Source organism: Dictyobacter arantiisoli (assembly GCF_008326305.1).
Lineage (GTDB): Bacteria > Chloroflexota > Ktedonobacteria > Ktedonobacterales > Ktedonobacteraceae > Dictyobacter > Dictyobacter arantiisoli.
Genome location: NZ_BIXY01000064.1, coordinates 1 through 41,154, shown reverse-complemented (window position 1 = coordinate 41,154; position 41,154 = coordinate 1). Strand labels below are relative to the sequence as shown.

14 protein-coding genes and 1 pseudogene are annotated in these 41,154 nt (G+C 50.0%); 9 read left to right on the top strand and 6 right to left on the bottom strand.

Translation table 11 applies throughout. From position 1 onward, the window contains the following. The 4 genes from F1593_RS18950 to F1593_RS18935 form a co-directional block, all read right to left on the bottom strand. On the bottom strand, positions 1–2,180 hold a 2,180-nt coding region (locus F1593_RS18950; protein ID WP_149403133.1), incomplete at its 3' end, for a condensation domain-containing protein. A gap of 98 nt (positions 2,181–2,278) precedes the next feature. Continuing rightward, complete coding sequence (locus tag F1593_RS18945) at positions 2,279–13,219, bottom strand: non-ribosomal peptide synthetase (protein ID WP_149403132.1); 10,941 nt, start codon at positions 13,217–13,219, stop codon at positions 2,279–2,281. Then, positions 13,219–17,115, bottom strand: a complete 3,897-nt coding sequence (locus F1593_RS18940; protein ID WP_172632250.1) for a type I polyketide synthase — start codon at positions 17,113–17,115, stop codon at positions 13,219–13,221. Before F1593_RS18940 ends, F1593_RS18945 begins: the two co-directional genes overlap by 1 nt. A 14-nt stretch (positions 17,116–17,129) precedes the next feature. Further along, positions 17,130–22,382: a hybrid fatty acyl-AMP ligase/type I polyketide synthase gene (locus F1593_RS18935; RefSeq protein WP_268907072.1), complete on the bottom strand. Its 5,253-nt coding sequence runs from the start codon at positions 22,380–22,382 to the stop codon at positions 17,130–17,132. Between the two features lie 1,246 nt (positions 22,383–23,628). Here F1593_RS18935 and F1593_RS18930 point away from each other — a divergent pair. After that, a complete protein-coding gene (locus tag F1593_RS18930) occupies positions 23,629–25,128 on the top strand; it encodes a thaumatin family protein (protein ID WP_149403129.1) in 1,500 nt (499 codons plus the stop codon). On the opposite strand, the pseudogene F1593_RS30150 reads toward F1593_RS18930, so the two are convergent. After that, positions 25,086–25,423: pseudogene (locus F1593_RS30150) on the bottom strand (DDE-type integrase/transposase/recombinase); the annotation flags it as partial. The gene F1593_RS18930 and the pseudogene F1593_RS30150 overlap by 43 nt on opposite strands. Positions 25,424–25,524: 101 nt before the next feature. Between F1593_RS30150 and F1593_RS28465 the strand changes: the two are divergent. From F1593_RS28465 to F1593_RS29365, 8 genes are all read left to right on the top strand, one after another. After that, positions 25,525–25,734 (top strand): hypothetical protein, encoded by a 210-nt coding sequence (locus F1593_RS28465; protein WP_172632249.1) that lies wholly within the window; start codon positions 25,525–25,527, stop codon positions 25,732–25,734. After that, on the top strand, positions 25,731–25,823 hold the full coding sequence (locus tag F1593_RS29890) for a hypothetical protein (protein ID WP_371873880.1): 93 nt from the start codon (positions 25,731–25,733) through the stop codon (positions 25,821–25,823). Before F1593_RS28465 ends, F1593_RS29890 begins: the two co-directional genes overlap by 4 nt. 544 nt (positions 25,824–26,367) lie before the next feature. After that, positions 26,368–28,875 carry a cellulose-binding domain-containing protein gene (locus tag F1593_RS18920; RefSeq protein ID WP_235932629.1) on the top strand — a complete coding sequence of 836 codons (2,508 nt, stop codon included), beginning with the start codon at positions 26,368–26,370 and terminating at the stop codon, positions 28,873–28,875. 586 nt (positions 28,876–29,461) lie between these two features. Then, positions 29,462–30,919 carry an arabinofuranosidase catalytic domain-containing protein gene (locus tag F1593_RS29375; protein WP_149403127.1) on the top strand — a complete coding sequence of 486 codons (1,458 nt, stop codon included), beginning with the start codon at positions 29,462–29,464 and terminating at the stop codon, positions 30,917–30,919. A 123-nt stretch (positions 30,920–31,042) separates the two neighbouring features. Beyond that, positions 31,043–32,914 (top strand): cellulose binding domain-containing protein, encoded by a 1,872-nt coding sequence (locus tag F1593_RS29370; protein ID WP_235932628.1) that lies wholly within the window; start codon positions 31,043–31,045, stop codon positions 32,912–32,914. Between the two features lie 295 nt (positions 32,915–33,209). Next, the gene (locus F1593_RS29030; protein ID WP_235932627.1) at positions 33,210–36,125 is read left to right on the top strand and encodes a cellulose-binding domain-containing protein; all 2,916 of its coding nucleotides are present in this window, start codon (positions 33,210–33,212) and stop codon (positions 36,123–36,125) included. 157 nt (positions 36,126–36,282) lie between these two features. Next, positions 36,283–38,049, top strand: coding sequence for a cellulose binding domain-containing protein (locus F1593_RS18900; RefSeq protein WP_149403126.1), 1,767 nt, complete (start codon positions 36,283–36,285; stop codon positions 38,047–38,049). Between the two features lie 153 nt (positions 38,050–38,202). Further along, entirely contained in the window at positions 38,203–39,639 is a 1,437-nt protein-coding gene (locus tag F1593_RS29365; RefSeq protein ID WP_149403125.1) for a cellulose binding domain-containing protein, read from the top strand. 466 nt (positions 39,640–40,105) lie between these two features. On the opposite strand, the gene F1593_RS18890 is transcribed toward F1593_RS29365, so the two are convergent. Continuing rightward, entirely contained in the window at positions 40,106–41,020 is a 915-nt protein-coding gene (locus F1593_RS18890) for a CBS domain-containing protein (protein WP_149403124.1), read from the bottom strand. Positions 41,021–41,154 lie beyond the last annotated feature (134 nt).

Sequence of the window (41,154 nt, the reverse complement as noted above, 5' to 3'; positions counted from 1 at the left end):
GCGTCAATGCCGGGAGCCTCTGGGAGCAGGCGTACCTTTCCCCCGGTCACCAGCGGCACAAACAGGCTGGTCACCGTGAGATCAAAGCCCACCGAGGTATGCACAACGGAGTCGATCGCCTGCTGCTGTGCATAATGCTGCCGACTCCAGGCCACATAGTGGCTCAATCCCCGATGAGAGATCATCACCCCTTTGGGTTGCCCGGTCGAGCCAGAGGTATACATGATGTAGGCCAGCTGGTCCAGAGGGATGGCCGTGGTCAGATTGTCGTCAGCTTCCTGACGCCAGCGTGCTGCGGCGCGATCCAGCAAGAGCAGACGGCTCGTCGCTGCGGGAAGGCGATCCTGCAGCGAGGCATGAGAGAGCACGAGCGAGAGAGCAGCATCGTGGATGAGATACTGCAGGCGTTGCACGGGATAGGCCGGGTCCATGGGGAGATAGGTTCCCCCCGTTTTGAGAATGGCTAGCAGGGCGATGACCATGTCGGGACAGCGCTCCAGACAGACGCTGACGACCGCCTCTGGACCGATCCCTTGTTGCTGGAGGTGGTGCGCGAGCTGATTGGCCCGTCGATTGAGTTCTGCATAGGTGAGCAATTGCTCCTCGAAAACGAGGGCAATGGCGTCGGGAGTCTGTTGCACCTGTTGTTCAATGCGCTGATGGAGACACAGAGGTTGCGGATCAGCATGTTGGGTCGCATTCCACTGGTTCAGCATGAGCGCATATTCATTGGTTGTCAGCAGTGGCAACGCGCAAATGGGGGTCTGGGGATGCTGCAGCACCGCCTCCAATACGGTCTTCCAGTGACCAAGCAGCCGGTGGATTGTCTCGGCCTCAAAGAGCTCGGTACTATATTCCAGCGTGCCAGCCAAACCCTGCTCGGTCTCCGCAACGGTGAGAGTCAGATCAAACTTGCTGACAGCGCTCTCTATTTTCAGTGGCTGTATCTGTACGTCTGTCAGGTCTACCGTGATTGGATGCGTACTTTGTAAGACAAACATGACCTGGAAGAGGGGCGAGCGACTGAGATCGCGTACCGTTTCGAGTGCCTCCACCACGCGCTCAAAGGGCAGATCCTGATGAGAGTAAGCCTCCAGGCAGACCTTGCGTACATGCTGGAGAAACTGCACAAACGTAGGATTATCAGAAAGATCCGCACGCATAACCAGCGTGTTGACAAAGAATCCCATCACTCCTTCGATCTCGGCATGCTGGCGATTAGCGATAGGTGTTCCGACACTGATATCATCCTGCCCACTGTAACGCATCAGTAACACCTGAAAGGTAGCCAGGAGCAACATAAATAGCGTGACATTCTGCTGCCGGCTGAGTGTCTGCAAGCCTTTTGATACCTCGGGAGACAACTGCAATGTCTGGCTTGCCCCGCGATAAGTTCTCATGGCAGGGCGCGGATGATCGGTGGAGAGTTCAAGTGGTGACGATGCCGCTAACTGGTTACGCCAGTATGCTAGCTGAGTTTCCATTACCTCCCCTTGCAGCCACTGCCTCTGCCAGATCGCGTAGTCAGCATACTGAAGCGGTAATGGCGCGAGCGTAGAGGGTCGCCCGGTGATAGATGCCCGATAGAGTGTGGTCAGTTCATTGATCATTATCTCATTGGACCAGCCATCAGTGATAATATGATGCATCGTAAAAAGCAGTATATGTTCATATCTGGTTAAGCGTAGCACATGAGCTTGCCAGAGTGGGCCAGTCTCAAGATAAAAAGGATGTTGGAGTTCTTGTTGAACAAGGGCTCTGCTCAGAGATTCCTGCCTGAAATGTTCATAGTATTGCAAATCTATCAAGGATATGTGGACAGGTTGCGGCTCGGCAACAATTTGTACTGGAGTATGCTGCTGTTGCGTGAAGGATGTCCTGAGTGTCTCATGCCGTTGAACCAATGTGCTTAAACTGTCCTCAAGTGCCATCAGCGAAAACTGTCCTGTAAGGCGTAGCGCAGACACGATATTGTAGGCAGTATTCTGCGGTTCTAATTGATCCAAAAACCAGAGCCGCTCCTGAGCAAAGGAGAGGGGAAATGTATTTCCCTCTTGTTGACGCGGCAGAATGGTCTGTTTCGTACTAGTATCATCGACTTGATTCTGTTGTAACCGACGTAGGAGGGCATTCCGCTTCTCAGGTGACAGTGCTGCAAGACGTTTCGCGAGATCACTCATTGGTATTATTTTCCTTGAGAAATGCTATATTATCTATTAAGTGTAGATAATATAAAAAAGACAGTAAAATGTTTCAGGACTTCTTCTTACTGTAATTGCTATTCTTCACTATCTTCTAGTAATAGCTGTAGATCATCATCCGACTCACCATCCAGGGCCGCAAGTATTTGCATGAGTTTGTCATCATCCGCCTGCATAATGAGCTCATTTTGGATCTGTTCGATGCATGACGCCATCTTTGCGAGCGTTGGCGCTTCAAAGAGATCGCGTAAAGGTACCTTGACTTCGAAGGTGCTCCGAATGCGTGTAGCGAGTTTCGTTATCAGTAATGAATGGCCTCCGAGTTCGAAAAAGTCATCGTGTAGCGAGATCTGTGGGAGCTGTAAAAGCTGAGACCAGATCTCTGCAAGTTGTTGTTGCATCAGTGTTTGTGGTGGAACAAAGGTTGCCTTCGTCGCTTGTTGATAGCGATCGGGATGTGGCAATGCTCCGCGATCAATTTTTCCATGACCGGTCAATGGAAAGGCTGCTAACGTCATGATAGTGCTGGGTAGCATATAATCGGGTAAGAAATGGCGTAGATAAGCACGTAGTTGTTCTGTCGAGGCTGTCAGCGTTGTGTGTGGCACAACATAGGCTATCAGTGCAGGTCCCACCACATCCTCATAGAGGAGCACCAGAGCGTCTTTGATCTCTGTATGTTCACGTAACTGCGCTTCGATTTCGCCCAACTCGATACGAAAGCCTCGTAACTTGATCTGGTGGTCCAGACGCCCTAGATAATCAATCGCACCATCTCCGTGCTGGCGAGCCAGATCCCCGGTACGATAGAGGCGTGTGCCAGGTTCGTTACTAAAAGGGTTGGGTAAAAATTTTTCGGCGGTCAGCTCGGAACGTTGGAAGTAGCCGCGAGCGAGATTCGTACCGCCAATGTAGATCTCACCGGTCACGCCGATGGGGACAGGATGGAGATCTGGATCAAGCAGGTAGATCTGTGTGTTGGCAATTGGATGACCAATCGGTACACTTGTTGCGGTTGATTGACAGGTCCAATGAGTCACATCAATAGCAGCTTCAGTGGGACCATAGAGATTGTAAAGCTGGACCTGGGTCTGGGCCTGGGCCGAGAAAATAGTAAAGAAATGAGCCTGGAGATCAGGTAGTAACGCTTCACCACTACAGATGATCCGGCGCAAACTAGTACATGCTGTAAGCTCTGGTTCCTGCAGGAATGCCTGGAGCATGGGTGGGACGAAGTGTAACGTACTGATATCCTGTTCGAGAATAAGGCTTTTCAGATACGTAGGATCTTGATGCCCACCGGGACGAGCAACTACGAGACTTGCTCCGGCAAGTAGTGGCCAGAAAAATTCCCAGACGGATACATCAAAGCTAAATGGAGTCTTTTGTAGAACTCGATCCTGTGCGGTAAGTTGGTAAGCCTCTTGCATCCAGAAGAGACGATTACAGAGTCCCCGATGACTATTCATAACTCCTTTGGGTTTGCCTGTTGAACCAGAAGTATAGATCATATAGGCCAGATTGTCGGGACTGATGTGTACATGTGGCGGATGCGCTGATGTTGTGAATGCGCTGGCTTTGAAATCGATGATTTCAGGTGTTGTTACTGCTGTTTGCAGACGGGTATGGAATTGTTCTTGCGTAATAACGAGGCTGACCTGTGCATCTATGAGCATATAGTTCAGACGCTCTTGTGGATAAGTGGGATCAAGCGGAACATAGGCCCCACCGGTTTTGAGTATAGCCAGTAATGCAATGACCAGATCAAGTGAGCGTTCCATGCAGACACCCACGAGGGTGTCCGGGCCAATCTTGTGCTGTTGCAGGCGTGCGGCCAGATGATTGGCTTGTGCATCCAACTCCTGATAGCTGATCTGACTTTCTTCGAAGCGTACGGCGATACTGTCGGGCTGTCGTCTCATTTGTTGTTCGATATGTTGGTGGAGGCAGATATTCGTTGCGAATGTGCGATCCGTATCGTTCCAGGCGTAGAGCTGTTGCCTTCGTTCTTCTGCCGTAAGTAAGGAGATCTGTGTGAGTGGCAGTTCGGGCGTATGCACGAATTGCTCAATGATTCCTATCAAATGATCCATCAAACGCTGCATAGCATCGGTCGCAAAGCGTTGATGATCATAGGTGATCTGGAGCGTAAGTTCGCTTGTGCCAGTGACCATAAGTGCTAATGGATAGTTTGTCTGTTCTGCTAGCGAGACCTCTGTGATGGTGAGCTCACTTTGTTGACCGAGACTTGTCACATCGAGCGGATAGTTTTCAAATGCCAGCAAGCTTTCAAAGAAGGGACGATTACGAGGTATTTCACTCCATCCTTGAATTTCTATCAGTGAGCTTACTTCGTATTGATGTTGTTCGGCTTGTTGAGCCTGTACCTGATGGAGCCAGTCTATTGCATTGAGCTGATCTGGTATTTGAATCCGCACAGGTACCGTATTGATGAACAAGCCAACCATTTGTTCTACGCCAGCTAGCGTTGGCGGACGACCAGAGACAACATTTCCAAACAGGACATCGCGTTGGTGACTATAGCGTGCCAGAAGGATACTCCATGCACCCTGGAAGAGTGTATTGAGGGTCAATTGCTGGCGACGAGTTTGCTGTCGCCAGAGGGCTGTTTGTGCGCGTGAAAGATGGCGTTGGATATGCTGATAGGATTGTTTGCTTAGCGGCTCTGATGAGCTGATTTGAGTGGAAACTGCTGGCGCGATCTCCAATAGCGTTGCCGCCTCAAAGCCAGCGAGTTGCTGCCGCCAGTAAGCCTCAGCCGTTTTGCCATCTTGCTGACGCAGCCAGGCGATATAGTCGCGATATGGGCGACGTGATACATCGTGTGGCGTTTTTGTCTGACGCAGAGAGATATATTGATCGAAAACCCCCTGGAGGATGAGTGGTAGACTCCAACCATCTAAGAGAAGATGGTGATATGTCCAGATCATCCGCGTTGTCTCACCGTCCAGACGAAGCAACGTCAGACGCATAAGAGGAGCCTGTTGTAGATCAAAGTTGCGCGCGCGATCATCAGATAGAAATGTTTCTAGCAGGTTCTGTTGTTGCTGTGGAGTATAGTGTTGCCAATCATGCGACTCAATGGGTAATGAGATCTGTGACCAGACAATCTGGTATGGTTCATCTACATCCTCCCAGCGAAAGGTGGTGCGTAGCGCAGCATGTTGCATCGCTATGTGCTGCCAGGCCTGGGCAAAGAGCTCCTGTTCTAGCTGACCAGTAATCAGGCAGGAGAATTGTTCAATATAAACGCCTGCAGTCTGCGCATAGAGACTATGGAAGAGCATGCCTTCCTGGACTGCTGAGAGTGGATACATGTCACTGAGTTGTCCTGGTTCGATCGCCAATTGATCGATGGTCTCTTGTGTCAGTTGTGCCAGAGGAAAATCCGAGAGCGCAATTTCTGCAGTGATTTCAGCTTGTTGATAGGCAAGTTCAGGCAAGTTATTTGTCTGGATTGCAAGTATGGTCGCCAGTTGTTCAATCGTCTGATACTGAAAGAGCTGTCTGGGTGTCAGGTGTAGTCCCGCTTCTCTGGCCCGAGCCACCACCTGGATACTGAGGATGGAGTCGCCTCCTAGCGCAAAGAAATTGTCGCGCACCCCAACGCGTTCTATCCGCAACAGGTGTGACCAGATCCTTGCCAGAGTAGTTTCTATCTCGTTGCCAGGTGCCACAAATGTTTCCGCCAGCTCAGGTCGTAGATGCTCTGGAGCAGGAAGCGCTCGCCGGTCCACTTTGCCATTGGGGGTCAATGGTATTGTGTCCAGAAAGACAAACGCTGCGGGGAGCATATATCCGGGCAAGCGTTCTTGCAGTGACGTGCGCAGGTCGTTGATAGTGAGCGCTTCTCCCGGTTGCGCTATAACATAGGCCACCAGACGTTTGTCGCCGGGCACATCTTCGCGTGCCAATACCACACATTCCTGAACAGCTGGATGCGCTCCCAGAGCGGCTTCAATCTCTCCCAATTCAATGCGATATCCACGGACCTTGACCTGCTGATCGATTCGACCTAGATACTCCAGGCTGCCATCAGGCAGGTAGCGGGCTAGATCGCCTGTCCGATAGAGACGAGCTCCAGGATTGTTACTCCATGGATGGGGGACATAGCGTTCGGCGGTTAGATCTCCCCGGTGGAGATATCCACGTCCCAGACCTACTCCACCCATATAGAGTTCACCTGCCACACCGATGGGCACAGGATTCTGGCTTGCATCCAGGATAAACGTTTGCATTCCCCCAATGGGGTGACCAATGCTGATCGTCGTCTCAGTCCTCACATCCTTGATCCGATGAACGGTAGACCAGACTGTTGTCTCGGTTGGTCCATACACGTTCCACATTGACGCGCTGCGCGTCTCTAATTGCTGCGCCAGGCGTTGAGTAAAGGCTTCTCCTCCACATAATATCTTTAACTGTGGTGATCCTTGCCAGCCCGTCATTAGCAACAGATGCCAGGTCGCAGGGGTTGCTTGCATAATCGTGATCGCCTGTTCTGCCAGCAATTGCGCCAGGAGGTGGGCATCCCGGCTCACCTCCTGGGCACTCACGATGACTGTAGCTCCCACCCAGAGTGGTAAGAACAAGTCCATCCCGGCAATATCAAAGGCAATCGTTGCCACCGCCAGGAGTCGATCCCGCGCAGTCATCCCTGGTTGCGTGCTCATCGCTTGTAAGAAGTTATCGATCCCGCGCCGTGAAATGGTTACCCCCTTGGGTCTGCCTGTAGAACCAGAGGTATAGATCACATAGGCCAGATGTTCCGGCAAGCTAATGTTATTCAGTTGCTCGGAGCTTTCCAGTGTCCAATGAAGGTATTCGTTATCCAGACAGATAACTTCACAGGAACAGCGTATATTGCGCTGAGCAAGGCGTGTCTGGGTGAGTAGCAGAGTAAGCTCAGCCTGTTGCACAATCCAGTTAATGCGTTCCTCTGGATACTCTGGATCAAGGGGAACATAGGCACCTCCTGCTTTCACAATCGCCAGTAACGTCACTACCATCTCCACCGAGCGCTCCTGATAGACACCGACCAGGCGTTCAGGTCCAATACCCTGAGTACGCAACCAGCGTGCTAGTTGATTGGTTCGCTGATCAAGCTCGCGATAGGTCAGGGTGTGTTCTTCAAAGACGAGAGCGATCGCATCGGGTGTGTCCTCCACCTGTTGTTCAAAGCGTTCATGGAACGACAGAAATGCTGTTTGAGAACTGTTTGTCGTATTCCACGGGACTAAAAGACGCTCGCGCTCGTCTGGTGTCAAGAGAGGCAATTCTGCAATTTTTTGATCAGGTTTCTCAACAATGGCTGCTAAGAGCACCTGCCAGTGGCCCAGCATACGCCGGATTGTTTCGGCCCGAAACAAAGCAGTACTATATTCAAATTCTACGAGTACCCCTTCTGCTTGCTCTGTAATCATGACGCTAAGATCGAACTTTGTCGTCGTTGATGCAAGGTTGAGTCGCGTCCAGGTTATATCTGGTAAATCAAGCTGTAAGCGTGCATCAGCAGTATTTTGTTGGGCGAAAAGAACTTGAAAGAGAGGGGTATAGCTAAGAGAACGTTCAACTTCTAATGCATCAACGAGTTGTTCGAAGGGGATATCCTGGTTTTCATATGCTTGTAGTACTGTTTCTTTCACCTGTGTTACGAGTTGCAGAAAGCTGGGATTATTGCCTGGATTTGTGCGTATGACTAGCGTGTTGACAAAAAATCCAATTAAGCCCTGAAGTTCGGCCACTCCACGATTCGTGCTAGGGGTACCAATGGCAATATCTTGTTGCCTGCTATAACGCATGAGCAAGACTTGAAAGGCAGCCAATAAGGTTATAAAGAGTGTTCCATTATAGTGCTGGCTAAACGCTTGAAGTTGTTGGGTGAGTAGGCGTGGAAATACAATGACCTCGCGGGCACCAACCGACGTTTGAATTGCTGGACGAGGATAATCGGTAGGCAATTCAAGCAATGTTGGACTGCCAGCTAATTGTTGACGCCAGTAAGAAAGCTGTTTCTCTAACAGCGTAGCGTGTAGCTGTTGACGTTGCCAGACAGAATAATCAGCATACTGAATGGGAAGGGCAGGAAGCGTAGCAGATTGTCCAGTCAGCCTGGCTCGATAGTAGATAGAAAGTTCCTGCATCAAGATATCGGCGGATTTTTGACCATCCGAGATGATATGGTGCATGGTAAAGAGCAATATATGTTCTTGCTTATTGATGCGTAGTAAATGAGCTCTCAGAAGCGGTCCCTGTTCCAGATCGAAGGGGAGCCGCGACTCTTGTTGTGAAAGCGTTGCTAGCGTATGTTGTCTTGCTTGAGGAGGGAGTGTACTCAGATCAACAACGTTGATCGGGAGCGTGAGGTGAGGCAAAATACGTTGCACTGGCTCATCGTGGTCAGTTGTGAAGACCGTTCGCAGTAATTCGTGGCGCTGTATGACTGAATTCAGGCTTTGTATGAGCGCTTGAATATGCAGTTTTCCGTTAAGTTGTATAGCGATAGGAAGGAGATAGGATACATCTTCAGGTTCTAATTGATTTAAGAGCCAGAGGCGGAGTTGTCCAAATGAGAGTAGAAAGGTGTCCGTATCGCGCTTTTGGGGCTGTATTAAAAGCGCTGCATGGATGTCTTCGTTCTGTGTAAGAGCGCGTTCCTGTTCTATCCGTTGTGCCAGCGCAGTAATGGTCGGCATTTCAAAAAAGTCACGCAGAGAGATTACCACCTGAAATGTATCTCGAATGTGGGTGGTTATCTCAACTGCGGCCAGTGAATGTCCCCCCAGTTTGAAGAAATTATCTGTGATGCCCACATTTGTGAGATGGAGAGTCTGGGCCCATTGCTCTGCCAACTGGAGTTGCAGTTGGGTTGTAGGAGCGACAAATGTGGTGGATGAGAGAGCCTGGGCATTTTCTGGTGCCGGTAGCGCCTGACGATCGATTTTGCCGTTTGGTGTTTTGGGGAGCGTTGGGAGAGAAAGAAAGAGGGCGGGCACCATATAATTGGGCACTCGTGTGCGTAGGTAGGCTTGTAAGGTTGCCGTTTCTAGCTGTGTGCCTGCGCGTATAACGACATATGCAACCAGATAAGGGTCTGTCTCGCCTGTTGTATGCACGGCCACGATAGCCTCTTGTAGCATTGGATGCGCTTGTAGGACAGTTTCAATTTCACCCAATTCAATGCGGAAGCCATGTAACTTGACCTGTTGATCGCTGCGCCCAAGGTATTCAAGGGTTCCGTTTGCAAGATAACGGGCCAGATCACCAGTGCGGTACATACGTGCCTGACCGTTTGTACTCCATGGATTGGGAAGAAACCGTTCAGCCGTTAATGCTGGTTGATTCAGGTAACCGCGAGCAACGCCATCACCACTAATGTAAAGTTCACCTGTGACTCCGGTGGGAACTGGTTGAAGTTCATCATCCAGGATATAGATTTGTGTATTGGCGATTGGCTGACCCAGGTCAATCCGTGAGATATCTGGTGGAAGTTGAGCGGTAGAAGACCAGATGGTCGTCTCTGTTGGACCATACATATTATGAAGCGTTGCCGATGTCAGCTTTTGGAGCTTTTTAATCAGCGCCAGAGGGAGTGCCTCACCACCGAGTAATAAATGGCGTACATTACGCAAGGCATCGGCAGTTTCAGGTAGGAGCAAAAGCATATTCATCAGCGATGGTGTGCATTGTAGATAGGAAGCACCTGACTTGATGAGTTGCTGGGAGACCGAAAGCTCTTCATATTGTGACTGGATAGGAAGATAATTGCTCTGTTCCTTTAATGCCGCGAGATGCTGTAAACTGCCAAGAACATCATCAGCCGCAACCCCAAAATCGATCAAACAGGCAATTTCATCAACCCCAAGAGCTTTAATTTGTTCTACTATAGGTAGGCAGCTTTCCACGGTTCCCATTAATCCGCTCGTGCCAACATAACGATCGAATGCCTGGGCTACCAGGGCGTTCATATCGTCTTCTGTTACCTGATTGATGTCCTGGCCCAATCCCTGTGCCAGGGATTTCATCAGTTCGGCTGAGCTGCGCAAATAGTTTGAAAAAGGCACACGCACTGTATCGTGGACCGTTTGCAGATCGGTGCCAATGAACGTATGGACCATGAGCGTTACATGTCCCTGTTGACCCTGAGCATCGTGTCCATGTTGATGCCAGGCTTCATGATAAGCGGCAATTTTCTGTGCCAGCTCGTTGAGATTTTGACCAAGCAGATGAGTGAGAATATTTGCACCGCTGGCACCAGCTAACTGAAAAGTCTCTCTGTTGCCACTACTCGTAATCCATACAGGTAATTCGGCTTGAATGGGGCGCGGAAAAGTGCGGATGGCAACGGAGTCCCCTGTACCATTTTGGACGGTGACACTTTCACCGCGCCAGAGTGCACGGACCGTTTCGATATCACGGGCCAGAATGGCTTTGCGCTGTGCGTATTTTTCGGGAGCAAAGGCAAAGTCGTTCGCGTGCCATCCTGAAGCAAAGGCAACTCCTGTGCGACCGTGAGAGAGTTGATCAACAAGTGCCCATTCTTCGGCTACTCGGACTGGATGATGCAGTGGGAGGACAATGCTCCCAGCTCGAATGTGAATATGTTGGGTTAAGGTCGCTAATGCCGCACTGATCACTGATGGGTTGGGATAAAGTCCTCCAAACTCGTGAAAGTGCCGTTCCGGCGTCCAGACAGCGGTGAAACCGTGTTGGTCTGCGAACTGAGCACCTTCTAAGAGAAGTTTATAGCCTGCTTCTGCTGCTTCTTCGTAAGCGGCATTGGCAAAATAAAAGAGGCTGAACTCAATATCCTTCGTCGGAACTTGTTGTGCCTGTGCCTGCTCCGTATGATGAATCGGTATTGTGGCAATGTTTTCAGTTTGGAGGACTACCTGGAAGCCACGACTGAGGGTCCAGAAAAGTTCGAGTACCGAGATATCAAAGGAGATGCTAGTAACGGCAAGCCAGGTTTTATACGCAGTGGTATCTGCCTCATGGAGTGTTGCATCCATACCAACAAAGAAATTCAGCACATTATGATGGCTAATCATGACTCCTTTAGGACGGCCTGTTGACCCGGAGGTGTAAATGATATAAGCCGTATGCTGGTCCCCGGTTATTTCTGTGGGATTGCTTGTTGCTTCAATGGCAAATTCTGACCAGATATCTTCGATACAGCATATACGGTGATCTTGTGTCGAAATACGTGCTCGCAACTGTTTCTGGGTTATCACCATGGCTGGTTGTGCATCATGAAGCATCCAGGCGATGCGTTCCACTGGATAGTGTGGATCTAGCGGAATATAGGAGCCACCTGCCTTAAGAATAGCAAGCAAAATAATAATAAGTTCAGATGAACGCTCCAGACAAACCCCAACCGAAATATCAGGTCCTATGCCTTCTCGCCGTAAGTAATGAGCAAGTTGATTGGCACGTTCGTTGAGATCGCGATAGGTAAGTGCGGTTTCTGTGCATACCAGTGCCAGCGCATCGGGGGTGCTGTGTGCCTGTTCTGCGATCAGTTGCTGAATAGATCGAGCATGGGAGGGTGGCGTGTCTGTGCGATTTCGGTCCAGCACAGTCTGTAGCTGTTCTTGTTGTGTCAACAAAGGGAGATGTCGAATGAGCTGATCAGGTTGTGCCACAATTGCTTCCAGCAGAACGAGAAAATGGTTTGCCAGTCGTTCAATCGTTTCAGACTCAAAGAGATCAGTATTGTAACGAAAGCCAGCCACCAGTTCATTATCGAGCTCGAATATACTGAGTGCGAGATCAAATAGTGTTCCTTGCTGACCATACATAAATGTTTCGAAGGCCAACGTAGCACCGGTACGGCGGCGTGGTTTATCCCAGGTAAAGGCTGTCTGGTAGAGAGGAGGGTAGCTGAGATTACGTTCAGGCTGTAAGCGTTCGACAAGCAGAGGAAATGGATAATCTTGATGTTCTAATGCATCGAAGGTGTTCTGTTGCGTTTGTCGCAAGAGTTGTAAAAAAGAATGCCCGGTAGTCAGGCGGGCGCGAATCATCACTGGATTGGTGACATCATCGATGAGACGTTCAAACGTGGCTTCATTACGCCCCAAAGTAGGAGTCCCGATAAGAATATCATTTTGATTGGTATACCGAAAGATAAGCGTCTGATATCCTGCCAATAACAGCGTGAATGGTGTAACCTTTTCCTGGCTGGCGAGTGCACGCAACCGATGTGTCAGTGTTTGAGGCAGTGTGAGATCAAAAGAGGAGCCATGATAGGTTTGTACTGGAGGACGGGGATGATCAGTTGGCAGATGTAGCACTGGTAGAGGCGCAGAGAGAGTTTCTTGCCAATAGTGCCAGTGTTGCTCACCAGTTGCGCTGGCGAGCAGCGCCTGTTGCCATTGGACATAGTCGTTATGTTGTCCCATTAGCGGTGGTAGTGCCACTGTGCTGTGCGTTTTAGCCGCGTTATAGAGTGTAAAGAGCTCATCAATGAGAATATTGAAAGCCCAGAAGTCGACAATAATGTGATGTGCGATAAATGCCAGAATCGTTTCATGGGAACTGTCTCGAAAGAGCACAACGCGGAAGAGGGGCCCTTGCGCCAGATCAATCGTTTGATTGCTCATGGTGACAATTTCCTGTTGCAATGTATCACTATCCCATGCCATCGCATCGACCTCCTGGATAGGGATCTCTTGCTGCCCGATGATATGTTGTGCAGGTTTTTCATTATGCACAGCAAATGTTGCTGTGAGGATAGGATAGCGCCGGGCCAATTGCTGACATGCTTGCTGTAGCATTGCATTATCCATGGCCTCAAAGATACGTACCGAGTACAGGAGATTGTAGGCGGCGCTATCAGGCGCCAGGTTGGCATGGAACCAGAGCGCTTGTTGATTATATGATAAGGCCTCCCAGCGTTCAGTCCGCTCAGATTGTGCCTGCATTAATCTGGTGAGCAGGGCACGTTGTGCATCACTAGAAAGACTTGATAGTTGCTGTAAGAGATCATTATTTTGCATTATGCCTTGTTTCCTCCGCTGGCAATTTGCTGAAGTAAGAGTGTGATCTGTTCATCGGTGAGCTGATCCAATTGTTGCGTTTGCTGCTGATTGATTGAATTTTCAATGACTGGTTGTGGTGTTGTCGAAAGGAGGTTTTGGACAAGTTCGGCAACACTCTGTTGTGCTTGCTGATCAAGTTGTAGGAGAAGGTGTTCTTGTTGTTGCTGGGTAAGGGCTGTATCAGCAGTGACCATCGTTGTATCAGCAGTGATTGTTTCTGGACTGGCCGCGATTGTGGTTGACTGTGTCTGCTCTTTTTCAGCAAGTTGCGTAAGGATATGCATCGTGAGTTGGGCTATGCTGGGTCCTTGTAACAGAGTCACAACGGATATATGGATAGTAAATTCGAAGTCAAGTTGGTGTTTGAGCTCAAGAGCCATTAACGAATCCAGGCCGAGTGTGGCGAGTGATTGTTCGGGATCAAGCTGGTGGTTCTGTGGAAGCTGTAGCACATGAGCCACTTGTAGAACAAGATGATCTGCAATAAGTTGATAGCGTTGTTGTGGCGATGCCGCCAGCACCTGATCGAGTGACAGCGTTGTTGGCGAATGTGCGTGTTGCGTATCTGGGAGCGTATCTTCTTGTGTATTGATGAGATGACTGAGCAACGGCAGGTTCGCCAGATGAGGATAGCTCTCAGTGAGAAGTCCCCAATCCATTTTCATGACGCCGACGCGACTGGACGCCTGTGGAATGAGTTGCTCCAGTGCCTCGAATACTACTTGTGGCGTAAGACGTTGAATACCACGTTTCTCCCAGTAAGCGTGGACATGTTGCCCTTCTGGGGTTGCACCAAAGCCCACATCGGCAATTGCACCCCAGTCAATACTCAAGGCAGGCTGACCTTGCATACGCTGATAGGCTGCTAGAATATCCAGAAATTCTCCTGCGGCAGCGTAGTTCCCTTGTGACGCAGAACCCAGCAGCGATGCCCCTGAAGAGAATGAGATAAAGAAGTCGAGCGGTACATGTTTGAGTATCTGCATCAGATTCCATGCGCCACCTACTTTGGGACGTAATACTTCACTGAGATCTCTGGTTGAAATCGTTGCTAATGGTCGTACGAGCGACTGACTCTGCTTATCTTGCCAGACAGATGCAGCATGCAGAATCCCACGCACTGGAGGGAAGTCCTGGGTGTCTAGCTCTTTAAAGGCTGACTGCACCTGGTCAGTGCTAGCAACATCAGCAGCGATATAATGAATAGAGGCCCCACGTTCCTCCAGCGTTTTCAGGGCAGCTTTGTGTGTCTCAATTGAAAGATGCTGTTCCCTTTTTTCTTGTACCTGAAGTGATGTACGACCGAGTAAAACGAGATAGCGTGCGCCATTGTCAATTAACCAATGCGCAGTAGCAAGCCCTAAACCACTTAAACCACCAGTGATAAGATAGCTGGAGTCCTCGCGAATGGTGAGCGTCAGCGGAGATGGAAGTGATGAATTGCGAACCAGACGGGCAACATAACTACGATTGTTACGAAATGCCAGTTGATTCTCATGTTGTGTTGCATGAATATGTTCAAGCAGGTATTCAGCAGATGTGAAGGCGGACGTATGAGGATCGAGATCAATAAGTCCCCCCCACAACTCAGGGTGTTCCATCGCGCAGGTCTTGCCCAGCCCCCATAGGGACGCTTGTGCGATTGCAGGTAGAGGATCATTGGAGACAACTGGTTGAGCACCGCGTGTAATGAGCCAGAGTTTGGGCAGTTGAGCACTATTTTGAGTAAGTGTCGCTTGAATGATATGTAGCACACTGCCGAGATTCAATTGCTGGCTGGCAAGAAGCTCGTCAGCGGTCTGTGTTTCCTGTGATAGTTCATCCAGGCTCCAGAGGTGTACGATATGATCGAAAGCTGTATTTTTTTGCTCATCCAGTAGCAATTGAAGGTCAGTTGATGACGCTGCCTGTATCTGATAGCGATCTTTGGAGTGCCGTGCAAAGACATTCCCTTTAGTAACAAGGACACAGCGGTCACCACGCGTTTGTAAGCGGCTTGTGAGTTGTGTCCCAACTTCCTGTTGATCTGTGAAGATGAGCCAGGTTGCTGCTTGAGTCTTTTCTGTTGTCACTGTCTGTATGGGGAGGGCCATCTCTTCCCATTGTAGGCTGTAGAGGAGATTTTTCAGCGTTGATGCTGGCAGCGTTGGAAGCAATGGAGAGCCTGCAAGCTCAACACGCTGTAATTGGAGTCCATGTATCTCTGCGATACAGATTCCATTATCTGTATACAGTGTCACATCACCTATGATTGTTTGTTCGCCCTCGCTTGTCAGAGGCGTAGTTAAGTGGGCATGGCTCCAGAGATGTTTGGGAATAGGCTGATGAATGTAGAGATCACCCATGCCGCCAGGCAGATAGAATGCATTTGTTGTACTAAATAATTCTAAGGGGAGCGTAGCCAGGAGGAGAAGGCAACAGGTATCCAAAAGCGCTGGAGGCAATTGATACAGCGTGTTTATTTCGTCAGCTTGTTCAGCTGTATTAATGATACCGAGTGCTTCATTACTGGTGTACCAGATATCGCTGATGGCTTGATATGTACCACTCAATTGCACACCATACTGCTCCAGCAGCTGATAGAGTTTCGCCGGTGCCAGATACTCATGACAACGTTGCTGTATCCTGGCCAGTTCAGATGTTGGTAATTCTGCCGGAGAAACGTGGGAAGGAAACCGGGTTGTGATTTGCGTCTGTGGCTCTGAAGACAGCCTCTTCACGATGGCAATATTGTTCTGTTCGTGCTTGCGTGTGGTCGAATTCGCTTGCTCTTTTAAGCGGGTAAGATGTGGCAGACTGTTGAGAACAAGATCTGTCTTAACTCCGAAATCCATCTGGCAGGCTATCTCGTTGACTCCACTGGCCTGTAACTGCAGCACCAGATCAAGACAACTATCTGGCGTGCCAAAGAGTACACGGCGATCGGAGATGAGACGTTCAAAGACGAAGAGGAGATACTCATCGAGATCCTCCGAGGTGAGTGTACTTAGATCGATTTTTTGTCCACGACTGTAAGCTATCGCATCGAGTAAATGGGTAGCTGAGCGGAGATAGGCACAGAAAGGGCCCTGGAGCTGTTTTCGAACTGTCTCTTCATCTGTTCCCACAAAAGTATGGAGCATCACAGAAACTTGACCTGTTGCTGGATCATAACCATGTTGTGCGCGTGCATGCCGGTAGATTTGGATCTTCTCCGCCAGTTCTTCAACGCTCTGGTTATACATATGCGTCAACAGATTTGCCCCAATTTCACCAGCGGTTGCGAAGGTTTTGGGATTGCCAGCGGCCGTAATCCAAAATGGCAGTTCACGTTGCAAGGGAGTGGGATAGATACGAATCTGTGCCATCTGCCCGTTTCCGGCCCGAGACTGAATGGTTTCTCCGCGCCATAGCTTTCGTACTATGTCGATACCAGCGTACATGGTCGCGTTACGTTGCGCGTAATTGTCTGGATTCAAGACAAAATCATTAGGATGCCAGCCCGAGGCAAAGGAAATGCCAACGCGGCCGCCCGAAAGATTGTCGATCATGGCCCACTCTTCGGCAATTTGAATGGGATTATGTAAAGGCAAGACAACGCTTCCGGCTCGCAACTGTATACGCTCTGTCTGAGCTGTCAGCGCGGCGTGTAAAATGGCTGGACTGGGATAGAGCCTGCCTTCCTCCGTGAAGTGGCGTTCTGGTATCCAGATTGAAGAGAAGTCGTGTTGATCTGCAAATCTCGCACTGTCAAGCACCAGACGATATTTTTCTTGCTCATCTGGTGTCTCGTTGCTCGAAAAGAAGATTAACCCAAAATCAATTGTCGATGGTGCTCCAGTTAATGGACGTGATTGTGTTTTTGTTGTCTGCACTCTGTCATCTCTTTTCATACAAGTTGTAATTTTCCAGTAGCATGAAGCGTCCAGGTACTCTTTTCATTTTCCGTACCAGGAGTGTCCAGGTGACTGCAGAGTTGAAAATACAACTGCTGATGATCTCGTTCCTCAAGCGTAAATTGTATTTTTCGTGTGCCCTTATCTGCGAGAAACAGTAATTTGGCAATTTGCAGTTCGTGTAAACGATAGTTGTTGTGCCCAAAGGTTTCTGCGGCAGCAGCTAGCGCAATCTCCACATAGGTGAACATTGGTAGGGCAATTATTCCTTGTATACGATGCTGCTGTAGCTGTGGCAAACGTGTCACATCCAGTTGACTTTCCCAGATATGGATAGTGTCAGATCCACGCTGGGACTGATACCTATCCAGGAAAGGGTGCCTGCTTTGAGAGGTTCCTGATACGCTCTGAGTCGTTGTTCTCTCCTCCTGGAGAGTTTTTGGACTCGTAGTAAGCCAGTAGCGCTGACGTATGAATGGATAATTCGGTATGGTAACACGCTGACGTTGATAATCTTGATCAAAGCCCCGCCAATTAATTTTTACCCCCTGGGTATAAAGATCTGCGACTGTAGCGAGCAATGTGTGCCAATTTTCTTGTTCTTTGTGTAAAGTCGTATACCAATGACACTTTGTGTGACGAGCTGATTTCTCTGGAGCATTCACAAGGCCAATCTGAGCCATAGTAATAAGCGTAGTATGAGGACCCAACTCAATAAAATGGGTAGTATCTTGTTCTACCAGTGTATGGATACCGGCTGCAAACTGTACTGTTTCACGTGTGTGCCGTCTCCAATAATGAGCATCTAATGTAGAACCAATAGCTATGACCTCACCAGTAAGATTACTGACGAGTGGTATGCGGGCTGGCTGGAACGGAATTGTGTGTGCATACTGCTCAAAGTTATCCAGGATTGGATCTAAGAGCGGCGAGTGAAAGGCATGTGAGACATGCAATGAGCGAGTTGCAATACCTCTCAGTTTCAGATGTTGCTCCACCGTATGGAGTGCCGTTTCAGCGCCTGACAGTACAATATTCTGAGGTCCATTAATTGCTGCAATAGCGATGGTTTGTTGAAATGGAGTGAGAAGGTCGGTCCAATTACTTAATGCATCCAGCACTGTAAGCATCGTACCATGCTGTGGGAGCGCTTGCATCAAACGTCCACGTGTTGTGACAAGTTTGAGGGCGTCTTCCAAACTCAGTATACCAGCGATACAGGCCGCCACATACTCACCAATACTATGTCCCATGACAATATCTGGCTCAACGCCCCAGGAGCGCCAAAGCATCGCGAGTGCATATTCAAGTGAGAAGAGAACGGGTTGCGTATATTGGGTTTCATCAAGTAATGTCTGCTTTTCACGGTGCCCATAGAGTATATCGATCAAGGAATATTCTAGAACATCCCGAAGGAGTCCATCACAGCGTTCAAGTTCCTGACGAAAGGTCGGTTGCGTTTCATATAGTTGTTTCGCCATGCCCGCGTATTGTGTCCCCTGGCCAGAAAAAAGGAAAGCAATCTTCGGTGGACTTATCTGAGCAGTAAGCGTGTTTTGTGGAGGAATCTTAGCAGCCTCCTGGAGTTGTGAGAGTAGCTGTGCATGTGAAGAGAAAGAAAATGCTTTTCTATAAGCGAAGTGTTTGCGTCCCGTATTAGCGCTAAAGGCAATATTGGGTGCTAGCCAATCGTGTTGCTGTTGTAATAGTGTTATGTAGCGCTGAGCAAGCAAGGCAAATGCTTCCGGACTTTTCGCCGATAGTGTGAGCAAGTGTTGCGGGCGTTCGGGTAATTCTGGAGAAATTTTAGTATTGATGTTCTCATTGATCGTGTCGGGGGCCGCTTCTAGAATCAAATGGACATTGGTGCCTCCAAAGCCAAAGGCGCTGACTCCAGCCAGTTGCCGTTCTTGTTTTGGCCATGGTTGTCGTTTTGTTGCAAGCTGTAAAGGCGTGCCTTCAAGCTGAATATGCGGATTGAGCTTCTGAAAATGCAAGTTTGCTGGAATTTCTTGATGCAAGAAGCTTAGAATTGTTTTAATGACTCCTGCAATGCCAGCCGCCGCCTCCAAATGTCCAATATTTGTTTTTACCGCACCAAGTAGACAGAGTTGTTGCGCATTGCGCTGTGGGAGTAAAACGTTTTTGAGTGCATTGACCTCGATTGGATCACCAAGCGAAGTTCCAGTGCCATGCGTCTCGATATAGCTTAGCTGCTCCGGGTGTATATTTGCATTGATGAGCGCCTGACGGATCACCATTTCCTGAGCCGGACCATTTGGTGCTGTGAGCCCATTGCTGGCACCATCCTGATTTGTCGCTGACCCGCGAATCAATGCGAAAACGCGATCACCATCCCGTTGTGCAGCGGCTAAAGGTTTAAGTAAAACGAGACCACAGCCCTCACCTCTGACATAGCCATCAGCTGTTTCATCAAAAGTTTTGCAATGTCCATCAGGAGACATCATATGGGCCTGGGAGAAGGTGAGTGTTGGTTCCGGCGTCAGGAGTAAATTCACGCCACCTGCAAGTGCTAATGAGCATTCGCCAGCGCGTATACTTTGACAAGCTTGATGCAGGGCAAGCAAAGAAGAGGAACAGGCACTATCCACAGCCATGCTTGGACCGCGTAGATCAAAGGCGTAAGAGAGCCGATTGGCTGCGATACTATGAGCATTGCCTGTACCAACATATGCGTCGAGCGTTGAGTTTTGCTGCTGTAAAAGTAAGTAATCATTGCTGCTGATTCCAATGAAGACTCCAGTCTGGCTCCCAGCCAATGTATCGGGAGCGATTGCAGCGTGTTCAAAAGTTTCCCAGGCAATCTCCAGGAGGAGTCGTTGTTGAGGATCCATCTTTGCCGCTTCGCGAGGAGCGATTTCAAAGAATGTAGGATCGAACTGATCCACGTCATGGAGAAAGCCACCCCAACGCGTATTCATCTTGTTCTGAACTGTTGGACCAGCCTGATACCACGTATCAAGTGACCAGCGATCATCGGGAACTTCTGAAATTGCATCCACTCCATCATGGAGTAGCTGCCAGAAAGCCTCTGCATTGAGTGCTTGAGGAAAGCGGCAGGCGAAGCCTATGATCGCGATAGCATCTGTTTCTATTGATTGTGTTTGATGTGTATAGACAGATGCTGTATCGTCTTTTTGTGGTTGTTCTTTGTGAGATGTTGGATTAGCAAGATAGTGGGCAAGTGTATCGATAGAAGGATAGTCATAGATGAGGGTTGGTGAGAGCGAGCGTTGGAGCCATTGCTCTAAATCACCTGAGAGGCTAACGGCGGCGACAGAATCGAGTCCATAGTTGACGAATGGAGCAGAAGGATCAATGTCCCTGGGATCAAGGTGTGTGCGTTGAGCGATCTGCATCCTGATCCAGTTCACGATTGTTTGTGTACTGGAAGATGCCTGGTTGGGGAGAAAAAGGGGAAGTGATGCTAATTTTCTTTCATCTATGGGTTGACTCGCATCAGGTAACTGGACAGGTTCTAATGGCGCTGTTTTGTGGTCCCATTGATACACAATATTCAGGTTCTCAGCGAGAAAACTCTGACGACAGGCACTGCGTTGAATTTTACCGCTTGTCGTTTTAAGGATCGTCCCAGCTCGCAGAAGCACAATACTCGCAACTTCAATGTCGAATTCAGCAGTAACCTTTTGGCGTATGGCCTGAATAATAGCGGCTTTTTCCCAGCCCTGATGATGGCGTTCGATCTCTTGCGTAATTATCAAGCGTTCGCCTTGTTCATCACTCAATGAGAATGCAGCACAGCAATTCTGGCGTAGCGCAGGATGACTACTCTCAACGACAGCCTCAATATCTTGTGGGTAGAGATTGCGCCCACGGATAATAATCACATCTTTGAGGCGGCCTGTAATAAAGAGTTCCCCTTGTAATGAGAAGCCTAGATCTCCAGTCCTTAGAAAGGGACCTTCGTGACTTCCCTTCAAATATCCCTGGAATGTCTGCATTGTTTCTAAGGGTTTGTTCCAGTAGCCTTGAGCAATATTGGGTCCGGCCAGCCAAATTTCTCCAATCTGATTGGGGGCGCACCTGGTCAGATGTTCTGGATCGACAATTTCAATCTTTTGCCCCTCTGTCGTATAACCGCTACTTACCAGCGAACGGCTCTGAGCACTTTCAGCTGTAAGTACGATGACTTGTCCCTGCTCGATAGCTGATGCATCAAAGTAATGTCGCTGTGCCGGATTAGTTTGAAAGCTACCCGCTGCAAAAAGTGTCGCCTCTGCAAGACCATAACAGGGATAGAAAGCTTCGGGACGGAATCCACATGGAGCAAATGTACGAGCGAAACGTTCAAGAGTTTGCTGTCGGATAGGTTCGGCCCCGGAAAAAGCAAGTTCCCAACTACTCAAATCTAACTCTGCAATGTTTTCAGGTGTAGCTTTATTCACACACAGATCAAAGGCGAAGTTAGGCGCTCCGCTTACCTTAGCGTGGTAGCGAGAAATGGCGCGTAACCAACGCAGAGGTTGTTGCAAAAAGGCTGCTGGAGGCATAAATGTAATTGGAACTCCTAGATACACAGCTTCCAATATTCCGCCCATTAATCCCATGTCATGATAAGGAGGCAACCAGCTTACCAGTGAACTATCAGATCTTAACCTCATCCCTTTCTGAATGAAAGCAGCGTTATGGATAAGATTATTATGGGTAACGATGACCCCTTTAGGAGATCCGGTAGAGCCAGAGGTATATTGCAACATAGCGACAGTTTCATTTGTGATCTTTGGCCTTTTCCAATCTTGCTCGCTAGCTTGCTGTTCTTGCTCATCTGTCGCTATCCAACGTATGTTTTGGACAGAGTCATGATCGGCGAATTTGTTTCGAAGAGACGTGAGGATCGGCTGAGTTGTCAGAGCAACCGTTATCTGTGCATCGTGTAAGATTGCCTCAATCCGTTCCAGATTATGGTTCATTTTTGGCGGATAGGCTGGGATTGCAATTGCCCCTGCATAGAAACAGCCAAAAATTGCCGCTATATATTGCCCACCTGGGGGATACAGGAGTAAAACTCGATCCCCAGGTTGTATTTTGTCTTGAAGGAATGAGCCTATATAACAAGCTTGCTGATGGAGTTCTGCATAGGTCAAAGACTTTTCACGAAATTCGCCATCTGTAAGAAACATATATGCTTGTTGGTCAGGCTGATGTTCGGCTCGCCAACTGAGTAAATCAACAAAATCAGCCCTAGAATGATTTGGTTTTTGAATATTCGTACTCAGTACCCCACTTAAATAGAGTTCAATGTTCGTTGTACAAGGTGGATTATTAAGACTGTACAGTCACTGTAAATTATGGAAAAATAATACCTTGTAAAAACAGTTGTATTGTATATTGCCGTAGAAAACCAATAAAAATGTTGAGAGAGTGTTTGATTCCCACTCCCAGCGGGATCTTGCTGCTCACCTGCGCCCTTTTTTATGGTATGTTGCTGTAAATGTGCTATGCACATTTACAGCAACATACCATAAAAAAGGGTTTGAGCACCATCGGTGCGAAAACTCATGCACCAGGATGGCGAAGACTATGGGAATCAAACACTTTGTGAACATTTTTGCTGTTCATTTACAAACCTTCGTAAAAAGATTGTCAAGGCTTATCTCTTCCCAACAAAGATACTGATCTATGCATGCATGCTAAAATCAGCCATAATTCACTTTCTGATAGCACAATTCAGGTTATAAATTGTGGCAGGTATCTAACAAAGGTCGTTAATGACGTATTATATCATATAAATTCAATTTTGTGCTTAATGTTTACAGTTTTAGAATTTATTGAGTTTTGTTAGGGAACGGTCACTGCGTCCAAAGCAGGCCGTGAATGTGATTAGGAATGGCGCTACACGTTCAAAAAAAGGTAGAGAGTGCCTCCATGCTATCTCCTAATTTGGGTTCAAGACGGTTGGCCTGTCAATGATGACTGCACGCATAGCTTCTTTCTCCTTTATACTCTTCTCTATTCATTACAATGACCTTCATGATCGTGTTGTTTTTTTGTTTTATTTCACTGCGCCACCAGTGAGCCCGCGAACCAGATACCGTTGTGCGTAAATGCCAGATGCCACTGGTACAATGATAATCGTTGTCGCCAGTGCGGATACTTTTGCTAGAAATACTTCTTGATTGCTTGAAAAAACAGCAACCATAATTGGTAAAGTTGGCGCGTTCGCATAGGTGAGTGAGACAGCAAGGAACACTCAAGCGGTAGCTATGAAGACGCACCAGATCGTCCTGGAAAAGAGAGTGGTGTGTCACATCTTAACGAGCACCTGCTCTGTTGTCGCATTGAGATGAAAAACTGTCCCTATATCCCCCTTGTCTAATGCACTATTATAAGAGAATATTGCAAATATGCATGTATTGAACTATTTCCGTAATTACCAGAGATTTCTGGCATCTATAACTCTATACGTATCTGTATAAAAATACGCAGCTTTCATTCTGAAGGAGATTCATAATGAAAAAACCAGGCAAGATACTATCACTATTAATAGTAGTTCTGACAACTATCGCTACTTTTCTCATTGTCAGTCTCATACCAGCCCATGCTGATTCACCGACGCCACCGAGTGGGCATACCATCACATTTACGAACAACACGTCAGAAACCATCTGGGCTGCGGCTGCACCCAATGCAGGCTTTGCTACGCCTGCCAATGGTGGCTGGGTCATGGATCCCGGCTCAACCTATTCGCTGACGGTTGCCGATAACTGGCAGGGACGATTCTGGGGGCGCACCTATTGCTCGTTCGACGCGAGCGGCACGGGAAACTGTGAGACAGGAAGTTGTGGCACAGTGCTCCAGTGCAACGGTGCCACTGGCGTAGGACCTCAGACGCTGGCGGAGTTTACGCTCAGCGGGTGGGGCGGTAATGATTTCTATGATGTCAGTCATGTTGATGGCTTTAACGTCCCGATGACAATCACGCCGGTCGGCGGCGCACAGCCTGATCCTAACAATCCATACAGGTGCGGCGTTGCAGGCTGTGGAACCGATTTGAATCCCAACTGCCCGGCAGCCTTACAGGATACGGATGCCAGTGGACGCATCGTTGGCTGCAAAAGCGCCTGCGAGGTCTTTGGCACGGACCAATATTGCTGTGAGGGACCTTACGTTGGAGCAGCCTGCAATCCTACAACCTGGCCCGTTAATTATGCGGCCTACTTCAAGAGCCAATGTCCCAATGCATATAGCTACGCCTACGACGATGCAACCAGTACGTTTACCGATACTAATGCGAACTATGCTATAACATTTGGACCCGCTAATGGAGCTTCACCTCCAGCACCAATACCAGTACCAGTACGAGTACCAGTACCGACCACTCCGCCTGCTTTACCGCCATCGTCAGCAAGTAGCTCGGGATTTAACCAGGGTACGGATACTCCCAGTTCAACGCAAACGCTGTTCTGGTTCCAGCCCAATGGCTGGTCAGCCGATTATGTCATCGTGCACTATACTGACCCGAATCTGGGGCAGCAGAACGTTCAGATGACATATAACTCGAGCACCTCGCGCTGGGAGTATACAGCCAGCGGCATAGATTCAGGCCAGGGTGGCACCTACTCGTTTACCTTTAGTCAGAATGGTCAGCAGACCGATACAGGCTCAAATTCCTGGACACAGGGAAGTGGCAGCGCACCACCGCCACCGGTTGTTTCCGCCAGTTCATCCTCGTCGGGTCCGGGATACAATCAGGGCGCGGATACCTCCGGTGGAGGGCAAACGCTGTTCTGGTTCCAGCCCAATGGCTGGTCAGCCGATTATGTCATCGTGCACTATACTGACCCGAATCTAGGGCAGCAGAATGTCCAGATGACATATAACTCGGGCTCCTCGCGCTGGGAATACACGGCCAGCAGCATAGGTTCAGGCCAGGGTGGCACCTACTCGTTTACCTTTAGTCAGAATGGTCAGCAGACCGATACAGGCTCAAATTCCTGGACCCAACCCTGATCAATTGAAACGGCACTCATCAGTTCCTGCAAAGCTGCCAAGCGTTCACGGAAGATTCGTCGTTGTTGAGCCAGTGACATTGTTTCTCTTTTCATGTCTCGAGGGTGGAAATACTGGTGTAATTCTTCAAGTGCACGACAAAGGCGAGATGCTGATGCAAAATTTCCAAAACCATGCAGGGGTAATATCGCTGTTTGATGCCTCAATGATCTTGTTCTATGCGGTTGTTGAGGTACACGTTGGTCCGATGAGCCATCTCATTCCCCAGCGTTTCGCGTACTGCGCTATGATAGGAGCACAGCGGCCATGACGGGTATGAACTGATCAGCTAGGATGTTCCGCAAATTTTTGGAAAGGAACTTGATCCTATTTGCCCTACTGAAATGGTTCATAGTTGTGCTGGACGCTGTGCTTCGCTATACTCAGGCGTGCGCCCCAAGTTCCGACTCTGCCTATTTGCGGAACTGGCATGCTGGAGTGGTTATCGATGAAACGACAATGGGAACAGGATGTACTATCTTCCAGGTTCGCAACCATTCCCTCCACATTCCCGAACACGCCAGGCCAACCTCCCAGCAGGCTGCGATTGGTATGATTTCTGGATAGCGAAACGATTCGCAGAAGCGCAAACTGTGGAGGCGAACGCTCCATTAGAAATTCTTCCCCTGTTTGTACGCACGGGATCGATGGTATGATGCCAAGAAACGTCTCCGTATTGGAAAAAGGCGGGGAACTTATGCTGGTATGCCCATGACACGAACATTTTCTCTCCTCCTGGTCTCTGCGCAACAAGGAACAGGTGTGGATACCTCGACTGATTCATGGCACTGACGGCTTTGTGAGTGAGAACTTTTTGTTGCGGAAAGTTGCTCTCCTTGACTTCTCTGATTTTTTTGGTTATACTCGTCCCTGAATGCACGCGAAACGTTTCGTACTGTGTGAATAATGGGAAGAGAAGAAAAAGTGGTGCGGCACACAGTGCCCATTTTTTATAGAAAGGATGACATGCAAACAGGTAGTTATCTTTACATCCCGAAGTCCGCTTGTCGTTCAGATTGAGTTTTTGTATGCACGAACAGAGGACGGATCGTTTGTTCGTTATATAGAGCATAGATAATTGGATACGACCATGCAGAAGAAAGGAGAAGAGGATTTTTTGTTTTTAACCATGTGAGATCTGAGCATTTTTATACTCATAAACGCATCAGTGAGCGTTGCAGCTTAAGAAAGGATTCATCGATGCAACGTCAAAACATCCGTGGTATGTATATGAGAAGCGGTTTGGCGCTCTTCTTCCTCCTGGCTTTTTGTGGAGGAAGCCTCTTTATTATTTTCCCACAGGCGGCGCATGCTGCGGTCCAAGCGACCTATTATGTCTCTCCTACTGGTTCCGATAGCAACAGTGGCACCAGCATCAATTCTCCCTTTGCCACTATTGACCACGCCCGCCAGGTCGTAGAAACAGTCAATGGGAATATGAGCGGTGACATCGTAGTTTATCTGCTAGGGGGAATGTATACGCTCAACAATACAATCACGTTCACCCCAAAAGATTCCGGTACAAATGGACATCAGATATACTATGAAGCGTATTCTGGTCAAACGCCAGTGCTTAGTGGCGGTGCACAGGTAACGGGTTGGATGCAGTACAGTGGAAGCATCTATAAAGCCCATCTCAGCCGTACTGACAAATTGCGCAGTTTGTATGTTAATGACCGTCGAGCAATGATGACCTCAAAGACCATTACCAGCCAGGGTTGTTGGGGGACCTATTCTATCACGGCTGGTCAAGCCAGTTGGGCCTGGGTCAGTGGCTCCCAGGCTGATGGCCTCCAATTTAACCCTTCCGATTTCCCTCAGGTAAGTAGTAACATTAGCGATATCGAGATGAGTACGAGTAGCACCTGGAACCAGGTCATCGTGACGGTTCGAGGAACTACCACCAGTGGTGGTCATACTGTAGCCGAACTGCAACAGCCTTATGGGGCTATTGCTGAACAGGCTGGCTGGGGTGCTGGTTTCAATTGTGGAAGTGGCACACAAGTGACAGTCTATAATGCCTTCTCACTGCTCAACACACCGGGACAATTTTACTTTGATCGGGCAGCGCAAACCCTCTACTATGACGCATTGCCCGGACAGAATATGGCTACCGCGACCGTAATTGCGCCCAACGATAATCTGAACACCTTGCTCAGCGTCGAAGGAACCTCCACCAGTAATCGCGTGCAGAATCTGACCTTCTCTGGTCTGGACTTTGCATACAGCGACTGGAATCTGGAAAATGTTGGCGGATCATATGGGAAAGCTTCTGTCCAGGGAGACACCGTCTCAATTGCCTTTGCCCAGTCGAACTGGCATAACGATGTCTACCGTTCCATTGATACCATTCCTGCTGCGGTCATGGTGGACAGTAGCCAGAATATCACCTTTACCCGCAATACTTTTGCACACACTGGAGATGATGGGCTGGCAGAACGCAACGATGTGATCAATTCCCAAACTATTGGCAATTACTTTTACGATATCGGCGGGTCGGCCTTTTCCATTGACTATCCGCAGCATGTTTACATTGGAGATGGAGGCACCCACGAGAAATTTCCTCCGGGTGTTGAAGGTGACTGCATTAACGATGTATTTAAGGACAATGTAACACTCAATACAGCCGTGCTCTTCCTGGGCCATGCGGCAGTGGCAGCTTACTTTGTCAACAAGTTTGATTTTGAACATAATGTGATCCAGAATACGCCATACAATGGTCTTTCCATGGGGTGGGGCTGGCATAATTTCAATGGAGCCAGCGACTCCGTTTTTCCTGGACGCCCAACCACCGTTGCAGGAAACAACACTGTAGCGTATAACGACTTTTTCAATATGGTGCAGGCCTTAACGGATACCGGTGCCATCTATACCCTTGGAGCTCAACCAAACACCACACTTATCAATAATTACCTCAATGGTATTCCCAATCATGGGAAATCCGAAGGGGTCCATATGGATGAGGGATCAGCGGGTATCACGATGACAAATACTGTGATCAACGTCTCGTCCGGCACGTTGACCTACTCAGCCAACAACTGTTGTGAACAGACAAATTTGACAATCACGAACACCTATTCAACCAATGGGAACATCTATACTCCTATTGCAAGCAATAGCGTCGAGAATCTTCCCATGGTCTATCCAAGTGCGAATTGGCCCGCCGCTGCCCAGAGTATCATACAAAGTGCGGGTCTGGAAGCTGCTTATCAGAATGTGGGGACAACGCCAATCCCAAGCGTGACTCCCGTATCTACCTCAACGCCAACGCCAACTCCCAGTGTGACGCCAACGCCAACACCCGGTGTGACGCCAACGCCAACACCCGGTGTGACGCCAACACCAACGCCCGGTGTGACCCCCACGCCGATCCAAGGCGGCAGTGGTTGTAGCGTTCATTACGCGGTTACCAACCAGTGGCAAGGGGGCTTTGGGGCAAGTTTAACCATCACCAATACCAGCTCAACTGCCATCAATGGGTGGAGCCTGGTGTTCTCATTCCCCAATGGGCAAACGATCACCCAACTCTGGAACGGCACGGTGACGCAAAGTGGCAGTGTGGTTACCATTACCAACATCTCATATAACGGCTCCATTCCGGCGGGACAGTCGACCTCTTCCTCACCCGGCTTCAACGGAACCTGGAATGGGACTAACTCGCCACCAACCGCATTCACGTTGAATGGGGTGGCCTGTAGCGTCGTCTGATCCTAGAGGTAGGGCATCGCGTGCTTTCTTTCCTGAGTGTACGTGTGAGCACGCGATGGCTCCTTTTCAGGCGAGAGATACCAGATGATCCTGGGAGAGCTAAAGAAAAGGTATCTTGTTCACGCACGAAGCCAATCACGCAATGCTCCAAGTATGCGCGAACGAGCACTTTTAAAAGATGAAAGTGCAACTTTTGTGAAGAAAAATTGAACAATTATGCATTGATATTGCACGCTGCACGCATTATACTAGAATCATCATCCAGGAGAGGATGATCACCTCTTTTCGCTCATGAAGAACAGCTCAAGCATAGGGACGTGCCTTGCCAGCTTTCGTCACTATCCTCTAGCTGCTCTCAAGAGCCTGTATGTGTGTTTGTTGTCTGGTTCATGCAGTATCGCGAACTCGTCTCATTTACTTGGCACTATGCCAGACATTCGTCTCGGAGAAACGGGTCTAACAACACTGCTGTTTGTCCATGCTTGTGGAGAAAGATCTCTATGAGACGTTCTAGTTGAAAGGACACAAGGACGTGAAACAATCTCTCTTATACGCTCAACATTTGTGCTCCCGCAGGTGGAGACCCATGTTGGCACTCATTGCGGTTGTGACTATTATTGCCAGTGCGCTCAGCATTGCTAGCACACAGGCCCGGGCGGCAGGGTCGCTACCCTGTGACCTGTATGCATCTGGCGGTACGCCATGTGTTGCTGCCCATAGTACAGTGCGTGCCCTATTCAGCGCCTACAACGGGAACCTGTACCAGGTCAGACGTGCCTCAGATAACACCACGTTGAACATTGGCGTCCTGAGCGCGGGTGGCTATGCCAATGCAGCCGCGCAAGATTCGTTCTGCGCTGGCACGAGCTGCGTCATCACCATCATCTACGACCAGTCCGGGCGTGGCAACAATCTCACTCAAGCGCCCGCCGGTGGGGCTGCCCCCGGTCCTGATAACCTCGCGAACGCGAGCGCGCTACCATTGACAGTTAGCGGTCATCACGTCTACGGCGTCTATATACCTTCTGGCACCGGATACCGCGACAACTCCACCAATGGCATCGCAACCGGCGATAATGCAGAGGGCGAATACGCGATCTTCGACGGCACGCACTACAACGGTGGATGTTGCTTCGACTACGGCAATGCCGAGACCAACAGCCGTGACGACGGCAACGGCACCATGGAAGCCATCTACTTCGGAAATATCAGAGTGTGGGGCTACGGTTCTGGCAATGGCCCCTGGGTCATGGCGGACCTCGAAAACGGTCTTTTTTCCGGAGTAAACGTTGGTTTCAACAGTGGCGATCAGAGCATCACTTCTCACTACGTCACCGCAATGGTGAACGGCGGACCCAATCAATGGGCGATCAAAGCGGGCAATGCGCAATCGGGTAGCCTGACCACGATGTACAGTGGACCACGTCCCAATGCCTCGGGGTACAACCCCATGCACAAGCAGGGAGCGATTATCCTGGGCACTGGCGGCGACAACAGCGATGGTGCAGACGGTTCCTTCTTCGAAGGTGCGATGACTTCCGGCTACCCATCGGATGCGACCGAAAACGCAGTGCAGGCCAATATTGTTGCAGCTGGTTATGGCAACAGTACTCCACCACCGCCAACGCCGACGCCAACACAGGGAGCTACTCCAACGCCGACGCCAACACAGGGAGCTACTCCAACTCCAACGCCGACATCTACACCTGTCTCAGGTGCCAGTTGTAGCGTGCATTACGCGGTCACCAATCAGTGGCAGGGAGGTTTTGGGGCAAGCCTGACCATCACCAATACCAGCTCAACTGCCATCAATGGCTGGAGCCTGAAGTTTTCGTTTCCCAATGGACAGACGATCACCCAACTCTGGAACGGCACGGTGACGCAAAGTGGCAGTGCGGTCACCATTAGCAACGTCTCCTACAATGGGTCAATTCCTGCCGGGGGAACCCTGAATTCAGCTCCTGGCTTTAACGGCTCGTGGGCAGGGAGTAATGGCTCACCCACTGCCTTTACCTTGAATGGAGCCACCTGTAGTGTTGTTTGATGTGGATGCCAGTTCAAGGTGAGGAGACTGCAAGATCACCCTTCTTGCTTCTTGAAAGTTTCAGAAGCAAGAAGGAGGCATCTTTCATTGTTATAATGCCTCTTCTAAAGAAGGAAAAGGAACATGATGAAACAGCATCATCGACGACGCCCTGTCGTATTCTCTGTACTGATTGGCATCGCATTGCTCAGTGTCGTAATCAATGTCAGCTTCTTCCAACAACGCGCCTCTGCGGCATCTGCTGTCACCATCAATGGAGCAACTACCTATCAAACGATGGATGGTTTTGGATTTTCAGAAGCGTTTGGACAGGCCGGGAGTTTGCAAAATCTGTCCTCTAGTGAGCAGAAGCAGATTCTGGATTTGCTCTACAGTCCGACCACCGGTGCAGGCTTCACCATTTTGCGCAATCTGCTTCCTTCCGCCTCTGGGAGTACTATCGAACCCAACAGTCCTGGAAATCCAGGTGCGACGCCGACATATCGGTGGGATGGCAGTAGTGAGGGGCAGATCTGGATGTCTCAACAGGCGAAAAATTATGGGGTCACGCAGTTGTATGGGGATGCATGGAGTGCTCCTGGTTATATGAAAACCAACGGGAACGAGGCGAATGGTGGCACGCTCTGCGGCGCTCCTGGAGCATCTTCCTGTAGCACTGGTGATTGGCGACAAGCCTATGCCAACTACCTGGTTCAGTATGCTAAAGATTACCAGAGTGCTGGCGTCCCCCTTACAGAGCTCGGAGCCTTCAACGAACTCAATTATACGACGAACTATTCCAGCATGATCATGAATCCCACGCAAGCGGCTGACTTTATTGGGACTTTGGGATCAGCCGTCCGGGGAGCGGGGCTGAGTCCAAAGATTGTGTGTTGTGATGTGCTTGGTTGGAGCTCGGCGCAAAGCTACGCCACCGGACTCGAAAATAACGCTGCCGCCAATTCTTCATTCAGCATCTTCTCCAGCCACGGGTATGCCGGTGGACCGACCTTCCCGATTACTGGATTAGGTAGCCACCATGCCTGGGAGACAGAGTGGTCCACATTTGACAATTTTGATTCGGCTTGGGACGATGGCAGTGACGCTTCCGGTTTGACCTGGGCACAGAACATTTCCACTGGTCTGACCTCGGCTAATCTGAGCGCGTTTCTTTACTGGTGGGGCGCTTCTAATGGCACCGATAACGAGCAACTGGTCCAGTTCAACGGGACAACAGTTGTTCCAACAGGCCGTTTGTGGGCTTTTGCCAACTACAGCCGCTTTATTCGTCCCGGCGCTGTCCGCATTGGAGCCAGTTCGGGAGACAATAACCTACAAGTGAGTGCGTACAAGAATACCAATGGAACAACATCCATTGTGGTACTCAACACCGCCAACAACGCAATTACGGCCTCCTATTCCTTGCAAAACCTGGGAGTGGCAAATGGCACAACGGTGACGCCCTATCTGACCAATAATTCCAGTCATACGGCTCAGCAAGCATCTACCTCTGTCAATGGTGGTTCCTTCAGCACAACCATTCCTGCTCGCTCACTGGTCACCTATGTGCTCAGTGGTACTGGCGGAACCACGCCAACGCCGACGCCAACCCAGGGAGCTACCCCGACGCCAACGCCAACCCAGGGAGTTACCCCGACGCCAACACCGACATCTACACCTGTCTCAGGTGCCAGTTGTAGTGTGCATTACGCGGTCACCAATCAGTGGCAGGGAGGCTTTGGGGCAAGTCTGACGATCACCAATACCGGTTCAACAGCCATTAATGGCTGGAGCCTGAAGTTTTCGTTTCCCAATGGGCAAACGATCACCCAACTCTGGAACGGCACAGTAACGCAAAGTGGCAGTGCGGTCACCATTAGCAATGACTCCTACAATGGCTCTATTCCCGCGGGGGGAACCTTGAACTCGCCTCCTGGCTTTAACGGCTCGTGGGCAGGAAGTAATGGCTCACCGACCGCCTTCACCTTGAATGGGGCGGCTTGTAGCGTCGTCTAATCGTTTTTCTCGGTCATCGCGTGCTCAGGGAGGGAGAGCACGCGATGGCTTTTCAAAGGCGTCCAGAATTGCAGACCCAACGTTGAGGCTTGACTCTTATACACAAATCCTTGACTCTTATACACAAATCATGGAGAAGGAAATTGGGCAGCGTTCTCTTATCCATCCGAAAGCAATCTAGCGATCTGGTTGCTTTTTACCACTAGTTAAATAATTTCAAAAAAAGGTATTGTTTCATGAAGAAACACCCTTTATCGTGGCTACACCTTTTGGGTATCAAAGGAGCTATTGTTTCATGAAGAAACACCCTTCATCGTGGCTACACCTTTTGGGTATCAAAAGCACGATTCCCATAATCATAATAGCCGTGCTGGTCGTATCTCTCCCAATATGGACTAGTATTGCGCAAGCTTCCACAGATACAACTGCGTGGCAGAACGGACAGCTTGCTATGGATACTCCAGGCATCGTGCAGCGCTCAAACGTTATTTTGCAAGCGCCCAACCTCCAGCCAGATCAGTCTATGCCTCTTGGCAATGGGGTGTTGGGCGCAGCCGCATGGAGCGCCAATGGGTTGACCGTCCAGTTGAATCGCACAGACACCTTCCCCGACCGGAAGGCAGTTGGTCAGGTCGTCCTTTCTAGCTTAACAAACATGAGCGGGGCCAGCAACTATGTAGGTATGGTCAACTTGTACGATGGTATGTTTGTTGAACATGGCAACGGTATCACTGCACGTAGCTATGTTCGCGCAGATAAAGATGAACTTGTCGTCGATGTCACGGGCGCAAATCCGACGCAGACGCAGACCGTCCAGGTCCATCTCTGGTCAGGACGTAGCCCGAGCACTGCCGCAAGTGGCTCGCTAGCCACATTGGCTGAGACATGGGTCGATAACGGTGGCCCCGGGTCATCCGGTCGCACCTTTGGAACCCTGGCTGCCTTAACCGCGAACGGTCAGAATGTGCAGGCCAGCGTGGTCAATTCGGAGACCGTACAAGTCACCTTCAAGCCGAATGCTGATGGCACATTTCGCGTGATTGCTGGCGCACCAGCCTGGACCGGTGGTAATGCCATGTCAACAGCACAAAGCTTTTTAAGCAACGATGCACAACAGAGTTCCTCCTCGTTACAAAGTGCTCATTTGAGCTGGTGGCACAATTATTGGAGCCAGGTTGGCCTGATGAAACTTTCCTCTCCAGACAACGCGGCCCAATACTTTGAAAACGTTCGGATGGTCAATCTCTACACAGCCGCAGCAGAGAGTCGTGGGCAGTTCCCCGGTTCGCAAGCTGGCGTTGGTGACCTGTTTTCGTACTCGCAAGATTCGCATCAGTGGGTGCCATCTGATTACTGGGAATGGAATCTGCGCATGCAGGTGGATGCAAACATGGGGGCTGGAGCTTTCGCGCTCAATACTCCTTACTTCCAACTGTACAGCCAGAATCTCTCGAATATCGAAACCTGGACCAACCAGCACATGGGAGGACACGCCGGAGCCTGTATTCCCGAAACGATGCGCTTCAATGGGAATGGCTATTACGGTGTTGGGACAGGGTATGGAGCCTCCAATGCCTCGTGCGATTCGACTATCAGTCCTTCGTTCAATGCACGCACCTTAACATCGGGTTCTGAGGTCGCGTTGTGGATCTGGCAACAATATCTCTACACCGGAGATCTGACGTTCCTGAGCACCAACTATCCGGTCATGTCAGCCGCTGCACAGTTTCTTCTCTCGTATGCTTCGATGGGATCGGATGGTTATCTGCACACCAAGCCCTCGAATGCACATGAGACGCAATGGGATGTTAATGATCCGACGACAGATATCGCGGCGATGCAGGCGCTTTTCCCTGCTGTTGTCAAGGCAGCGACGATCCTCAATCGTGATTCATCTCTCGTTTCCCAGTTGCAGGCGGCGCTTCCCCACATTCTCTCTTATCCTCGAACAGACACCGCAACGCAACAACAATTGCTCTCACCCAGTGCTGATGCAGCAGGCAATGATATGATTGCGCCGTCCTATCAACCAGCAGCATCTCGGCATAATGTTGAGAATCTGGGCTTAGAGCCTGTCTGGCCGTATGGGTTGATTGGTGACAATAGCTCCTTAACCAGTCTGGCGGTCAGATCCTACAACAGTCGCAGTACCAGGACCTCACCGGATTGGAGTTTGGACCCGTTACAGGCCGCACGCCTGGGCTTATCCAGCGAAGTTGCCTCGACGCTAGCCACCCTTGTCAAAACATATCAAGTGCTCCCATCAGGTCTGGCTCTCTGGTCGACAAGCAATACGCAGGAGCCTTATGTAGAACAGGGAGGGGTTCTTGCGGCAACGTTGCAAGAAGCGCTGGTGCAGGACTACGATGATCTCCTGCGTATCACCCCAGCGTGGCCATCGACATGGGATGCCGATGGAGTGGTCTATATCCATGGCAATAGCAAGGTCTCGGTGCAATATCATCATGGATCATTGATTACGGTAGGCATTCAGGCAGGCTCAACTACAAATCAGTCGATCCGCAATCCCTGGTCTGGCCAGAGTGTGGAAGTTATGGACAATACAAGTGGGAATGTGGTGGTTGCGCCAACAACGGCTGGCACGTTTACTATCCCACTGCAAGCCAATCACTCGTACCTGGTCGAGCAGACGAATACGTTGAACTCATCTTTACCGTTTGCGTCGGTCTCTGGTCAGGCGGCCACATCATATAAAGCACTCGGTTCGGCGACAATCGGTCTACCCGGCTCAGGAGTGGTACCGACACCAACGCCAACGCCCACAGTAGGTACGACGCCGACGCCGACTCCCACAGTAGGTACGACGCCAACGCCAACGCCCACAGTAGGTACGACGCCGACGCCAACGCCCACGAGTGTGATCACTGGGCAAGCCTGCTCAGTGCACTACGCGATCACGAGCCAGTGGGCTGGCGGCTTTGGGGCCAGCGTGACGATCAACAATACAGGAACCACCACGATCAATGGATGGACCCTGACCTGGACCTTTGCCAATGGGCAAACGATCACCCAAATTTGGAATGGCACTCCTACCCAGTCCGGGGCATCGGTCTCGGTGACCGATGTTTCCTACAATGCCACGATCTCATCTGGAAGCAATGCTAACTTTGGCTTTAATGGTGCCTGGAGCGGGAGTAATACGAATCCCACCTTGTTCACACTGAATGGTGTACCTTGTAGCATCTCCTAATGCTCAATCCTCTTCAAGTACCCCACGTAAGATGGTTCGCACCGTCTTACGTGGGCATGGGCACCTGAAGGTTATTAACCGTTGTACGATTTTTGATAAAAGTCATGCAAAGCAGGGCCTGTATGTGACCCTGGTATGAACGAGATGGAGACTTTTTATGCAAAAAAAATCAGACCAAGGCGTTTTTATCCATCGTATCCGATATTACTGTGCTCTCCCTATCTTGCTCATCTTCATTTTTTCGTCAGTGCTGATGTTTGCCAATGCAAACAGCGTACATGCCAGCGTGGTGCGCCCTCTGGAGAACAATGGCCTGGCTCAAACACCCTTGATGGGCTGGAGCAGTTGGAGTAGCATTCGCAATAACCCATCCGAAGCGGCGATCAAGACCCAGGCCCAGGCGATGGCGAGCACACTCAAGTCGTATGGGTATACCTATATCAACCTGGACGATTTCTGGTACCTCAATCCCACCACAACCGTGGATCAATATGGTCGCTGGGCCACGGACACGAGCCGCTTTCCCGATGGCATTGCAGCCACAGCCAGCTATATGCATAATCTAGGCCTGAAATTTGGTATCTACCTGACTCCAGGCATTCCAGTCGCTGCTGTCAATCAGAATACGCCGATCCAGGGAACCAGCTATCACGCGGCTGATATTGCTGATACAAGCAGGCACGAGGTCAATTACAATTATGGCAACAGCGCGATGTACTACATTAATTACAGCAAACCAGGAGCACAGGCATTTATTAACTCATGGGCCAACGAGTTAGCATCCTGGGGGGTTGATTTTCTCAAGATAGATGGAGTGGGTGACGCGGACATTTCTGATATCCAGGCGTGGTCAACCGCCTTGAAACAGTCAGGACGCAATATTTACTTCAGCCTCTCGAATAACCTGGATGTCAATAACGTGAGCATCTGGCAACAGAATACCAACGGCTGGCGCATTGATGGGGATGTCGAGTGCTATTGTTCCACGCTCGTAACCTGGAATAGTGTTTTGTCCCGCTTTAATGACGCACCGCGATGGGTGGGAGATGGGAAGCCTGGGGGATGGAATGACCTTGATTCGTTGGATGTGGGCAATGGCTCACGGGATGGTCTGAGCAACGACGAGCGCCAGACATATATGACCCTCTGGTCTATCGAGTCTGCGCCTCTCTCGATTGGAGATAATCTCACCTCATTGGACAGCTATGGTCTTTCGTTGCTTACCAATACTGAGGTCATCGCAGTTGATCAGGCAGGTCACCAGGCGCATCCGATCTCTCAAGCGAGTTCGCAGCAGGTCTGGTTTGCCGATAATGGCGATGGTTCCTATACAGTAGGACTGTTCAATCTGGGCGGTTCAACGGCGACGGTGAGCGTCAATTGGAGTAGCCTTGGTTTCAGTGGACCGGCCAGCGTGCGCGATCTCTGGAGCCATACGAATCTGGGCACAATAACGAACAGTTTCAGTGCGACGCTCAATGCGCATGCCTCCCGATTGCTGAAAGTCACGCCCGGTTCGGCTGTGACGCCAACACCAACGCCAACTGTCATGCCTACGACAACACCAACCGTGACACCTACGACAACGCCAGTGACAGGAGGACAAGCTTGCTCAGTAAACTACGCGATCACCAATCAGTGGGCTGGCGGCTTTGGGACCAGCGTGACGATCAACAATACAGGAACCACCACGATCAATGGATGGACCCTGACCTGGACCTTTGCCAATGGGCAAACGATCACCCAACTTTGGAATGGCACTCCTACCCAGTCCGGGGCATCGGTCTCGGTGACCAATGTTTCCTACAATGCCACGATCTCTCCTGGAAGCAATACTAACTTTGGCTTTAATGGTGCCTGGAATGGCAGCAACGCGGTACCCACATCTTTTGCTCTCAACGGGAAGACGTGTACAACGGTGTAAGCAAGCCGGACGCTGAAGCGAGGTTGATATCAACAACAGCGCCACAGCGTCCTATTCCCCAGAAAAAGAATTATCTCTAACAGAGAAGAAGAGCACGCTCTTCATACTCAAAGGCACATAGATGATGCCTGATTAACAAGGAGGAGCAATGGCATGTTTAATTCACGCACGATGCGACTGAGTTGTATATTTAGTGCGTTACTTATGGTAGCTGCGATTGTCGCGCTACTTGGAACGACGCAGGCAGGAAATATGCCTGCTGCTCAGGCAGCGAGTAACACCAATCAGTTCCACGGAGTGAACTGGGCAAACCCGAATGACAACTTTATCACTGGCAACCTCGTCCCGGTGGGTCTGTCAGCATCAGATAGTTACGCGACCACATACACGAAGGCGACCGCGATCCTGAAGGGATTCCAGAGTCTGGGGGCCAACACGGTGCGGTTGCCGTTCAACGCGGCAACCACGTCAGGATCCTGGTGGGGCAGCTACACGGCAGCGTGGGATGCCGCCTCGGCGCTGGGCATGAATGTCGTCGTCGCGCCGTGGCTACAGGGCGGCACCGTCAGCGATACCACATCGTTCTACACTATGTGGGACACCGTGATCAACAAGTACAGCGGGAACAGCAACTTCTACTTCGATATCATGAACGAGCCTTATGCCTATAGTGCCACAAATCTGACCAACTTCGAGGCCGCCTGGCTGGCACGCTATCCTGGCTTGCCTCGTGGTCGGGTAATCGTTCCAGGTCTGTACTCTGACACCAACCTGTGCGCGGTGGGTGCTGACTCGCGCCTGAGCGGGACCCTGTTATCGATCCATATCTATGGTATGTTTGGTGACTCGCACACCACCGAGGCAGGTTGGGTCACCGACTTCCAGAACGCACTCTGTGGTTACGCCAGCCGCGCAGTGCTGACTGAGTTCGGTGTCCCGATGAATACTGGCGTTAACTACGATGGTCCCAGGGATGGGAACAACGATCTGTCGTACCTGTATGGGATCACTGATACCGTACGCAGCCTGGGCATGGGTTCGATCCTGTGGACTGGCGTCAAGCAAGCTACACAAACGAGTGGCCCTGGCCCTTGTGAGAACGCATCGTGTGCGATCACGTCACTCAATGGCAGTGGTACCAATCTCTCACTGAGCATCACCAACCAGTCCGGTCTCGATCGGCTCCAGTACGGCTGGGGTGGCGTAACATCAACGCCAACGCCAACGCCAACACCGACGGTGACGCCAACACCAACACCGGTTTCTGGTGCGAAGTGTTCTGTGCATTACGCGGTAACTAGCCAGTGGCCTGGGGGATTTGGTGGTACCCTGACCATCACAAACACGGGAAGCACGGCTATTAATGGTTGGAGTTTGCAATTCTCGTTCGCCAACGGGCAGACGATTACGCAAGGTTGGAATGGGACCTTCTCCCAATTAGGCAGTTCTGTTACGATTGTCAATGTCTCCTATAATGCATCCATTGCTCCTGGAGCTTCTGTCAGTCCAGGCTATAATGCATCCTGGAACGGGACCAACACCAATCCCACTGCGTTTACGCTTAATGGACAGCCTTGTAGTGTGATTTAAAAAAGAGCGCTCTAAGGATAGGTGGTAGTGAAATGTTGGGTCATGTCTTGCAGGCTCTTTCTTAAAAAGGAGTCCGCAAGACATGATGAAAGTCAATTTAACAGTACCATCGGTGTCGATTAAAACTTGGAATTGACCCGATTTTGGAGGGGCTCAAATAGAGAATTTGAGTCACTGAGGTGTAAATTTTGGAATTTCGTGAGCGGATCATTGCAAGTTTCCCATTCTTCTGCTTGATGAAGCAGGCAAGCCGAACAAGCCCTACCTCACGGCTATCGAAGATGATTACAGTCGGATGATTGTCGGCTATCGGTTCAGTTTTCCGACACTACACACTAAAAAGGGCGCAGGTGCGCATGCGCCTGCCAGCAGGTCAAACAGTAAGATCCCGATGGTACTGGGAGTCCGACACATTCTTAGCATACATGCTCCGTAGAAGGAGAAAGGCATCATGCAATAAACACGGCTATGCATTCCCTTGATCCAGACCCAGGCCGCGCTTAATCTCAACGAAGCTCATAATATTCTCACGGCTGATCGATCCTACCAACCGACCCTCCTGCACCACTGGTAACTGATTAAGATCCTGGCGAACCATCAGAGGTAAAACATCATTGAGGCTTTGTTCTGCAGTAACGGCATGCAAACGCTCCATTGGCACCATCACCATGCCTACTGGCGTCTGGTTCCATTGTTCACGGGGGACATGGCGGATATCACTGAGTGCGATCAAACCAGCTAGATGATCCTGCTGCATAATAAAAACGCTGCGCCAACCATGGGGCAGCAAAAATTCATCCACTAATTTTTGTACGGAGATATTGGCAGGTGCCATGGCAGGACTATGATTCATGACATCACCTACAAGCACTCCTTTGAACATCGTCTCTAACATACTCTGTGTGTTGGCCGTGGCCGCTCCACTCAGTAAAAACCAACCAATAAAACCTATCCATAAGCCATCCAGAAAATTGCCACGAAAGAAGGCTAGCAGGCCAATAAATATAAAAAAGTATGCAATCAATTGTCCTACCTGAGTAGCAATCCGCGTAGCGGCGCGTACACTTCCACTCAACTTCCAGATGATTGAGTGCAATACCCGACCTCCATCCAATGGAAAGCCTGGAATAAGGTTAAAGACCCCCAGGAAAACATTGGCCAGAGCTAGATAACCAAGGATAGCGCTCAGAGGAGATGCTTTGTCTCCCATGATCAATAGTAGCAGCCAGGACAGTCCGCCCAGGGCCAGACTTATCAGGGGTCCCACCATTGCCATCTGAAACTCAATATCTGGTGCCGAAGGCTCCTGTTCAATATTAGAGACCCCGCCAAAGAGAAACAGCGTAATACTGTTAACATGTAGACCACGCGCACGCGCCACCAGGGCATGTGCCCATACGCGTTAACTTACCGTACCTGAACAATTGAAAAGAAGAGACTCATCCAAACCAAACTGGCGGCAGAGCATACGGCGAATAGCACTCTCTTGATGCTCTCGCTGCTTGCGACGACTGC

Bases quoted from the DNA above. Each gene is read 5' to 3' on its own strand.
- F1593_RS29365 (WP_149403125.1), top strand. From the start codon at position 38,203: ATGTTTAATTCACGCACGATGCGACTGAGTTGTATATTTAGTGCGTTA.
- F1593_RS18945 (WP_149403132.1), bottom strand. From the start codon at position 13,219: ATGCAAAATAATGATCTCTTACAGCAACTATCAAGTCTTTCTAGTGAT.
- F1593_RS29375 (WP_149403127.1), top strand. From the start codon at position 29,462: ATGTTGGCACTCATTGCGGTTGTGACTATTATTGCCAGTGCGCTCAGC.
- F1593_RS18900 (WP_149403126.1), top strand. From the start codon at position 36,283: ATGCAAAAAAAATCAGACCAAGGCGTTTTTATCCATCGTATCCGATAT.
- F1593_RS29370 (WP_235932628.1), top strand. From the start codon at position 31,043: ATGATGAAACAGCATCATCGACGACGCCCTGTCGTATTCTCTGTACTG.
- F1593_RS18930 (WP_149403129.1), top strand. From the start codon at position 23,629: ATGAAAAAACCAGGCAAGATACTATCACTATTAATAGTAGTTCTGACA.
- F1593_RS29030 (WP_235932627.1), top strand. From the start codon at position 33,210: ATGAAGAAACACCCTTCATCGTGGCTACACCTTTTGGGTATCAAAAGC.
- F1593_RS18920 (WP_235932629.1), top strand. From the start codon at position 26,368: ATGCAACGTCAAAACATCCGTGGTATGTATATGAGAAGCGGTTTGGCG.